Origin of the sequence: Pseudorhodobacter sp. E13, from assembly GCF_003991405.1 — a bacterium.
GTDB lineage: Bacteria > Pseudomonadota > Alphaproteobacteria > Rhodobacterales > Rhodobacteraceae > Pseudorhodobacter.
Genome location: NZ_RPEN01000149.1, coordinates 1 through 55,441 on the forward strand (window position 1 = coordinate 1; position 55,441 = coordinate 55,441).

General features: G+C 62.5%; 57 protein-coding genes and 1 tRNA gene (1 of these 58 cut by a window edge). 24 read left to right on the forward strand and 34 right to left on the reverse strand.

Going from position 1 to position 55,441, the window contains the following annotated elements; translation table 11 throughout:
* Positions 1–498: 498 nt before the first annotated feature.
* Complete coding sequence (locus tag EGN72_RS05325; RefSeq protein ID WP_127045620.1) at positions 499–2,151, reverse strand: amidohydrolase; 1,653 nt, start codon at positions 2,149–2,151, stop codon at positions 499–501.
* Positions 2,152–2,432: 281 nt separating this feature from the next.
* Here EGN72_RS05325 and EGN72_RS05330 point away from each other — a divergent pair, with 281 nt between their 5' ends.
* Positions 2,433–2,774: a polymer-forming cytoskeletal protein gene (locus EGN72_RS05330; RefSeq protein WP_127045621.1), complete on the forward strand. Its 342-nt coding sequence runs from the start codon at positions 2,433–2,435 to the stop codon at positions 2,772–2,774.
* A 6-nt stretch (positions 2,775–2,780) separates the two neighbouring features.
* Here EGN72_RS05330 and EGN72_RS05335 read toward each other — a convergent pair whose 3' ends face one another.
* Positions 2,781–3,206: a PaaI family thioesterase gene (locus EGN72_RS05335; protein ID WP_127045622.1), complete on the reverse strand. Its 426-nt coding sequence runs from the start codon at positions 3,204–3,206 to the stop codon at positions 2,781–2,783.
* Between the two features lie 97 nt (positions 3,207–3,303).
* Here EGN72_RS05335 and EGN72_RS05340 point away from each other — a divergent pair, with 97 nt between their 5' ends.
* Complete coding sequence (locus EGN72_RS05340; protein ID WP_127045623.1) at positions 3,304–4,098, forward strand: enoyl-CoA hydratase; 795 nt, start codon at positions 3,304–3,306, stop codon at positions 4,096–4,098.
* Between the two features lie 81 nt (positions 4,099–4,179).
* On the opposite strand, the gene EGN72_RS05345 is transcribed toward EGN72_RS05340, so the two are convergent.
* Genes EGN72_RS05345 through ctaA form a run of 3 tightly spaced genes read right to left on the reverse strand, consistent with a single transcriptional unit; the run spans position 4,180 to position 8,043 of the window.
* On the reverse strand, positions 4,180–5,355 hold the full coding sequence (locus EGN72_RS05345) for an MFS transporter (protein ID WP_127045624.1): 1,176 nt from the start codon (positions 5,353–5,355) through the stop codon (positions 4,180–4,182).
* 40 nt (positions 5,356–5,395) lie between these two features.
* Positions 5,396–6,880 (reverse strand): carboxypeptidase M32, encoded by a 1,485-nt coding sequence (locus EGN72_RS05350; RefSeq protein ID WP_127045625.1) that lies wholly within the window; start codon positions 6,878–6,880, stop codon positions 5,396–5,398.
* Complete coding sequence (ctaA, locus tag EGN72_RS05355) at positions 6,877–8,043, reverse strand: heme A synthase (protein ID WP_127045626.1); 1,167 nt, start codon at positions 8,041–8,043, stop codon at positions 6,877–6,879. The genes EGN72_RS05350 and ctaA overlap by 4 nt, the downstream gene beginning before the upstream one ends.
* A gap of 232 nt (positions 8,044–8,275) precedes the next feature.
* On the opposite strand from ctaA, the gene EGN72_RS05360 reads away from it, so the two are divergent.
* The gene (locus EGN72_RS05360) at positions 8,276–9,085 is read left to right on the forward strand and encodes a MipA/OmpV family protein (RefSeq protein WP_127045627.1); all 810 of its coding nucleotides are present in this window, start codon (positions 8,276–8,278) and stop codon (positions 9,083–9,085) included.
* A 134-nt stretch (positions 9,086–9,219) separates the two neighbouring features.
* Here EGN72_RS05360 and EGN72_RS05365 read toward each other — a convergent pair whose 3' ends face one another.
* Positions 9,220–9,978 (reverse strand): RNA methyltransferase, encoded by a 759-nt coding sequence (locus EGN72_RS05365; RefSeq protein WP_127045628.1) that lies wholly within the window; start codon positions 9,976–9,978, stop codon positions 9,220–9,222.
* Positions 9,979–10,153: 175 nt separating this feature from the next.
* On the opposite strand from EGN72_RS05365, the gene EGN72_RS05370 reads away from it, so the two are divergent.
* Positions 10,154–10,774, forward strand: coding sequence for a thiamine phosphate synthase (locus tag EGN72_RS05370; protein ID WP_127045629.1), 621 nt, complete (start codon positions 10,154–10,156; stop codon positions 10,772–10,774).
* Here the strand turns inward: EGN72_RS05370 and EGN72_RS05375 are convergent.
* From EGN72_RS05375 to EGN72_RS05385, 3 genes are all read right to left on the reverse strand, one after another.
* On the reverse strand, positions 10,771–11,604 hold the full coding sequence (locus EGN72_RS05375; RefSeq protein WP_127045630.1) for a 1-acyl-sn-glycerol-3-phosphate acyltransferase: 834 nt from the start codon (positions 11,602–11,604) through the stop codon (positions 10,771–10,773). The genes EGN72_RS05370 and EGN72_RS05375 overlap by 4 nt on opposite strands.
* Positions 11,601–12,386: a GNAT family N-acetyltransferase gene (locus tag EGN72_RS05380; RefSeq protein WP_127045631.1), complete on the reverse strand. Its 786-nt coding sequence runs from the start codon at positions 12,384–12,386 to the stop codon at positions 11,601–11,603. The genes EGN72_RS05375 and EGN72_RS05380 overlap by 4 nt, the downstream gene beginning before the upstream one ends.
* Before the next feature lie 132 nt (positions 12,387–12,518).
* Positions 12,519–12,704: a DUF3553 domain-containing protein gene (locus EGN72_RS05385; RefSeq protein WP_127045632.1), complete on the reverse strand. Its 186-nt coding sequence runs from the start codon at positions 12,702–12,704 to the stop codon at positions 12,519–12,521.
* Positions 12,705–12,731: 27 nt separating this feature from the next.
* On the opposite strand from EGN72_RS05385, the gene EGN72_RS05390 reads away from it, so the two are divergent.
* From EGN72_RS05390 to EGN72_RS05400, 3 genes are all read left to right on the forward strand, one after another.
* The gene (locus EGN72_RS05390) at positions 12,732–13,322 is read left to right on the forward strand and encodes a histidine phosphotransferase family protein (protein WP_127045633.1); all 591 of its coding nucleotides are present in this window, start codon (positions 12,732–12,734) and stop codon (positions 13,320–13,322) included.
* A 66-nt stretch (positions 13,323–13,388) separates the two neighbouring features.
* Positions 13,389–14,339 carry an ADP-ribosylglycohydrolase family protein gene (locus EGN72_RS05395; protein WP_127045634.1) on the forward strand — a complete coding sequence of 317 codons (951 nt, stop codon included), beginning with the start codon at positions 13,389–13,391 and terminating at the stop codon, positions 14,337–14,339.
* A complete protein-coding gene (locus EGN72_RS05400; protein WP_127045635.1) occupies positions 14,336–14,851 on the forward strand; it encodes a GNAT family N-acetyltransferase in 516 nt (171 codons plus the stop codon). Before EGN72_RS05395 ends, EGN72_RS05400 begins: the two co-directional genes overlap by 4 nt.
* A 60-nt stretch (positions 14,852–14,911) precedes the next feature.
* On the opposite strand, the gene EGN72_RS05405 is transcribed toward EGN72_RS05400, so the two are convergent.
* Entirely contained in the window at positions 14,912–16,174 is a 1,263-nt protein-coding gene (locus EGN72_RS05405) for a glutamate-5-semialdehyde dehydrogenase (RefSeq protein WP_127045636.1), read from the reverse strand.
* Between the two features lie 132 nt (positions 16,175–16,306).
* On the opposite strand from EGN72_RS05405, the gene EGN72_RS05410 reads away from it, so the two are divergent.
* The 4 genes from EGN72_RS05410 to EGN72_RS05425 are packed head-to-tail and all read left to right on the forward strand — an operon-like array spanning position 16,307 to position 20,603.
* Positions 16,307–17,434 (forward strand): ABC transporter permease, encoded by a 1,128-nt coding sequence (locus tag EGN72_RS05410; RefSeq protein ID WP_199743705.1) that lies wholly within the window; start codon positions 16,307–16,309, stop codon positions 17,432–17,434.
* Positions 17,431–18,231: an ABC transporter ATP-binding protein gene (locus EGN72_RS05415; protein ID WP_127045638.1), complete on the forward strand. Its 801-nt coding sequence runs from the start codon at positions 17,431–17,433 to the stop codon at positions 18,229–18,231. Before EGN72_RS05410 ends, EGN72_RS05415 begins: the two co-directional genes overlap by 4 nt.
* 4 nt (positions 18,232–18,235) lie before the next feature.
* Positions 18,236–19,957 carry an MlaD family protein gene (locus EGN72_RS05420; RefSeq protein WP_127045639.1) on the forward strand — a complete coding sequence of 574 codons (1,722 nt, stop codon included), beginning with the start codon at positions 18,236–18,238 and terminating at the stop codon, positions 19,955–19,957.
* 13 nt (positions 19,958–19,970) lie between these two features.
* Complete coding sequence (locus EGN72_RS05425) at positions 19,971–20,603, forward strand: ABC-type transport auxiliary lipoprotein family protein (protein WP_127045640.1); 633 nt, start codon at positions 19,971–19,973, stop codon at positions 20,601–20,603.
* Between the two features lie 78 nt (positions 20,604–20,681).
* Here EGN72_RS05425 and proB read toward each other — a convergent pair whose 3' ends face one another.
* From proB to rplU, 5 genes are all read right to left on the reverse strand, one after another.
* Positions 20,682–21,815, reverse strand: a complete 1,134-nt coding sequence (gene proB, locus EGN72_RS05430; RefSeq protein ID WP_127045641.1) for a glutamate 5-kinase — start codon at positions 21,813–21,815, stop codon at positions 20,682–20,684.
* A complete protein-coding gene (gene obgE, locus EGN72_RS05435) occupies positions 21,803–22,828 on the reverse strand; it encodes a GTPase ObgE (RefSeq protein ID WP_127045642.1) in 1,026 nt (341 codons plus the stop codon). The genes proB and obgE overlap by 13 nt, the downstream gene beginning before the upstream one ends.
* 172 nt (positions 22,829–23,000) lie before the next feature.
* Positions 23,001–23,540: a GNAT family N-acetyltransferase gene (locus EGN72_RS05440; protein WP_127045643.1), complete on the reverse strand. Its 540-nt coding sequence runs from the start codon at positions 23,538–23,540 to the stop codon at positions 23,001–23,003.
* Positions 23,541–23,671: 131 nt separating this feature from the next.
* The gene (rpmA, locus tag EGN72_RS05445) at positions 23,672–23,941 is read right to left on the reverse strand and encodes a 50S ribosomal protein L27 (protein ID WP_127045644.1); all 270 of its coding nucleotides are present in this window, start codon (positions 23,939–23,941) and stop codon (positions 23,672–23,674) included.
* A 6-nt stretch (positions 23,942–23,947) separates the two neighbouring features.
* Positions 23,948–24,415, reverse strand: coding sequence for a 50S ribosomal protein L21 (rplU, locus tag EGN72_RS05450; RefSeq protein WP_127045645.1), 468 nt, complete (start codon positions 24,413–24,415; stop codon positions 23,948–23,950).
* Between the two features lie 264 nt (positions 24,416–24,679).
* Here rplU and EGN72_RS05455 point away from each other — a divergent pair, with 264 nt between their 5' ends.
* From EGN72_RS05455 to arsJ, 3 genes are read left to right on the forward strand one after another with little or no spacing between them, the layout of a single operon-like run.
* Positions 24,680–25,522 (forward strand): helix-turn-helix domain-containing protein, encoded by an 843-nt coding sequence (locus tag EGN72_RS05455; protein ID WP_127045646.1) that lies wholly within the window; start codon positions 24,680–24,682, stop codon positions 25,520–25,522.
* Positions 25,523–25,524: 2 nt separating this feature from the next.
* Positions 25,525–26,523 (forward strand): ArsJ-associated glyceraldehyde-3-phosphate dehydrogenase, encoded by a 999-nt coding sequence (locus EGN72_RS05460; protein WP_127045647.1) that lies wholly within the window; start codon positions 25,525–25,527, stop codon positions 26,521–26,523.
* Positions 26,520–27,785: an organoarsenical effux MFS transporter ArsJ gene (gene arsJ / locus EGN72_RS05465; protein WP_148114245.1), complete on the forward strand. Its 1,266-nt coding sequence runs from the start codon at positions 26,520–26,522 to the stop codon at positions 27,783–27,785. Before EGN72_RS05460 ends, arsJ begins: the two co-directional genes overlap by 4 nt.
* Here the strand turns inward: arsJ and EGN72_RS05470 are convergent.
* Entirely contained in the window at positions 27,782–28,498 is a 717-nt protein-coding gene (locus EGN72_RS05470) for a class II aldolase/adducin family protein (protein ID WP_127045648.1), read from the reverse strand. The genes arsJ and EGN72_RS05470 overlap by 4 nt on opposite strands.
* 155 nt (positions 28,499–28,653) lie before the next feature.
* Between EGN72_RS05470 and EGN72_RS05475 the strand changes: the two genes are divergently transcribed.
* Complete coding sequence (locus tag EGN72_RS05475; protein ID WP_127045649.1) at positions 28,654–29,328, forward strand: sirohydrochlorin chelatase; 675 nt, start codon at positions 28,654–28,656, stop codon at positions 29,326–29,328.
* Positions 29,329–29,345: 17 nt separating this feature from the next.
* On the opposite strand, the gene EGN72_RS05480 is transcribed toward EGN72_RS05475, so the two are convergent.
* Positions 29,346–30,035: an NnrU family protein gene (locus EGN72_RS05480; protein WP_127045650.1), complete on the reverse strand. Its 690-nt coding sequence runs from the start codon at positions 30,033–30,035 to the stop codon at positions 29,346–29,348.
* Between the two features lie 85 nt (positions 30,036–30,120).
* Positions 30,121–31,614: a YdiU family protein gene (locus EGN72_RS05485; RefSeq protein ID WP_127045651.1), complete on the reverse strand. Its 1,494-nt coding sequence runs from the start codon at positions 31,612–31,614 to the stop codon at positions 30,121–30,123.
* 244 nt (positions 31,615–31,858) lie between these two features.
* Between EGN72_RS05485 and EGN72_RS05490 the strand changes: the two genes are divergently transcribed.
* The gene (locus tag EGN72_RS05490) at positions 31,859–32,266 is read left to right on the forward strand and encodes a GNAT family N-acetyltransferase (protein ID WP_233587044.1); all 408 of its coding nucleotides are present in this window, start codon (positions 31,859–31,861) and stop codon (positions 32,264–32,266) included.
* A gap of 46 nt (positions 32,267–32,312) precedes the next feature.
* Positions 32,313–32,389, forward strand: a tRNA-Arg gene (locus tag EGN72_RS05495).
* Between the two features lie 37 nt (positions 32,390–32,426).
* Here EGN72_RS05495 and EGN72_RS05500 read toward each other — a convergent pair.
* On the reverse strand, positions 32,427–33,434 hold the full coding sequence (locus tag EGN72_RS05500) for a GDP-mannose 4,6-dehydratase (RefSeq protein ID WP_127045653.1): 1,008 nt from the start codon (positions 33,432–33,434) through the stop codon (positions 32,427–32,429).
* A gap of 224 nt (positions 33,435–33,658) precedes the next feature.
* Here EGN72_RS05500 and EGN72_RS05505 point away from each other — a divergent pair, with 224 nt between their 5' ends.
* Positions 33,659–34,618: an SIS domain-containing protein gene (locus EGN72_RS05505; protein ID WP_127045654.1), complete on the forward strand. Its 960-nt coding sequence runs from the start codon at positions 33,659–33,661 to the stop codon at positions 34,616–34,618.
* Positions 34,619–34,631: 13 nt separating this feature from the next.
* Positions 34,632–35,411 carry a 3-deoxy-manno-octulosonate cytidylyltransferase gene (locus EGN72_RS05510; protein ID WP_127045655.1) on the forward strand — a complete coding sequence of 260 codons (780 nt, stop codon included), beginning with the start codon at positions 34,632–34,634 and terminating at the stop codon, positions 35,409–35,411.
* Here EGN72_RS05510 and EGN72_RS05515 read toward each other — a convergent pair.
* The 4 genes from EGN72_RS05515 to EGN72_RS05530 are packed head-to-tail and all read right to left on the reverse strand — an operon-like array spanning position 35,408 to position 37,953.
* Positions 35,408–36,325: a DMT family transporter gene (locus EGN72_RS05515; protein WP_233587039.1), complete on the reverse strand. Its 918-nt coding sequence runs from the start codon at positions 36,323–36,325 to the stop codon at positions 35,408–35,410. The two genes, EGN72_RS05510 and EGN72_RS05515, sit on opposite strands and share 4 nt — an antisense overlap.
* Before the next feature lie 40 nt (positions 36,326–36,365).
* A complete protein-coding gene (locus tag EGN72_RS05520) occupies positions 36,366–36,941 on the reverse strand; it encodes a hypothetical protein (protein WP_127045656.1) in 576 nt (191 codons plus the stop codon).
* Between the two features lie 30 nt (positions 36,942–36,971).
* Positions 36,972–37,574 (reverse strand): LysE/ArgO family amino acid transporter, encoded by a 603-nt coding sequence (locus EGN72_RS05525; RefSeq protein ID WP_127045657.1) that lies wholly within the window; start codon positions 37,572–37,574, stop codon positions 36,972–36,974.
* Entirely contained in the window at positions 37,567–37,953 is a 387-nt protein-coding gene (locus EGN72_RS05530) for an ACT domain-containing protein (protein ID WP_127045658.1), read from the reverse strand. Before EGN72_RS05530 ends, EGN72_RS05525 begins: the two co-directional genes overlap by 8 nt.
* Positions 37,954–38,039: 86 nt before the next feature.
* On the opposite strand from EGN72_RS05530, the gene EGN72_RS05535 reads away from it, so the two are divergent.
* The gene (locus EGN72_RS05535) at positions 38,040–38,921 is read left to right on the forward strand and encodes a LysR family transcriptional regulator ArgP (RefSeq protein ID WP_127045659.1); all 882 of its coding nucleotides are present in this window, start codon (positions 38,040–38,042) and stop codon (positions 38,919–38,921) included.
* Between the two features lie 82 nt (positions 38,922–39,003).
* Positions 39,004–40,143 (forward strand): MFS transporter, encoded by a 1,140-nt coding sequence (locus EGN72_RS05540; protein ID WP_233587040.1) that lies wholly within the window; start codon positions 39,004–39,006, stop codon positions 40,141–40,143.
* A 61-nt stretch (positions 40,144–40,204) separates the two neighbouring features.
* Here EGN72_RS05540 and EGN72_RS05545 read toward each other — a convergent pair whose 3' ends face one another.
* From EGN72_RS05545 to EGN72_RS05560, 4 genes are all read right to left on the reverse strand, one after another.
* Positions 40,205–40,945 carry a YebC/PmpR family DNA-binding transcriptional regulator gene (locus tag EGN72_RS05545; RefSeq protein WP_127045660.1) on the reverse strand — a complete coding sequence of 247 codons (741 nt, stop codon included), beginning with the start codon at positions 40,943–40,945 and terminating at the stop codon, positions 40,205–40,207.
* Positions 40,946–41,044: 99 nt separating this feature from the next.
* On the reverse strand, positions 41,045–41,392 hold the full coding sequence (locus EGN72_RS05550; protein ID WP_127045661.1) for a hypothetical protein: 348 nt from the start codon (positions 41,390–41,392) through the stop codon (positions 41,045–41,047).
* Positions 41,393–41,403: 11 nt separating this feature from the next.
* Positions 41,404–43,182 carry an SLC13 family permease gene (locus EGN72_RS05555; protein ID WP_199743706.1) on the reverse strand — a complete coding sequence of 593 codons (1,779 nt, stop codon included), beginning with the start codon at positions 43,180–43,182 and terminating at the stop codon, positions 41,404–41,406.
* 242 nt (positions 43,183–43,424) lie between these two features.
* Positions 43,425–44,237 carry a TIGR00282 family metallophosphoesterase gene (locus EGN72_RS05560; RefSeq protein ID WP_127045662.1) on the reverse strand — a complete coding sequence of 271 codons (813 nt, stop codon included), beginning with the start codon at positions 44,235–44,237 and terminating at the stop codon, positions 43,425–43,427.
* An 85-nt stretch (positions 44,238–44,322) separates the two neighbouring features.
* Between EGN72_RS05560 and EGN72_RS05565 the strand changes: the two genes are divergently transcribed.
* From EGN72_RS05565 to EGN72_RS05575, 3 genes are all read left to right on the forward strand, one after another.
* Positions 44,323–46,725: a ligase-associated DNA damage response DEXH box helicase gene (locus EGN72_RS05565; RefSeq protein ID WP_127045732.1), complete on the forward strand. Its 2,403-nt coding sequence runs from the start codon at positions 44,323–44,325 to the stop codon at positions 46,723–46,725.
* A 248-nt stretch (positions 46,726–46,973) separates the two neighbouring features.
* Complete coding sequence (pdeM, locus tag EGN72_RS05570; RefSeq protein ID WP_127045733.1) at positions 46,974–47,633, forward strand: ligase-associated DNA damage response endonuclease PdeM; 660 nt, start codon at positions 46,974–46,976, stop codon at positions 47,631–47,633.
* Positions 47,630–48,043, forward strand: coding sequence for a PaaI family thioesterase (locus EGN72_RS05575; protein WP_127045663.1), 414 nt, complete (start codon positions 47,630–47,632; stop codon positions 48,041–48,043). The genes pdeM and EGN72_RS05575 overlap by 4 nt, the downstream gene beginning before the upstream one ends.
* A gap of 36 nt (positions 48,044–48,079) precedes the next feature.
* Here the strand turns inward: EGN72_RS05575 and folD are convergent, their stop codons facing one another.
* The 7 genes from folD to tilS form a co-directional block, all read right to left on the reverse strand.
* On the reverse strand, positions 48,080–48,970 hold the full coding sequence (gene folD / locus EGN72_RS05580) for a bifunctional methylenetetrahydrofolate dehydrogenase/methenyltetrahydrofolate cyclohydrolase FolD (protein WP_127045664.1): 891 nt from the start codon (positions 48,968–48,970) through the stop codon (positions 48,080–48,082).
* Complete coding sequence (locus EGN72_RS05585; RefSeq protein WP_127045665.1) at positions 48,967–49,281, reverse strand: chorismate mutase; 315 nt, start codon at positions 49,279–49,281, stop codon at positions 48,967–48,969. The genes folD and EGN72_RS05585 overlap by 4 nt, the downstream gene beginning before the upstream one ends.
* Positions 49,282–49,364: 83 nt before the next feature.
* On the reverse strand, positions 49,365–51,041 hold the full coding sequence (locus EGN72_RS05590; RefSeq protein ID WP_127045666.1) for a formate--tetrahydrofolate ligase: 1,677 nt from the start codon (positions 51,039–51,041) through the stop codon (positions 49,365–49,367).
* A 333-nt stretch (positions 51,042–51,374) separates the two neighbouring features.
* On the reverse strand, positions 51,375–51,980 hold the full coding sequence (locus tag EGN72_RS05595) for an MOSC domain-containing protein (RefSeq protein WP_127045667.1): 606 nt from the start codon (positions 51,978–51,980) through the stop codon (positions 51,375–51,377).
* A gap of 6 nt (positions 51,981–51,986) precedes the next feature.
* Positions 51,987–52,760, reverse strand: a complete 774-nt coding sequence (locus EGN72_RS05600) for a methyltransferase domain-containing protein (protein WP_127045668.1) — start codon at positions 52,758–52,760, stop codon at positions 51,987–51,989.
* A gap of 216 nt (positions 52,761–52,976) precedes the next feature.
* The gene (ftsH, locus tag EGN72_RS05605; protein WP_127045669.1) at positions 52,977–54,884 is read right to left on the reverse strand and encodes an ATP-dependent zinc metalloprotease FtsH; all 1,908 of its coding nucleotides are present in this window, start codon (positions 54,882–54,884) and stop codon (positions 52,977–52,979) included.
* A 74-nt stretch (positions 54,885–54,958) separates the two neighbouring features.
* Positions 54,959–55,441: the end of a tRNA lysidine(34) synthetase TilS gene (tilS, locus tag EGN72_RS05610; RefSeq protein WP_255417427.1), read on the reverse strand. 747 nt of this gene lie beyond the right edge of the window; the window shows 483 of its 1,230 coding nt (coding positions 748–1,230); its start codon lies beyond the right edge, outside the window; it ends in the stop codon at positions 54,959–54,961.

Below are 55,441 nucleotides of genomic sequence, written 5' to 3' on the forward strand. Positions count from 1 at the left end.
ATCCACCAACTTACGTCAGCTTCTCTACTAGGCCGATATGCGTCGGATAAAACGTCGAAACGTCCAAACCGCCCACATATCTCTTCAGATATCATCAATGTCAAAGAGCAGGGACACAAATAACTTGGAGCGCTGATAACTATCAGCGAACCAAACGCCTTATATCCAGAATTCTATTTCGCGGCTTTCGCCACTCCCTTCCGCGTCCCGTTCCGTCGTTTCCGACCGTCTGTTCGTCTTCGGTGAGGCAGCTTTTAGGTTCATGCGCCGGGAGCCGCAAGAGGAAAAATCACCTCTTTTGTCATTTTTCTGTTTCGCCCAATGTTTATTGGGGAAAATTCTGCTGCCTGCTGAAAGCTTGGGCAGAAGTGACCCAAGGGAAAGCCTGACCAAAGCGTCAGATTTGGCGATTCACTCCCGAATCTACATCGGGATTCGGCTGAATCGGCCCTGCTCGCCACGGGAATCACGGGTGACTCGGCCCCTGAAGTGCGCGGCTCAGGCCGAATAGGTGATTTGCCCCCCGCAAATCGTCAGTGCGATTCCCATATCCCCGATCTGTTCGGGGGTTGCGGCCTCGATATCACCAGACAGCATCACCAAATCTGCAGCCATACCAACCTTCAGGCAGCCCGTGACCTGCTCGCGGTGCGCAGCATAGGCACCACCATAGGTATAGGCGTGCAGGCTGTCATGCAGCGACACGCGCTCATCCACGCCCCCGGCATAGGCCGGGCGGGTTTGTGACGCCGCAAGCCCGCGCATCACCGACACATCTGTCACCGGCCAATCGCTGGCAAACGCCAGCTTGGCCCCCTGCGCGACCAGACTGCGGCACAGATAGGCATCGCGCCAACGCGCCGCGCCGATCACATCCATCGTGGGCTGCATCGCAAAATCCATCGCGCCGGGGGCATGGGGTGGTTGCAGACTGGCAATAATGCCCAAGGCCCCGAGGCGCGGCACATCCGCCGGATCAATCAGTTCTATATGTTCGATACGGTGGCGCATGTCGCGCAGGCCATTGGCACGGGCTGCGGCTTCATAGCCGTCGATCGTATTGCGCACGGCACCATCGCCAATCGCATGCACGGCAATCTGCAATCCGCGCCGGTCAATCTCGGTCGCCACTTCCGCGAAGCGGGACGCCGGGAACAGCGGCTCCGACCGATGCCCCACCTGCCCCGGATAGTCTTGCAGCATATAAGCCGTGCGGCTGTCGATCACGCCATCCATGAACATTTTCACAAAACCGCTTTGCAGCCAGTCGTCATGATAGTCGCGCGTCATCGCCTCGGCCCGGTCCAGCGCGCCCAGGTCCATATGGGGCTTGAAATGGAAGGGCACCTTGACGCGGGCCGTCAGCTTGCCTTCGCGGCGCAACCCGGCCAGCAGCTCCAACGTGAAGCGGTTGCCATCCATATTGACGATAGAGGTGATGCCATGCGCCGCACAATGGCGCAGCCCGGCAGCGACCTTGGCGCGGTCAATCGCCAGTTCAGCTTCCGAGGGCCATGGGCAAGGCTCCTCCCCCGTGGCGATGCCAAGGTTCAGCCGCGCCTCGCCGCCCAAGGCGATCACGGGGGCAAAGGCTTCGAATTCGCGCAACTCGCCCGTGGCGAGGCCGTCGGGGCCCATCACCACCTCATGCCCATGTGGGCAATCCATCCCGCTCAGGATGCCTGCGGCTTTCAGCGCGGCGGTATTGGCCCAGACGGTGTGATGATCGGCGGCGGTGATCGCGATGGGGCGATCCGGCAGAATGGCGTCAAGATCGGTGCGGGTCAGCGGATGATCAAGCATCGCATAGCTTGCCCCTTGCGCCATCAACAGCGGTGCCTGCGGGTTTTTCGCAGCGAAATCTGCAAAAGCCTGCCGCAGCGCTGGCAGCCCATAAAGGCCACCGACCTGAAGATGCGCCAGTTCCGCCCCGCCCAGAACCAGATGCAAATGACTTTCGACAAAGCCGGGCAGCAGCGTGCAGCCTGCCGCATCCACGATTTGGGTTTGCGGGCCGGCCATGGCCTCTACCCCTGCGCGCGACCCGACAGCCAGCACAAGGCCCCCACCCAAAGCAACAGCCTCAGCCACGGGGTTTGCGGGGTCCATCGTCAGAACCCGCGCGTTGGTGATGATGATCTCTGCCTGCATCCTGCCCCTTATGGCGCGCAGCCGCCGCGCCGTTTTCCGCTTCCTCGACTTCGTTGAAATATAGAGGCGCGCGCGCCCGTTCGGTCAAGCCATTAGGTGCCCCCCTGCCGGTATCGGGCTGAACCGGGCCTTCAAGGCGCGTGGAGCAGGAATTTGGGCAACGTTTTGGCGGAAATCCGAGCATTGCGCGCATGGCAGGGTTGACCCCTGCCCGCCCTTCGTTCTCTATCACTGGAAATGACAGTCTCCGGCGCGCGCCCGGCTTAATAGGGAATGACCACATGTCCAATCCATCCAGCCCCGGCAGCAGTGCTGGAAAATCGGTTCTCGCCTCTGACCTCAAGATCACTGGCGATATCGTGTCCAAAGGCAGTGTCGAAGTGATGGGCGAGGTGGATGGCTCTGTCACCGCAGACACGCTTGTCGTCAGCCATGAAGGCGCGATCAAGGGAACCATCGGTGCGAAAACGATTGATCTGCGCGGCAAGCTGAATGGCAAGATCGACAGTGCTGCGCTGACCCTGCGGTCGGCGGCGCAGGTGACGGCCGATGTCACCTATACAACCCTGTCCATCGAAAGCGGTGCGCAGGTCGAAGGCAATTTCAAGATGAAGAAGGCCTGAGCGGCGTCACCGCTGCGCAGGTGGGATCGAATAGGTCAGGCTGGCGCGGGCCACCACGTCCGCTGCCCCGTCAGAGCGGATCAGCACATCGCCCACGGCCAGAACCCGGCCCAGCTTGTGCAGGCGCGCTTGCGCCAGCAAAGCACGACCCGCTTCGGGTTTGCGCATGAAATCAATGCTGCAATTGGTGGTCACAGCCAAGGCCACAGGCCCGATCCGCGCCAGAATGGCCAGATACATTGCCACATCCGCCAGCGCGAACATGGAAGGCCCCGAGACGGTGCCACCGGGGCGCAAATGCCGGGCGTCCACGTTCAGCCGCACCTCCAGCATATCGTCATCCACATGGGTGACGGTGAAATCCTCGGCCACCTGCATGAATTCACGCGCCAAAAAGGCGGTCAGCGCCGCCTGATCCATCACAATCGCCATAAACCCTTTTACGCTCCTGTTCGGGAAAAGCCTTTTCCTTTGTCGCCCTTTGGCTAAACTTGCCCCGACTGCATAGCAAAACGAAAGACATGACAAGATGACAGACCCCATTCTGTTGCGCGAAGACCTCGGTGGTGGCATCGCGCGACTGACGCTGAACAGCCCCGGCAGCCTGAATGCACTGTCGGATGCCATGCTTGCGGCCCTGTCCGAAACGCTCAAAGCCTTTGCGCAGGACAAAGACACCAAGGTCATCATCCTGCGCGGGGCGGGAAAGGTGTTTTGCGCAGGCCATGACCTGAAGGAAATGCAAGCCGGGCGGCAGGCACCGGACAAAGGGGCGGCCTATTTCGCGGATCTGTTCGACCGTTGTGCCCAAGTGATGCAGGCCATCACCACCCTGCCGCAACCGGTGATCGCGCAGGCCCATGGCATCGCCACCGCCGCAGGCTGCCAGTTGGTCGCGACCTGTGACATGGCTGTCGCGGCCGAAGGCACGCGTTTTGGTGTGAACGGGGTGAATATCGGCCTGTTCTGTTCCACCCCCATGGTGGCACTGACCCGCAATGTGCATGCCAAACAGGCGTTTGAAATGCTGGTGACGGGCGAGTTTGTCGATGCCACCCGCGCGCGAGAGATCGGGCTGGTGAACCGCGTGGTCGCACCAGAGGCGCTGGAGGATGAAGCCCTTGCGCTTGCCCGCACCGTGGCGGGCAAGCTGGGTGCTGCCGTCCGCATCGGAAAACGCGCCTTTTACGATCAGGCGCAACTGTCGCTGGCCGATGCCTATGCCCATACGGCGGCGGTGATGGTGGAAAACATGCTGCTGCGCGATACCGATGAAGGAATCAGCGCGTTTTTGGAAAAGCGCCGCCCTGATTGGCACAAGTAGCGGCGTCTGGCAAAGCGCGATGGATATTTGATCCGGAAAGAAAGCAGGGGGCAGCACATGCGCCCCGCAGCATCGCTGGCTTTACGGGCTTTGTGCAACCAACCAACGCGACAGCAGCATCGCCGCGCAGGCCATGGCAAAGCTGGCCGCGATCATGCCCATCGGCCCGGCCCCTTCGAACAGGGCCGCAGCGACCAAAGGCGCGATGGCAGAGGCTCCGAGCGAGGAAATAGAGAGCATCCCGCTGATGGCACCGAAATGGGCGCGGCCAAGGCTTTCGGCCACCAGTGCCGGACGCAGGATCGTCATGATACCCATCGCGCCCCCCTGCAACGCCGCAAAGCCAAAGATCAACACAGGTGCGGCGCCCACGGCGGCCAATGCGCCAGAGGCCGCAAGCATCATCGCGATGGTGATGGCCAGAACCCGGCCCGTGCCCACGCGCGCCTCTACCTGCATCAGCACAAAGCGCCCCAAGGTTTGCGCGGGCCCGACGAGGGACGCGGCCAGAACCGCCCAACCATGGCTCACCCCCATGGCCACCAACAAAGGCACCAGAAAGCTGATCAATATCCAATGGTTCAGCCCGACAAGGCCGAACAGGCCCGCCAGCCCCCAGAACACCGGGCGGCGCAGGGCCTCCGCAACAAACCCTTTGCTGCCTGCCACCTCCACCTCCAGCGCGGTTTCGGCGCGGATGCTCTGGCAGGCAAACCAATGCAAGGGCGCGGTGATACAAAGCATCACAGCGGCGGCGACCATCACCGCCACGCGCCAGCCAAACGCCTCGGCCAAGGCGGCCCCTGCGGGGAAGGCAAGGGTAGAGGCCAGCCCCGCAACCAGCGTGACCCGGATGATCCGCGCGCGGGCCTCGACCCCATAGCGGCGCACCAGATAGGCAAAGGCCGCCTCATAGAGGCAGGCCGATTGCGCGGCCCCGATCACCGCCCAAAGCACCAGATAGGGAAGCGGCGCGCGCACTTGGGCAAGGCCCATCAGGGCCGCCCCGCCCAAAACCGCGCCACCAACCAGCAGCGCCTGCCCGCGGCCATCATCCACCAGCCGCCCCATCAGCGGCGCCAGCAGGGCCGAAACGCCAATCGCGACCATCGGGCCCAGCGCGAACAGGCGCTTATCCCAGCCCAGATCCGCCTCCATCGACAGGATCAGCGCGGCAAAGCTGTAGAACAGGCAGGCATACCCCAGCGTCTGCCCGGTGGCGAGCATCCAGACCCCAAGGCCCGCCGGGCGTTTCACTCGCCGCCCCGCATGGCCGGGCCTATCTCAGCCCAGCCTGTCACAGCCGGTAGATCGCGCGGAATTTCGTTTCCAGATAATCCAGCAACGGCCCTTCATGCGGCTCAAACCCACAGGCGCGGGAGATCACCTCTTGCGGCGTGTAAAGCCCGCCGTGGCGCTGCACATTGTTGCGCAGCCAGCCCGTTGCCGCTGCGGTATCGCCTTCGGCCAGTTGCGCATCCAGATCCGGGACTGCCTTGCGCAGCGCCTCATGCAGACAGCCCGCATAAAGATTGCCCAGCGAATAGGTCGGAAAATAGCCGAACAACCCGATAGACCAATGCACATCCTGCAAGACCCCGTTCGACGGCTTGTCCACCGGAAAGCCGAAATCGGCGCGGAACCTGTCATTCCACGCGGCTTCCAGATCGGCCACGGCCAGATCGCCGGAAATCAGCGCACGCTCCAGATCAAAGCGCAGCATGACATGCAGGTTATATTGCACCTCATCGGCCTCGGTGCGGATATAGCCCGCGCGCACCTTGTTGACGGTGCCGTAAAACGCCTCGGCATCGCGCTGGGTGAAATCAGGGAATTGCCTGCGCATCTGGCCTAGCAGCCAGCCGGTAAAGGCGCGGCTGCGGCCAAGCTGGTTTTCATAAATCCGGCTTTGGCTTTCATGCACGCCCATGGACACACCCTGCCCCAAGGGCGTCAGCCCATAGTCCGGGTCGATCCCTTGTTCATAGCAGGCGTGGCCGACCTCATGGATGGTGGAATAAAAGCAGTTGAACGGATCGCTTTCCTCGACCCGCGTGGTGATGCGCACATCCGCCCCCGACCCTGCCGAGAAAGGATGCACCGACAGGTCCAGCCGCCCCTTGTCCCAGTCATAGCCGAAGGCGGTCGCAAGGCTGCGGGCAATGCGCATCTGGCCTTCGGTGCTGAACCGGCCTTCCAGCGGCTCGGGCTGATGCGGCGCCTCCAGCACCGCGCCGCGCAATTCCACCAGACGCGGGCGCATCCGGTCAAACATCGCGCCAAGGCTGGCAGCGGTGGCCCCCGGTTCATAATCGTCAACCAGCGCGTCATAGGCATCATTGCCTTGCGCAAGGCATTGCCCCTCTTGGCGCCGCAGGTCGATCACCTCTTTCAGATTGGGCAGAAAGGCCGCCACATCATTGCTGGCGCGGGCATCGGCCCAAACCCCTTGCGCGGTCGAGGTGGCACGGGCGACCGCCTCGGCCAGATCAGCGGGAATACGCGAGGCGCGGGTGAAGCTGCGGCGGATATGGCGCAATTGGGCCTTGGCCACGTCATCCTTCGCCTCGGCCTCGTCCAGCCACGCCTCAATGCGCGGATCGGTGCGGCGGGCGTGCAAAACGCCTTCCAGCGCTGCCCGCTCCTCGGCGCGTTGCACCGCAGCGCCGCGCGGCATCGTGGTTTCCTGATCCCATTCCAACCGCCCCGAGATTTGCCCCAAAGCCTCTGTCCGGCGCTGGAAGGCCATCAAGGCCTCAAACGCGTCTGCCCGAATATTCATGCCGTCCCTTTCCGGATGGACCCTTGCCGCGGGTATTGTGACAAATGCCGCGCCCGCAGGATCAGCACCCACAAGATCACAGCACCGATCTGATGCGCAATCGCCGTATGCAGTTGCGCCGCCGTCAACACCGCCGCAATGCCCAGAACCACCTGACCAAACAGCATGGTCATCACCCAGTCAAAAGCCTGCCGCGTGCTACGATGCGCCGATTTGCGCCCCTTCAGCCACACCATGATGCCAAAGGCGAACAGGGCATAGCCTGCCATCCGGTGAATGAATTGCACCAGACCGGGGTTTTCAAAGAAGGCATGCCAGACAGGCAAGCTGCCCCCGGCCCCATCCGGCACATAAAACGCATCCGCCGGAAAGAACTGTCCGTTCATATCGGGCCATGTTGGAAAGCCGCGCCCCGCGTCAATGCCTGCGACCAAAGCGCCAAGCAGGATTTGCAGAAAAGCGAAATGCAGCAGGCCCGTCGACAACCCGAACAGCTTACCCTCCCGCGCGCGGCGGGCTTGCAGCAGGTCGGCCTCGGTCCGGCCCAGCAGGAAAACATACCACGCGATAAAGCCAAGGATGATAAAGGCCAACCCCAGATGCGTTGCCAAGCGGTAAGAGGCCACATCGACCCGCTCTCCTCCAAGCCCGGATGACACCATCCACCAACCAATCGCACCTTGCAAACCACCCAAAGCGCCGATCCAGAACAAGCGCCCCGTCCAACCCACGGGAATTTTCCGCGCCGCCAGAAAGCCAAGAAACCCAACCGCCCAGACAATCCCGATCACGCGGCCAAGCTGGCGATGCCCCCATTCCCACCAATAGATGAACTGGAACTCTGAAAGGCTCATGCCTTTGTTTTGCAATTGATACTCGGGGATCGCGCGGTATTTCTCAAACTCCACGGCCCAGGCTGCCTCGCTCATCGGCGGCAAAGCGCCGGTGACGGGTCGCCATTCCGTGATCGACAGGCCGCTATCGGTCAAACGGGTCAATCCGCCGACCACGATCATCGCCATCACCAACCCGAACAACAGCATCAGCCACAGCCGAATGCCCCCCCGCGCGCCGCCGTCTTTGCGCGCAATCATCCCGCCCTTAGGCGAGACAGGCTTTGCAACCTCACCAACATCCTCAAAAATACTACGTTTTCCGGCCATTGCAGCGCCTCCGATATCATCGCGGCAAAGACTAGGCCGCGCCTTTGCCAGCTTCAAGGCCCCCCGGCATCTATGCCGCAGGGGAAACACCAGCCCCGGACGCGGCTGGTCAACAGCCACATGCGCCATTTTTACAACGCCACAAATCGTGATTGGCCCATCTCTGTCGCTCGCAGTGCAGACAGGGTAAAAGATGGCAACTGATTTTCTGCCAGATAAGAATGGACTGATCATGAAAAAAGCTCTGCTCGTCGCCGCCCTGTTTGCAACCGCCCCGTTTGCCGCTGTTGCAGGTAGCTTGGATACCGCCGCGGACACTCAGGTGCCGGCCCCGATGCCGCTGGCGAAAAGCCCGGCGCTGGTGTTCAAACTGCGCGCAGGTGTCGGCGCTGCACCGGAATATTTCGGAGCCAAAGACCTGAAAGCCGGACCGGATTTCAGCTTCAGCCTTGAATATCTGCGCCTGCCGGGTGGCCGCTCCATCGGCTCGGCCGATCCGAATGCGCAGAACTACGGCTTCGCCCCGCGCGGCTCTTTCCGCTATATTGCCAAGCGTTCGGCCAAGGACAGCCCCGAACTGGCAGGTCTGGCAGATGTGAAAGCCTCTGTCGAAATCGGGCTTGGCCTTGGCTATACCCAGCGCAACTTCGAAGCTTTCGCGGATGTGCGCTACGGGGCCATTGGCCACCACGCCTGGGTTGGTGAAATCGGCGCCAATGCCGTGATGCACCCGACCGAGCAATTGACCCTGCGCGTCGGTCCGCGCGTCTTCTTTGGTGACAGTGATTACGCCAACACATATTTCGGCGTGGCTGCTGCCACCGCAACGCTGCCCGCCTATACCGCCAAAGGTGGCGCGCTCAGCGCGGGGCTGGAATTGGGCGCAACCTACAAGATCGACGACAACTGGGGGCTTGATGGCGCCCTGCGTTGGGACAAATACCTCGGCGATGCAAAATCCTCGCCCATCGTGCTGCAAGGCAAGGACAACAATGTCAGCCTGCGCCTTGGCGTGACGCGTCGCTTCTCTATCGGCGGCTGATCCAGTCTACATAATGTTAAAAGGGGCCCGCAACGGCCCCTTTTTTCATGCCTTCCGGCGTTATCTGATCAAAAATATCCTCCACGCACTGCTGCCCCCCTGCGCTGCGCGGAACAAGGGCCGCGCCCGTGGGCTCATTCGTTCCACCGCCGCGCAATCTGGCGCAACATGCCGTGAAAGGTTGCCACTTCGGCCTTGGTCAGCCCCAGCCGCGCCCACATGTTGCGCAGGCTTTGCTTCATTCCCGGCACCTTTGCGGGCGGAAAAAAGAAGCCCGCATCCGTCAGCTTTTCCTCAAAATGGTCGCCCAGCTTTTCCACTTCCACCCGGCTGGCGAAATCCGTGCGGTTAAACTCCATCACCACAGGGGCCGGGGCCTCGGTCTGCCGCCGCCATTCATACCCCATCAGCAACACGCATTGCGCAAGGTTCAGGCTTGGGAAATCCGGGTTGACGGGCACAGTCACAATCGCATTGGCCAACACGACATCGTCGTTTTCCAAACCTGCCCGCTCTGGCCCGAACATCACGCCCACTTTCTTGCCCGCCGCCACCAAGGCGCGCGCTTCGGCCATCGCCCCTTCGGGCGTGAAAACCGGCTTGGTCAACTCCCGCCCGCGCGCCGTGGTCGCAAAGACATAGTCGCAATCGCCAATCGCGGCCTGCACATCGGCATAGGGCCCCGCCGTTTCCAGCAGCCGCCCCGCGCCCGAGGCCATGGCCACCGCTTTCGGGCTGGGCCAGCCATCGCGCGGATCGACCACGCGCAACCGCTCCAACCCGAAGTTCAGCATCGCGCGCGCAGCCGCCCCGATATTTTCACCCATCTGCGGGCGCACCAGCACGAAAACGGGCGGCACCTGATCAGCAACGGGGATTGGGGCGTCAGTCATGGTCTTTATCCTGCTTGTGGGGATTTTCGCGCCTGATACGCTCCCCCCCATCGCTTGACAAGTAAAGCTGCGCAATTGGCGCAGGCCATTCCGCGTTTCACAAAATCGCGGCCTGCCAAGTAGCCAAGCCCGAGAATCTGCGCTAAAGCGCCTCAACGCAATTGGAGTGCCCCCCATGTCTGACGCAGAGCGCCCGCAGATCTACCTCATCACACCGCCCGCCTTTGAAATCGACCCTTTCGCCGAGACGCTCAAATCCGTGCTCGACACGCATGAGATTGCCTGCCTGCGCCTAAGCCTTGCCGCCCGCGATGAGGACCAGCTTTCGCGGGCCGCCGATGCGCTGCGCGAAGTGGCCCATGCCCGCGATGTGGCGATTGTGGTGGAAGATCATGTGCTTTTGGCCGACCGTCTTGGCCTTGACGGTGTGCATCTGACCGACACGCGCAAGAATATCCGCAAATTGCGCACCGAAATGGGCGCAGATGCGATCATCGGCGCTTTCTGCGGCACCACCCGCCATGATGGCATGAATGCCGCCGAGGCCGGGGCCGATTACGTCTCGTTCGGTCCGGTCGGGGCCAGCACGCTTGGCGATGGCAACAGCGCCGATTTTGAGGTTTTTGAGTGGTGGACCGAGATGATCGAGGTTCCCGTGGTCGCCGAAGGCGCGCTGACGGTAGAATTGATCGCGAAATTCGGGCCTGTCACCGATTTCTTTGGCATCGGCACCGAGATCTGGGGGCAAGACAACCCGTCCGCCGCGCTGAAAACCCTGCTCGCACCGCTGGGCTAAGGCTGCACGGCGGGTGGTGTGGCGTCAAACCCGTTGCGGATCACCGTTTCGCAATGGGCCGCCAGTTCTTTGCGGCCCTTGAAATCATCCACCGCCACCGGGCTGTGAAAGATCACATCAACGCGGCCTTGCAGGGGTTGCGCCAGCACCCGCAGCAAATGCGGCGCGAAATCCATCGCCCCCCACCAGCCATAAAGCCGCGGGTCCGCGCCCTCTGGCGCCACATAGCGCAGCGAGACGGGCTGAATATGCATCACATGTTCCATGCCATGCGTGAAAAAAGCCGCGAAAAGCGTTGATTTGAAGGGCAGAACCCGCAAGCTGTCGGTGCTGGTGCCTTCGGGAAAGAACAGCAACCGATGGCCCGCGCGCAGCCGTTCCTCGAACAGGGCTTGCTGGGCCTTTGCCTCTGCCGGGTCGCGCGCGATAAACACGGTTCCGGTCGCCCGCGCCAACCAGCCGATGCCCGGCCATTGCGCCACCTCGGCCTTGGACACGAAATACACCCGGTCACAGGCGTTCAGCACAAAAATATCCAGCCATGACGCATGGTTGGCCACCACCGCCCCACGCGCCTGCATCGGCGTGCCGCGCAGGGTCAGCCGCAACCCCATGATGCGCAGCACAGCGCGGCACACGGTTTGGGTGATGAAAGGGGTAACGGGCCGCGCCTTGCCGCATAGCGGGGCCTCTATCGCGCGGGCCAAAAGCAGCAGCATCAACCCGCCATAGGTCACAAGGAAAAAAGGGATGATGCGCAGGATCACCCGCAGCCAGCCCAAGCCACCAATCGCCGCATGCCGTGGCTTATCCTCGCGCCAATCGCTCATTCCGGTTTGCTTTCCTTGCGCTGGTAATAGCGACGATGCCGCGCCGACATTTGCGCCGTATCCATCACAAGGCATACATCGGTTGTGTTGAACGCATGATCGACAAAGGCGCCATCACCGACAAAACCACCCAGCCGCAAGTAGGCCTTGATCAAGGCCGGGGTGCCCAGCATCGCGGCTTTGCGGTCAATCTGATCCTCGGGCAGCAAATCCATCCGCTGCGCATGGGGGCCAATGGCGCGCACCCGCAGACCCTCGGGCGCAAGGTGATGGTGGTGCAGATAGGACAAAGGCTGTGCCAATGCGCCCGTGTCGGTGCCATGAAAGCTTGCCGCGCCAAACAGAATTTCGATGCCCCGGCCCAACACATAATCGGCCAACGCATTCCACAAAAGGAACATTGCTGTGCCCCCGCGATAGTCTGGATGCACGCAAGACCGCCCTAATTCCAACATCTGCCGCCCCGTGGCCCGCAACGCCGACAGATCGAATTCCCCTTCGGAATAAAATCGTTGCCCGGCGGTCAATCGCGCCCCCGGCAGCAACCGATAAACCCCCACCACATCATCCAGCGCGGCGGCATCGCGGCGTTTGTCGATCAGCAGCAAATGGTCAAACAGCGGATCAAAGGCATCACGCTCCAACCGCGCGTCGTGATCGACCAAGGGGCCTTCTGCGCCCAATTCCTCGACAAACACGCCATAGCGAAGCCGCTGCGCCGCCGCCAGATCGCGGGCATCCTGCGCCAGCCTCAGCGTGAAATGGCTTTCGTCGGCTTGCATCTGCTTCCCAAACCCTTGTTTCAGGCTCTAATTAGGCCTGCATCCGAAAGGATGCAACCGCGGCTCGCACAGGCAAAACTTGCGCTGCGGCCACAGGCTTCAATCTTTAATTGAATATTAACCTTGTTCACCCTAGTCTTTGTTTCCCAAGCCGAAAATCGGCTCCAACCCTATGACGCGGCCATCAATCGTAACCTTGCCCTGATGTTCAAAGTTCACCGTGATCCGGTCACCGATACGCGATTGCACTTGCCCAAGGCCCCAATCGGGCTGCTGCGGGTGCCGCACAATCATCCCCGGCTCTAGAATCGAATTCATCTTATTGCCCCCAAGCAGGATATCTAAATGACAGACCACGCCGATCTCGCTGCCCTTCTCGGGTCTCGCATCTGCCATGACCTTATCAGCCCGATTGGCGCTATCGGCAATGGGGTGGAACTGCTGATGATGGAAAACAACACGCCCTCGCCCGAACTGGCGCTGATTGCGGAAAGCGTGGCGGCGGCGAATGCGCGCATCCGGTTTTTCCGTGTGGCCTTTGGGCTGTCAGGCGGGGATCAGCGGATCGGGCGGCCAGAGCTGACAAAGACATTGGCCGACACCACCCAAGGCGGGCGGATCAGCATCGACTGGCAGCGCCCCGGCGATGCCCTGCGGCGCGAGGCAAAGCTCGCGTTTCTGGCGATTCTGTGCTGTGAAAGCGCGCTCGCCTTCGGCGGCCGCATCACCATAACGCAGGAAGAGGCGAAATGGCACATCGTGGCGCAGGCCGAACGGCTGCGCATTGATGCCGACCTGTGGGACAGCCTGTCCAAACCGGGGCCAGAGCTTTCGCCCGCGCAGGTCCATTTTGCCTTGCTCCCGGCAGAGCTGAGCGTGCAAGACCAGCGGCTGCGCGTGCAAATCTCCGACACGGAAATCAAGCTCAGCTTCTGAGGCCGCATTGACCGCCTGTCGTTGCCGTGTATCGTTGGCTGACAGAAGCCGCGATAAAGGTTCACCATGCCCCAGAAGAATGCCGCCGCCTGCCTGATGGGCGCGCTTGTGGGCGATGCCGCCGCCCTTGGCCTGCATTGGATCTATGATCCCGCCCGCATCGCCGCTGTGGCACAGGCCCAAGGTCATGCGGCCTTCACCCCGCTGGACCCACGGCATTTTGATGGTGTTCCGTCCTATTTCGCACATGGCCTGCGGCCAAAAGGGGGCATGACCCAATATGGCGAGGTGCTGCATCTGGCCATCAGAACCCTGATCGCGGGTGATGGCAGGTTGGATACGCCACGCTATCAACAGGCTTATGCAGCGCATTTCGGGCCGGGCGGGGCCTATTGCGGCTATATCGACCGGGTCACCCGTGGCACCTTGCACAACCTTGCCGCAGGCCAGACAGACCCTTCCGGCATCGACGATGACCAATTGCCCGCCGTGGCGAGCCTGCCCGCGATTGTTGTGGCAGGCTTGGGTGCCGAGGATCTGTCCACCACCGTTGCCCGCGCGATCCGCGTCACCAATGTGAATGATGCCGCGCTGGATTATGGCATGGTGGTCGCCGCTTTGCTGTCGATGGTGCTGGGCGGCCATCCTGTGCGCGACGCGCTTCACGCGGTCGCGGCTGGCACTGGCGGCGAGATCGGCGCTGCGCTGACGGCGGCCCTGACTGCACCGCAGGCATCCGTCGACTACGCCGAAATCACGGGCCGCGCCTGCCATCTGCCGATGGGGGTGCCGCTGGCCTTCCACATCCTCGCCCGCGCAAACGCTTATGCCGATGCGATAGAGACAAACATCCGCGCAGGCGGCGACAGTGCCGGACGGGCCATCATCATCGGCGCGGTGATGGGCGCGGCGCATGGGCTTGGCGGCGAATCTGGCATCCCGGCCGATTACCTGCTTCACCTGCATGACGGTGCCACCCTGTGGCGCAACTGCCAGATGTTGGCGGCTCAGGCATGACCGCTTACGCCGACCTTCGCGCCGCCAGCTTCCCCGCAGATCTCCCCGCCCTGCGCCAGCTTTTCTTGGGCTATATTGAGGCGCTCTGCACCGAAATGCCGGAAAACCGCGATGCCATCACCCAGAAATACAGCCCCGAAGCGGTAGAGGCATGGCTGCTCAAGTTCGAACAGCTACACCGCCCGCCGCTTGGCGCCTTGCTCATCGCGTGGAAAGGCGAAACGCCCTTGGCCTGCGGCATGCTCCGCAGCTTTGCCCCCGGCATTGCCGAGGTGCAGCGGCTCTATGTCACCCCCGCCGCGCGCGGCTTGGGGTTGGCCCGCCAGATCAGCCTTGCCTTGATGGATCACGCGCGCAGCAACGGCTTTCACACCATCAGGCTGGATACAGCCCGCCCGCTCACCGCCGCCATCGCACTTTATCGGTCGCTGGGGTTCAAGGAACGCAGCCCCTATCACACCGAGTCGCCGCAGATGGATCACTTCATCCTTTACTTCGAACGCCCGCTGTGACGGCTGATTTCATCTTGGCCCAAATACCTCCCCGCCGGAGGCGTCCGCGCTTTGCCGCAGTCAACTCCGGCAGGTGCCATCGCCTGTCACCAGATATTTGAAACTGGTCAGTTGCTCGGCCCCCACAGGCCCGCGCGCATGCATCTTGCCCGTCGCAATCCCGATCTCGCCGCCCATGCCAAACTCCCCGCCATCGGCAAACTGGGTCGAGGCGTTGCGCATCAGGATCGCACTGTCGAGCCGTTGAAAGAACCGCGCGGCGGTGGCGTCATTCTCAGTCAAAATCGCCTCGGTATGCTGCGAGCCATAGGTGCGGATATGCGCAATCGCCCCGTCCACCCCGTCCACGATCTTGGCGGCGATGATCATATCCAGAAACTCACGCCCGAAATCATCCGGCTGGGCCGCCACCACGCCCGGAACCTGCGCAATCTCGCCCGCGCCGCGCACCTCGACCCCGGCGGCCAGCAAATCCTCGATCAGCACCGCGCCATGCTTTGCCCAAAAGGCGCGGTCAATCAGCAAACATTCCGCCGAGCCGCAAATCCCGGTGCGCCGCGTCTTGGCGTTCAACACCACCGCGCGCGCCTTGGTCACATCGGCATCGCCATCGGCATAGACGTGGCAAATCCCTTCCAGATGCGCAAAGACCGGCACCCGCGCCTCGCGCTGCACAAGGCCCACCAAGCCCTTGCCGCCGCGCGGCACGATCACGTCAATATACTCCACCGCCCGCAGCATTTCGGCCACCATCGCACGGTCGCGCGTGGGAATAAGCTGGATCGCCGCCGCAGGCAAACCCGCTTGCACGCAGCCTTTGACCATGCAGGCATGAATCGCGCTGGAGGAATGAAAACTCTCGGACCCGCCGCGCAAGATCACCGCATTGCCTGCTTTCAGGCACAAGGCACCTGCATCCGCGGTCACGTTGGGGCGGGATTCGTAAATCACACCGACAACGCCCAAAGGCGTGCGCACCCGCTGAATATGCAGGCCCGTGGGCCGATCCCATTCGGCAATCACATCGCCCACCGGATCGCGCTGTTCGGCAATGGTGCGCAACGCATCAACGATGCCACGGATACGGTTTTCATCCAGCAGCAAACGGTCCAGCATTGCCGGGGTCAGCCCCTTGTCGCGGCCATAGTCCATATCCTTGGCATTGGCTGCAATGATATCCGCCCGCGCGGCCCAGACCGCCTCGGCGGCACCGATCAGCGCGGCATGTTTCCGCTCGGCACTGGCATAGGCCAGTTCCGCCGCTGCATCGCGCGCCGCCCGGCCAATGCCTGCCATCATTTCGGTCATGTTCACCGCGTCCATGCCAGCACCTCTTGTAAAACTGCCACCGGATTAGACTTTTTGCCCCCGCTTTGCAATCGGTGGGAAAAGGCAATGGCCCCGCTTTGCCCAGCATGATAACCAGAAAGCTGAAAGATCAGGTATGCCAAAACCGTGACAACAGAACCGCTGCCCGCCACTGTCGAGACGTCCGCCACCAAGGACGAAACCCGCATCGCCCTGCGCGGGGCGTTTTCGCTGGCGGCGCTGTCTGATCTGGTCGCCAAGCTGCAAGACTGCCAAGGCGCAGTGACGCTGGACCTGTCAGGGGTAACGCGCCTTGATACCAGCGCGGCTTGGGCGATCGTTACCGCTGAAGCCGCTGCAAAGGCCAAGAACCAGCCCTTCACCCTGACCGGGCTGAGTGATGATTCCAAAACACTTCTGGCCACCGTGGCCAAGGCCATGCCCGAGCCTGATACAGTGCCCCCCACAAGGAAAACGCTGGTCGATTGGGTAGAGGTGACTGGCCGCAAGGTCGCGGCGACCTTTGATTTCGGCTTGCAGCTTCTGGGCTATCTTGGCCTGTTTCTGCACCGTTTGGCGCGATCTGTCGTGCGGCCCAGCAATTTCCGTTTCACCGCCCTTGTGCATCACTGCCAAGAGGTTGGCGTCAAGGCGGTGCCCATTGTTGCGCTGATGTCATTTCTGATCGGGGTGGTGCTGGCCTTCCAAGGCTCCACCCAGTTGCGGCAATTCGGGGCCGAGGTGTTTGTGGTCGATCTTATCGCCGTGTCCATCCTGCGCGAGTTGGGGATTTTGCTGACCGCGATCATCGTCGCGGGGCGCACGGCTTCGGCCTTCACGGCGGCCATCGGCTCCATGAAAATGCGCGAGGAAATCGACGCCATGCGCACCTTGGGCATTGACGTGGCCGATGCGCTGTTCGTGCCGCGTATTCTGGCCCTGCTGCTGATGCTGCCCATCCTTGGCCTGATCGCGAATCTGTCGGGCCTGATCGGCGGCGGGCTGATGTCATGGATTGATCTGGGCATCTCGCCCGGCATGTTCCAGACCCGCCTGATCGAAAATACCGGCATCTGGCATTTGCTGGTCGGCATCATCAAGGCCCCGTTCTTTGCGCTGATCATCGGCATCGTCGGCTGTCACGCCGGGATGCAGGTGGGCAGCAATGCCGAAAGCCTTGGGCAGCAAACCTCGGCCTCGGTGGTCACGGCGATTTTCGCGGTGATCGTCACCGATGCGATCTTTTCCATCTTTTTCGCACAGGTGGGCGTATGACAAACGCAGACCAAAGCCGCGAAACCGTCATCCGCATCAGGGGCCTGCGCAACCAGTTTGGCCGCCATGTCGTGCATGAAAACCTTGATCTAGATGTTTACCGGGGCGAGGTGTTGGGCGTTGTCGGCGGCTCTGGCACCGGGAAATCCGTTCTGCTCCGCTCCATCTCCGGGCTGCAAATCCCGACGGCGGGCGAAATTGACGTGCTGGGCACCAATGTTCTGACCGCCTCCGATGATCAACGCACCGCGCTCGAGCAGCGCTGGGGTGTGATGTTTCAGGATGGCGCGCTGTTTTCCTCGCTCAATGTGCGCGAGAATATCGAAGTGCCGATGCGCCATGTCGAAGGGCTAAGCCCAAAGCTGCGCAGTCAGATGGCCGACCTGAAAATCTCGCTGGCCGGGTTGCCCTATCTGGCGGGCGATAAATTCCCCTCGGAACTGTCGGGCGGCATGCGTAAACGCGCCGGCCTTGCCCGCGCGCTGGCGCTGGACCCCGAAATCTTGTTTCTGGATGAACCCACCGCCGGGTTGGACCCGATTGGTGCCGCCGATTTCGATATCCTGATCCGGCAGCTTTCCAAAAGCATGGGCCTGACGGTCTTTCTCGTGACGCATGATCTTGATACGCTGCACGCAACCTGTGACCGTATCGCCGTTCTGGCCGAGAAACGCGTGCTGGTCACCGGCACGATGAAAGAGATGCTGGCGGTCGAACACCCGTGGGTGCATGAATATTTCCACGGCCCCCGCGCCCGCGCCGCGATGGATGCCATACCTGCGAAGAAAGACGGTTAGAACCATGGAAACACGGGCAAATTATGTTCTTATCGGCGCTTTCACGATTCTGGGCTTCATCGGCCTGATTGCCTTTTCGCTGTGGTTCGCGCGGGTGGAACTGGACCGCCAGTTTGCCTATTACGATGTGAAATTCACCTCTGTTTCCGGCCTTGCCCGCGCCTCGGATGTGCGCTTTGCCGGGCTGCCCGTGGGTCAGGTGGTGGAGGTGAAACTGTCGCCCGACAATGACGGCACCATCCTTGTGCGGCTGGAAGTGGCGCAAAACACGCCAGTGCGGGCTGGCTCTGTCGCGACCATCGAAAGTCAGGGTGTGACGGGTGTTTCCTATGTCGGCATCAGCGCGGGCGAGGTGCGCGAACCTTTGCTCCGCGATGTCTCTGACCTTGCCATCCCGCAGATTGAGGCAGGCCGCTCCATGCTGCAAAGCCTGTCCGAGGATGCGCCCGAACTGGTCAACGAAGTGCTGAATGTGGTGAAAGATCTGCGCAGGCTGATCAGCGATGAAAACGTCAGCCGGGTAGATAATATTCTGGCCAACCTCGACCGCGCCTCCGAAGGGTTTGCGCAGTCGCTGGATGATTTTACCGTGGTCGCGGGGGCCATTTCAGGCTTCGCGATTGAGATTTCCAACTTCAACGTCATGCTGGAAGGCGTAACCTCCAAGGCCGAAAGGCTGTTTGCCACGGCGGATGATATGCTGATTTCGATCAAGGAACTGGCCGAGGAATCGCAAACCACTGTCGCCACCGGCACCAAAACGCTGGAGCAAACGACAGAAACGCTGGCAAAGGCCGAAACCTTCATCGAAAAAGACCTGACTGCGACGACCCAGCAACTGGTCGACGGCATCGCCGAAACCAGGGCCGAAATTGCGCAGCTTGGGGAAGAGGCCCGCGCGATGGTGGCAGAATTCAAGAAAACCGGTGAAATCGCCTCCACCCGCCTGATGGAGGCCGAAGCCACGATCAAGGCAACCGATGCCGTGATCGTGCAGTTGAATGAAACGCTGATCTCGATGGACAAGGCTTCGATCAGTTTTGACGATCTGGTCACGCAGGACGGTGCTGAAATGGTGGCCGAAGCCCGCGCCGCCCTCGCCCCGATTTCCCGCGCCGCACAAGAAGACCTGCCCGCCATGGTCGCCGATATCCGCGCCGCCACCGCCACCGCCAACCAGGTGATGACCGAGGTCGGCACTGCGCTGACCTCGGCCAGTGGCAAGGCCGATGGCTTGATGGATGATGCCAGCACCAGCCTCGCCGCCGTCACCGAAAGCTTCACCCGCGCCAATACCACGCTGGACGCAATCAACTCCGCGCTGGCGGTGGGCGAACGCACCTTGGTTGCGGCCGAGAAAACCTTTGACGGGGCGGACCGCGTGATAAATGAAGATGTCAGCGCCATCGTCACCGATCTGCGCCGCACGATTGACGGGCTGGATGTGGCCATCGCCGGCGTGTCCGATGCCATTCCGGGGGTGACAGCCGATCTGCAAGCCGCCTCCAACGCCGCGCGTGAAACCTTTGAACGTGTCTCGGCGGTTGTTGCCGCCTCTGACCCGCCGATCCGCGATTTCACCACAGCCGCCCTGCCGCAATTTACAAGGCTCGCGCGCGAAACCCGCGACCTGATCAGCAACCTTGAACAGTTGACCAAACAAATCCAGCGTGATCCCGCGCGGTTCTTCCTTGGGGGCGATACCCCCGTTTACAAACGCAATTGAAAGAGGTCCTGCCATGACCCCGCGCCCCTTCCTGCTTGCCCTCACCACGCTGGCGCTGCTGCCCGGATGCTCTGCCCTCTCCGCGCTCAGCGGCGCGGCAACCCCACTGGACAATTACGATCTGTCCGCCCCAGCGGCCCCGCCCGTGGCCCGCAGCACAACTTCCCGGCAATTGGTGGTGGAACTGCCCACAGCCCCCGGCGCGCTAAGCACTGACCGCATCCTGATCCGCCCGCATCCGCTACAAGCCGCCTACCTGCCCGATGCACAATGGGCCGAAGAAACCCCGATCATGGTGCAAACCCTGCTGGTCCGCACGCTGGAGGACAGCAACGGCTTTCGCTACGTCGGCCGCCGCCCCTTGGGCGCCTCCGGCGATTACGCCTTGGTCAGCGAGCTGACGGATTTTCAAGCCGAAGTCGGCCCCGAGGGCAAAACCGCGCAAATCCGGCTACGCCTGACCGCCCGCATGGTGCGCGAGGATGATGCCGCAATCCTGTCCTCCCGCAGCTTCAACAGCAGCGCGACGGTCGCCTCAACCGACACCCTGCCGCTTGTCGAAGGCTTCAATCAAGCCAACCAAGCCCTAATGGCGGATGTGGCAAGCTGGGCGCTCAGCACCCTGAATATCGGCGTCAAACGCTAATTCATCTTGGCAAAAATACCTCGGGGGGAAAGTTGGATTGCCCTGCAATCCGACTGGGGGGCAGCGCCCCCTCCCCGCTCACACCACCATATCATCGCGGTGGATCAACGCGGCACGCCCGACATAGCCCAAAATCGCCTCGATCTCGCCCGACCGATGCCCCGCAATCGCGCGGGCCTCGAGCGCCGTATACCGCACAAGGCCTTTGCCCAGCACGGCACCATCCGGCCCCAATATCGCCACCGGATCGCCGCGCCCAAAGGCTCCGGAAACCGCCGAAACCCCGGCAGGCAACAGCGATTTCCCCGCCCGCAACGCCGCCACTGCGCCCGCATCCAACCGCAGCTCGCCGCGTGGTTTCATCGCATTGATCCAGCGTTTGCGCGCCTGCTGCGGATCGGCGCTGGACACAAACCACGTCCGCGCCGCCCCCAGCGATAAGGCCTGCAAGGGCCGCAGAGCGGACCCTTCCATGATCGCCATCGCACAGCCCCCCGCCACCGCCGTCTTGGCCGCCAGCAGCTTGGTTTTCATCCCACCTTTCGACAGGCCTGAAATCGGGTCGCCCGCCATCGCCTCAATCGCAGGGGTAATCTGCTCCACCACGTCAAAGCGCACCGCCGTTGGGTCCTCCTTGGGATTGGCGGAATAAAACCCATCCACATCCGACAGCAAGATCAACTGATCCGCCCCCACCGTCACCGCGATCTGCGCGGCCAGACGGTCGTTATCGCCAAAGCGGATTTCATCGGTGGCCACTGTATCGTTCTCATTCACAATCGGCACCACGCCCAAACCCAGCAAGGTCTCCATCGTCGCGCGAGAGTTCAGATAGCGCCGCCGGTCATCGGTATCCTCCAGCGTCACCAGCACCTGCCCCGTGGTAATCCCATGCGGGGCCAGAACCTCCTCATAGGCGCGGGCCAGCCGGATTTGCCCAACGGCGGCAGCGGCCTGCGATTGTTCCAAGGGCAATTCGGCAAAGGGCAGCCCCAACACCGTGCGCCCCAAAGCAATCGACCCCGAAGACACGATGACGACATCCGTGCCACGCGCCTTGGCTTCGGCCACATCCAGCGCCAAGGCCTCCAGCCAGTCATGGCGCAAACCACGCAGCCGGTCGACCAGCAAGGCCGACCCGATCTTGATCACCAACCGCTTGGCGCTGCGCACATCAGGCGCAGCAAGGCCTGTCCCCGTTACGGTTGCCATGGCGCTTCGTCCTCCACAACAACCCGGCCCTCCAATATCTGCGCGTAAAGGCGGCGCAATACATCCGGCATCCCTTGGTTCGACACACCCGAAATCGCAAAGACCTCACCGTCCACCACGCTTGCCAATTCGGCAAAACGTTCTTCCAGCGTTTCAGGGTCCAGCGCGTCGATCTTGGTCAGCGCGGTGATGCGCGGCTTGTCCCCCAGCTCTTCGGCATAGGCTTCAAGCTCGGTCACGATAGTCTGGTAATCCTCGGCCACCGTTTCGGACGTGCCATCGACCAGATGCAACAGCACCGCACAGCGTTCCACATGCGCCAGAAACTGCGTACCAAGGCCCGCCCCTTCGGAGGCACCTTCAATCAACCCCGGAATATCGGCCATCACAAATTCATGCCCGTCGATGCCCACAACCCCAAGGTTGGGCACCAGCGTGGTAAAGGGATAATCGGCAATCTTGGGCCGCGCGTTGGACACAGAGGCCAGAAACGTCGACTTTCCGGCATTGGGCAGGCCCACCAGCCCCGCATCGGCGATCAGTTTCAGGCGCAGCCAGATCGTGCGCTCCACCCCTTCCTGCCCGGAATTGGCGCGTGACGGCGCCCGGTTGGTGGATGATTTGAACTGCAAATTGCCCCAGCCACCATTGCCGCCCTTGGCCAGCAAAACCCGCTGCCCCACGGTGGTCAGATCGGCGATCACGGTTTCTTCGTCCTCGTCCAGAATCTCGGTGCCCACCGGCACTTTCAGCACGATATCATCACCGGTTTTCCCGGTGCGCTGGCTGCCCATGCCCGGCTGGCCCGATTTGGCAAAGAAATGCTGCTGATAGCGAAAGTCGATCAGGGTGTTCAGCCCCTCAACCGCTTCGGCCCAGACAGAGCCACCCTTGCCGCCATCGCCCCCGTCCGGCCCGCCGAATTCGATAAACTTCTCGCGCCGGAACGACACGCAACCCGACCCACCGCCACCAGAGCGGATATAGACTTTACACAGATCAAGGAATTTCATGGGTCCGGCTTTCAGCAAAAGGGTCAATGCGCTGCGTTACCCGATAAAGCGCCCCACCTCAAGCGCAGGCTGCGCCTGTGCCTTCGCGCGGCGACAAAATCGGCAAAACCCGCCGCGCGATGGGCCGCATCCAGATCGCGCAGCGGGAACAGACCTTAATCCGGGGCCGGGGTCAGCTCATCTTCTTCAGATAGGTCCATGTCTGCACCCGTGCGTTACGGGCAACGCTGAAGCTTTCGGCATCGCCCAGATAGCCAAAGCCGCAATTGGTCAGCACACGGGCCGAACCGGGATTGTCTTGAAACACCTGCGCAAAAATCGCTTTGTTCTTCAACGGATTGGCTGCAATCAAGGCCTGCACCGCCTCGGACGCATAGCCGGTGTTCCAAAAGGCCGGGGCCACCCAATAGCCGATCTCGGATTGGTCGCGATCCATCTGTTTCAGCGAAATCACACCCAGAACCTCGGGCATGGCATGGGCCGTGCCGTCCATCACCCAGATCCGCTCTGCCGCGCTCATGTTCATCGCGCGGGCGACGAAGGCCTCTGTCGCACCGGGCGGCAAGGGATGCGGGATGGAACTGGTGGATTCCGCGACCCGGATATCGCCGGCATAAAGGCCGATCAGCCCCGCATCCGACAACCGGACGGGGCGCAGCACCATCCGTTCCGTTGCAATCACGGGCTGTTCTTCGATCGTCTGAAACATCATCGCGTTCTCCTCCGAAAACACATGGGGAGACGTCCCCAAAAAACCAATACTCCGCTTCCCTCCCCGGAAACGGAAAGAGGACCGGCCTTTCAGCCGATCCCCTTGTTACATCTTGTCTGTAACGGTTCGACTTACTCGGCAGCCTCCGCAACCGGGAGAACCGAAATAAACGTGCGGCCCTTGAGGCCTTTCTTGAAGGTTACCTGGCCTTCGACAGTCGCAAAGATCGTGTGATCCGAACCCATGCCGACGCCGGTTCCCGGAAACATCTTCGTGCCACGCTGGCGAATGATGATATTGCCCGGAATGGCCGACTGGCCACCAAACAGCTTTACGCCCAGACGGCGACCGGCTGAGTCGCGGCCGTTACGGGATGAACCACCAGCTTTTTTATGTGCCATGGGGGATTACTCCTCGGTCGCGGCAGCTTTCGCCGCCTTTGGTTTCGCAGCGGCTTTCGCCTTTGCAGGGGCCTTTGCAGCCGGGGCGGCATCGGCGTTATGGGCAGCGCGGCGCGCATCGGCGGTGCCGGTCGCGGCCTTCACGTCGGACTTTTCAGCGCCCGAGGCCAGAACATCGGTCACACGCAGCAGCGTCAGGTGCTGGCGGTGGCCTTTGGTGCGCTGGCTGGAATGCTTCCGGCGACGCTTTACATAGTGGATGACCTTCGGGCCTTTGATCTGCTCGATCACTTCGGCCTGAACGGCAGCACCTGCAACCAGCGGCGCGCCAACGGTCAGCTTGTCGCCGCCAACCATCAGAATTTCGTTGAACTGGATTTTGTCGCCAGCAACGCAATCAAGCTTTTCAACGCGCAGGATATCCCCGGCTTGAACCTTGTATTGCTTGCCGCCTGTCTTGAGGACCGCGAACATCAGACTTTCCTTTTCATGTCTCCGCGTCCTGTGGCCCCAGTATTTACTGGCGTTTCGCTTAACCTCGGACAGCGCGCCCCCATATGGGACGATATCAAAAATAAACCCGGCCAAGTGTCGCCACCTGCCCGAGATGCGCGCTTATCGGGGAAAGGGGGCGCAGAGTCAAGCATAAGTAGGCCCGAAATTCCGCAGCCCTTTGGCAAGGCACCCAGCGCAAAGGGGGCTTGACAGGGTATCTTATATTTCATTATTTCATGAAATATGGAATCATTACTCACAGATCGCCTTGCCACCCTGAGCCACCCGCAGCGGCTGGCCGTGTTTCGCCTGTTGATGCGGCGCTTTCCCGATGCGCTGCCAGCCGGTGAGATTGCTATGGTTCTTGCTTTCAAGCCCAGCACCGCCTCGGTCTATCTGGCCGCCCTGACGCAAGCAGGGTTGATCACGCAGCAACGCGAAGGGGTGCGGCTGCTTTACGCCGTCAACCTGACGGCGGCGCAAGAAGTGGTGTCGGGTCTGTTTCTGGATTGCTGCCGGGGGCGCGCTGATCTGTGCCCCCCATCCGTTTCCAACCCGCTTGCCGGAGGCCCCCCGATGACCACCCGGAAATTCAACGTCCTGTTCCTGTGCACCGGCAATTCCGCCCGGTCAATCTTTGCCGAAGCGCTGCTGCGCGATCTGGCAGGCGACCGTTTCACCGCCTTTTCCGCAGGCACCGCGCCCCGCGCGCAGCCCAACCCCATCGCACTGGAAATGCTGCGCGCCAAAGGGCATGACATCGCGGAACTGCGGTCCAAAAACCTGACCGCGTTTCAAGGGCCCGATGCCCCGGTGATGGATTTCGTCTTTACCGTTTGCGACCATGCCGCGAATGAGGAATGCCCCACTTGGCCCGGCCAGCCGATTTCTGGCCATTGGGGCCTGCCCGACCCGGTGAAAGCCACGGGCACCGAGGCCGAAAGACGCCTCGCCTTTCAAGAATGTTACGGCGGCCTGCGCAACCGATTGGCCGCCTTCACCGCTCTGCCCTTTGCCGAACTCGACCGCGCCGCCTTGCAAAAGCGCGTGGATGCGATCGGCACAGCATATATAAAGGATAATTGACCATGACCACCTATGCGCTCAACGGCCTTGGCCGTATCGGAAAACTGGCCCTGCGCCCCTTGCTGGAGCGTGGCGCGCACATCGCCTTTATCAATGATGCCGTGGGCGATGCCGCCATGCATGCCCATTTGCTGGAATTTGATTCGGTGCATGGCCGCTGGCCTGCCAGTTTTGCGGCGGATGACAGCGCGATCACGATTGATGGCACCCGCATCCCCGTCACCAACAGCCGCCGGATCGAGGATTTGCCGCTGGACGGCGTCGATGTGGTGATTGATTGCACCGGCGCTTTCAAAACGGCGGCAAAACTCGCCCCCTATTTCGCGGCGGGGGTAAAGAAAGTGGTCGTCTCTGCCCCGGTCAAGGATGGGCCAACGGCGAATATCGTTTATGGCGTGAATGATAAGGTTTACGACCCGGCGGCGCATCAGATCATCACAGCGGCCAGTTGCACCACCAATTGCCTTGCGCCCGTGGTCAAGGTTTTGCTGGAGGGCATCGGGATCAAGCACGGCTCTATCACCACGATCCATGATGTGACCAACACGCAAACCATCGTCGACCGCCCGGCCAAAGACCTGCGGCGCGCACGCTCGGCCCTGACCAACCTGATCCCCACGACGACAGGCTCTGCCACTGCGATCACGCTGATTTACCCGGAACTGAAAGGCAAGTTGAACGGCCATGCGGTGCGGGTGCCGCTGCTCAATGCCTCTATCACCGATTGCGTGTTCGAAATGGCCCGCGACACCACGGCAGAGGAGGTGAACGCCTTGTTCAAAGCCGCCGCCGAGGGGCCGCTGAAGGGTATTCTGGGCTATGAAACCCGGCCGCTTGTGTCCTCCGATTACACCAATGATCCGCGTAGCGGCATTATTGATGCCCCTTCGACCATGGTGGTGAATGGCACGCAGGTGAAGGTTTACGCCTGGTATGATAACGAATTCGGCTATGCCAATCGTCTGGTCGATGTGGCGCTGATGGTGGGGGCCGCGCTGTGACACCCGCCCGCCCCGCTGGCCTTGCCGCTTATGCCACGGTCACTGCGGCCTATTGGGCCTTCATGCTGACCGATGGCGCGCTGCGGATGCTGGTCTTGCTGCACTTCCACCGGCTTGGCTTTTCACCGGTGCAGCTTGCCTATCTGTTCGTGCTGTATGAGGTGGCGGGGATTGTGACCAACCTGTCGGCAGGCTGGATTGCGGCGCGGTTTGGCCTGACATCAACGCTTTATGCGGGGCTGTCGTTGCAGGTTCTGGCCTTGCTGGCCCTTGCGCAGCTTGATCCGGGCTGGGGCCTCACGGCCTCGGTCATCTTTGTGATGCTGGTGCAGGGGCTTTCGGGCGTGGCCAAGGACCTTGCGAAGATGAGCGCCAAGAGCGCGGTGAAATTGCTGGCCCCCAGCACCGAGGGTGGCTTGTTTCGCTGGGTGGCTTTGCTTACCGGATCGAAAAACGCGGTCAAAGGCTTGGGCTTTTTGCTGGGGGCGGGGCTGCTGGCGCTGCTGGGCTTTGTGCCTTCGGTGCTGGGCATGGCTGCGATCCTGTTCGCCATTCTGGTCGGCGTGGTCGCCAAAATGCCCAAGGGCCTGCCCATCGGTCGCAAGGGCGCGAAATTCACCGAGGTCTTTTCCAAAAACCGCAACATCAACTGGTTAAGCATGGCGCGGCTGTTCCTGTTCGGCGCGCGGGATGTCTGGTTCGTGGTGGGCATCCCGATTTATTTCTATGCCGTGCTGTCAGATGGCAGCGCGGCGGGCAATCGTGCGGCGTTTTTCATGATCGGCAGCTTCATGGCGGTCTGGACCATCCTTTACGGTGCCGTGCAGGCCCGCGCCCCGCGCATCCTGAACGCCGCCACACGGACCGAGGCAGAGTTGCTGGGCCAAGCGCGGGCTTGGGTGGCGCTTCTGGCGCTGGTGCCTGCCACCCTTGCCGCGCTGGTCTGGCTGGCGCCGGCCCCATCACCCGCGCTCACGGTGGCGGTTGTGGTCGGGTTGTTGGGTTTTGGCGGCGTGTTTGCGGTGAATTCGGCGCTGCATTCTTACCTGATCCTGCGCTTTTCCGATGCCGAACGGGTCACGATGGATGTGGGCTTTTACTATATGGCCAATGCGGCCGGACGGCTGGTTGGCACGCTGCTATCAGGGCTGACCTATCAACTCGGTGGCTTGCCGCTTTGCCTTGGCACGGCGGCGCTGATGATCGGGCTTGCCGCGGCCAGCACGGCGCAACTGCGCGCCACGGAGGCAGGCAGCGCCTAGTCCAGATAGGCAGGCTCCTGCTCGGCCAGAATGGAATGCACCGCCGCCAGATGCTTGTCGGCAAAGCCGGGGTATTCCTCCCACTGGCGGGCGGTTTTCTCGGCCACGGCATCGCTGGCGATGTTCAGCGGGCGGCCCGTGGCAAGTGCCGTCAGATAGGTTTCCGCCGCGCGTTCATAGTAATAGATCGTATCAAAGCACCACGCGACCGAAGGGCCGATCACCAAAATCCCGTGCTGCCCCATCATCAGAACAGAGCGATTGCCAAGGCAGGTGGCAAGCCGCTCTGCCTCATCCCCCAGCCCCATGCCATCAAACCCGTCATCCACCGCGACCCGGTTGAAAAACCGCATGGAATTCTGGTCAACGGGGGGCAGCACCGGGTCTTTCAGACAGGCCAGCGCGGTCGCGTATTTCGAATGAAGATGCATGATGCAGCGGGCCTGCGGCAGCTTGCGATGAATCGCGCCGTGAATGGCCCATGCTGTCGGGTCCACATCCGCCCGGCCCGCGGGGGCCGCATTGGCGTTCAGCAGCAGCAAATCCGAGGCGCGCATCTGCGACCAATGCCGCCCGTAGGGGTTCATCAGAAATTCGGCCCCATCGGCGGAAACCGCAAGGCTATAGTGATTGGCGATGCCTTCATGCATCCCCAGCCGCGCGGTATAGCGCAGGGCAGCAGCAAGATCGCGGCGGGCATCGGTTTGGGGCATGGTAGCGCCTTGGGCTGGAACACGGGATGCCCGCAGCCTGATACAGGACCGCGCGAAAAGCAAAGGCGTTTTGCAGCGCGCAAGGGTGCGGCCCGTCTGGTCATCGGCCCGCTGCCGCCTATATGGTGGCGCAAGGCAAGCAAGGGCAGGCAAAGATGGCACAGCGCGAAGCAATTTTGGTGGCCCATGGCTCCCCCGCCGATCCCGACCCGCAAGAGGCGGTCATGCAGGCGCTGGCGGTGCGCGTCTCTTTCTGGGCACCGGGCTGGCATGTGCGCGGGGCCACCTTGGCGAAAGACGGCGCGCTGGAGGCGGCCTTGGCCCGCATGAAAGCCCCGCTCATCTATCCGTTTTTCATGGCCGAGGGTTGGTTCACCCGCATCAACCTGCCGCGCCGCTTGAATGCTGCGGGGCGCGAAGGGTTAACGCAATTGCTGCCCTTTGGCACCGATCCGGCCTTGCCCGACCTGATTGAGGCCGTCTTGCGGGCCGCAGGCGGCCCCGGCCCGGTCTTGCTGGCGGCGCATGGCAGCAAAGTGTCGAAAACCTCGGGCGATACGACCTATCAGATGGCCGCCACGCTGGAGGCGCGCGGGCTTGGCCCCATCCATCCCGCCTTTGTCGAAGAAGCCCCCTTTCTGCAAGAGGTGGCCGAGAAGATGGCAAGCGGCACCTGCCTGCCCTTCTTTGCGCTCAGCGCCGGGCATGTGGTGCAGGATGTGCCCGAGGCGCTGGAGGCTGCTGCATTCAAAGGCCCGCGGCTTCCCCCCATAGGTGAGGCGGCGGGCGTGGCCGCCCTGATCGCTGCGGCCTTGCAGCGCGGGGCTTAGGGCTTAGGGCCTAGAGCTTAGGGTGTGGGCAAAACCCCGATCACCGGGGCATGCAGCCAAAACAGCAGCGCCCAAACGGCGATACCTGGCGCCAAACGTGCAAGGCTTGGCGCGGCAACAGGCCGCCACCGCCCCGCAAACAAGGCCGCGAACGGCCAGCCAGAGGTGTTGCACGCCAAGCCTTGCCACGCTGCGGCCCCCATCAGCCGCTGATTGCGCCGGTCAATCAAGCGCTGCCCCAGCAGGGCGAAAACCGCGAAACTGCCAAACAGCAGCACATGCGCCAGATCACCATTCACCAGCATATGCACCCCCGACCACAGCCCCAGCGCCCAGAGCAGCGGATGCCGCACTACCCCGGCAATGCCGGGATGCGCCGGGTCAAACCCGTTCGCCCGCCCGCCAAAGGACAACGGGTTCGGTGCCCCGATCCCGAACACCGCCAGCATCACCGCGAAAGGCATCACCAGATTGACCGCCCAGCGCTGCCAGACCGCCTGATCCCACAGCGGCACAAAAGGCGCGCGCCCCGCCGCCACGATCAGCCACACCAGCAGCGCCAATGACACAAGACTATAGGCCAGCGTGAATCCGCGCGCGCCGATCCGGGCCGTCAGCGCCGCCTTCACACCCGGCTGCGTCGGGATGCGATGCGACAGCAAAAACAGCGCAAACGCCGTGATAAGCTCCGCCCAACCGCCTGTCATTGCGCTGCCCTTTCCTTCAATCCGCGCCGACCATAGCCGCCCTGCACGGGCACCGCCTTGCCCAAAATCAAGCGCTTACCTGCCACTATGTCCCGCAAAAGGTGCGGAAATTGGCAAAGCTGTCCGGTGCGGGCTGGGCGAATGGCTCTTGCCCCGCAACCGCAGCAAACGGGGCCGACAGCACAGACAACAACAGATCGAACGGGGCCATATCGCCTGCCTTGGCTGCGGCCAATGCGCCTTCGACCAGATGATTGCGCGGGATATACAGCGGGTTGACCGCGTTCATCGCTGCGGCCCGCGCCTTGGGGGTCAACGGATCGCGGGCAAGCCGGGCCTGCCACTCCTCTTGCCAGTCGCGCAGGGCCTCGGGGTCGGTGACTTGGGCGCGCAGGGCCGCAGCATCGCCCAAAACCACATCGCCCAAGGCGCGGAAACTGTTGGTATAATCCGCGCCCTGCCCTTCCAGGGCTTTCAAGAAAGCATAGGCCAGCGCGAAGTCTCCATCCTCTGCCGTGGTCAGGCCAAGCTTCGGGCGCATCTGGGCCAACCAATCGGCCTCATAGATATCCGAGAACCCGTCAATCGCCTCGGTCGCGATACGGATCGCGGTGTCATCATCCGGGTCCAGAAAAGGCAGCAGCGTTTCAGCAAAACGCGCAAGGTTCCAGCGCGCAATGCCGGGTTGGTTGCCATAGGCATAGCGCCCCTGCCGATCAATCGAGGAAAACACCGTCGCCGGATCATAGGCATCCATGAAGGCGCAGGGGCCGTAATCAATCGTCTCGCCCGACAGCGCCATGTTATCGGTGTTCATCACCCCATGGATGAACCCCACCGCCATCCATTGCGCCACCAGCCGGGATTGCAGCGCAACCGTGCGGCGCAGCAGGGCCAAGGCGGCCTCTGGCACCGGCAGATCGCGCAGGTCGGGGTGGTGGCGCGCGATGGTATACTGCATCAATTGCAGCAGCTTGTCGTTTTCGCCCCGCGCGGCAAAGAACTGAAACGTGCCGACCCGCAGATGCGACGCCGCCACCCGCGCCAAGACCGCGCCCTGCTCTGGCCCACTGTCGCGCAAAATCTGTTCCCCCGTTGTGCAAGCGGCCAGCGCGCGGGTCGTGGGGATGTGCAAGGCCTGCATCGCCTCGCCCATCAGATATTCGCGCAGCACCGGGCCAAGGGCTGCTTTGCCATCCCCGCCCCGCGAAAACGGCGTGCGGCCAGAGCCTTTGAGGTGAATATCCCGCCGCGCGCCGCTTTGGTCCAGCACCTCGCCCAGCAACAGGGCCCGCCCGTCACCAAGCTGCGGGGAAAACCCGCCGAACTGATGCCCGGCATAGGCCATGGCCAAAGGCTGCGCCCCCGCTGGCGCCACAGCCCCGGTCAGCACTTTCGCCCCATCGGATGTGGCCAGCGCCGCTGGGTCCAGCCCCAATTCCCGCGCCAGCGCCTCATTGATGCGGATCACCTGCGGATCGGGATGCCGCGCGCCCTGCCATTCCACATAAAACCCTTGCAGATCGCGGGCATAGCTGTTGTCAAAGGCAAAGCCAAAGGGGGGTTCGGGGCTGGTCATACCGGTGTTTTCCTTTTCTGGCCGTGCAAGGCGTTTAAACGGTGGCAAGGGGCGGGTGCTTGCCTTGGCGGCGCAGCCAACAGATAGCACCAAGCCCACGGCCCGGCAAATCCGGGCAGCATCCGGTGCAACAAACAGTTGCGCCGCGTCGCGGCTTCACGCTATGCGAAGGCAGGTTTTGCAGGATATCCCCATGATTTCGATTGCCGCAGAAAGCCCCTTGGGCGCCGATCTGTCGCTGCTGATGGCGCGCCATACCGCAGATATGCATGCCGACACCCCGCCCGAAAGCATCCATATGATGGATGCAAGCCAACTTGCGGTGCCAGAGGTCAGCTTTTTCGTGATGCGCCATATCGGCGTGCCGGTTGGCATGGGCGCCTTCAAGCGGATCAACGCGGATCATGCCGAAATCAAGTCGATGCATATCCTGACCGAAGCACGCGGGCGCGGCCTGTCCAAGCGCATGCTCACCCACTTGATGGATGAGGCGCGCGCCATGGGCTTTAGGCGGCTGAGCCTTGAAACCGGCGTGCAGCCCACTTTCATCGCTGCCCGCGCGCTTTACGCCAAAGCCGGTTTCACCGAATGCCCGCCTTTTGAAGGTTACACACTGGACCCGAACAGCGTTTTCATGACGCTTGCCCTGTAAACCCCCCTTGCACGATTGCCCCGTCTGCCGCAAAAGAGGGCCATGCGGGCCCATAGCTCAACTGGATAGAGCAGCCGACTTCTAATCGGCAGGTTGAGGGTTCGATTCCTTCTGGGCCCGCCAAGCATCGGCACAAAAAAATGGCAACGGGTGGTCCGGGTTATTTGCCGGAATAGTCGCGATACCAATCGACAAATTTCTGAATACCGGTTTGCACATCGGTTTGCGGGCGATACCCGGTCAGGCGTTGCAGCAAGCTGGCATCGGCCCAGGTGCGCGGCACGTCGCCGGGCTGCATCGGCATCAGGTTGCGGGTGGTTTTCTGGCCCAGCGCGGCCTCAATCGCGTCGATGAAATCGGTGAGCTTGACCGAGGTGGAATTGCCGATATTGACCACGCGCCAAGGGGCCACGGGCGACAGGCTGTCCCCTTCCGGCACCACGCCATTTTCGGGGCGCTGTGGCACCGCATCCATCAGCAACCGAATACCGCGCACCAGATCCTCGACATAGGTGAAATCGCGATACATCTCGCCGTGGTTATACACATCAATCGGGCGCCCTTCGAGCGTGGCATCGACGAATTTGTAAAGCGCCATGTCGGGGCGGCCCCAAGGCCCATACACCGTGAAAAAGCGGAACATGGTGATCGGCAGGTTGTGAATATGGGCATAGGCATGCGCCATGTTTTCATTGGCCTTTTTCGTCGCCGCATAGAATGACATCTGGGTTTCGACCTTGTCGGCCTCGCTATAGGGCACCTTGTCATTGGCCCCGTAAACCGACGAGGTCGAGGCCATCAGCAAATGCTGCACGCCCAAGCGCCGCGCCGCTTCCATCACGTTGAAAGACCCGATCACATTGGCATCCAGATAGGCGCGCGGGTTTTCGATGCTGTAACGCACGCCGGCCTGTGCGGCGAGGTGGACGATGATATCGGGGGCAAAATCATCCGCGACCTGATCGAAACGGGCCTGATCCTCTAGCAGGGCTTCGGTGGCGCTGAAATTCGGGGTTTGCAGCAGGATCTGGTGGCGGCGCTGTTTCAGGCGCACATCGTAATAGTCGGTCATGCCGTCATAGCCATGCACCACCGCACCTTCGCGCAGCAATAACCGGGCCAGATGAAAGCCGATGAACCCTGCCGTTCCTGTAATCAATACCCGCATCTACTGTCCTGTTCGTTCACTGCTCAATGTTGCGCCGGGGCGTCTGCCTGCGCTTTGTTTGGTTGTTGCGGCACGGGGCCTGCCCCTTGCTGGCGGCCAAACTCCACCCTTTCGGGCGGCAAAGTCAAGGCGCGGTGCTGGGCAGGCGCATCCTGCTTCAAGGCTTTCGGAACCTGTGGTTCCACGCTATGACAAGGCAAGCTTTGCCCTTGTGAGAGGTTTTTATGTCAGACCCCGCCACCACACCGCTTGTCGCCGCCGCCCGTGTCTTGCGGATAGAGGGCGAGGCGTTGTTGGCCATGGCCGAAAACCTGCCCGCCGATTTCACGGCAGCGGTAGAGGCGTTGATGGCCTGCAAAGGCCGGGTGATCCTGTCGGGCATCGGCAAATCCGGCCATATCGCGCGCAAGATCGCGGCCACGCTGTCATCGACCGGAACACCTGCCTATTTCGTGCATCCGGCAGAGGCCTCGCATGGCGATCTGGGCACCATTACCCCCGATGATGCGGTGATCGCCTTGTCGAACTCTGGCGAAACCTCGGAACTAGGGGATCTGATCGCGCATACCAAGCGTTTTTCCATCCCCCTGCTGGCGATTTCGGCCCGCGCCACCAGCACTTTGGCCCGCGCCGCCGATATCTGCCTGACGCTGCCCGCCGCCCCTGAGGCTTGCCCCTTGGGCCTTGCGCCCACCACATCGACCACCATGGCGCTGGCCTTGGGCGATGCGCTGGCCGTGGCGCTGATGGAACGCCGCGGGTTTGAACCCGAACATTTCCGCACCTTCCATCCCGGTGGCCGCTTGGGCGCGCGTTTGGCCCGCGTCGGGCAATTGATGCGCGGGGCGGATGATCTGCCCTTGGTCGCCACCGATACGCCAATGGCCGAGACATTGCTTGTGATGACGCAAAAGGGTTTTGGCACCGCAGGCGTGGTGGATGCGGGCCGTCTGGCCGGGGTCATCACCGATGGCGATTTGCGCCGCAATATGGACGGGCTGATGGGCAAGACCGCGCTGGATGTGGCCACCCGCACCCCGCTGACCGCCCCCCCCGACATGCTGGCCGCCGAAGCCGTGGCCCTGATGAACCAACGCAAGATCACCATGCTTTTCGTCACCGATGCCGAGCATCGCCCCTTGGGCATTTTGCATATCCATGATTGCCTGCGCGCAGGCCTGTGAAGCGAAACACACCATGAAAACCATCATCATCATCCCTGCCCGCTATGCCTCTACCCGCTACCCGGGCAAGCCCTTGGTGGGGCTGCGCGGCCCCGATGGCACCAAGCCCCTGATCCGGCGCAGCTGGGAAGCGGCGATGACCGCGCGCGGCATTGCCGAGGTCTATGTCGCCACCGATGATGACCGTATCCGCAGCGCCGCCGAAGGCTTTGGCGCGCAGGTCATCATGACCTCGCCCGAGGCTGAAAACGGCACGATGCGCTGTGCCGAAGCGGTGGCCAATGCCCGGCTGTCTGCCGATCTGGTAATCAACCTGCAAGGCGATGCACCGCTGACGCCGCCGTGGTTTGTCGAGGCCTTGGCCGACGCGATGCAGACCAGCCCGGCGCAATGCGCGACGCCTGTCATCCGCTGCGATGCCGAAACCGTCAGCCATTTCCGCGAAGATCGCCGCAATGGCCGCGTGGGTGGCACAACGGCAGTGTTTGATGCCCAAATGCGCGCGCTCTACTTTTCCAAAGAGGTGATCCCCTACACGCCCGAAGGCGACCATAACCCGATTCCGGTGTTTCACCATGTCGGCATCTATGCCTATCGCCCCGCCGCCCTTGCCGCCTATCAAGGCTGGCAGATGGGCCCGCTGGAGCGGATGGAGGGGCTGGAGCAGCTTCGCTTTCTGGAAAACGGGATGGAGATGGCCTGCGTAGAGGTGGACGGCAAGGGCCGCGTGTTCTGGGAGTTGAATAACCCCGTGGATGTGGCGCGGATCGAAAGCGTGCTGGCCAAAGGCTAAAGCTTGCCCGCGCCTACCCCCGGTGTCACCGCGCGGCGTTTCAATTGCGCCTCGCGCCATGTGATATAGCTGACAGCGCCAATAATCACCGCCCCGCCCAGCAACACGAAGGGGTCCACCCGTTCGCCAAAGGCAATCGCGCCCAGCATCGTGGCCCAGACCAGTTGCAGGAACGTCACCGGTTGCGTCACCGAAATCGGGGCCACGGCAAAGGCCCGCGTCATGCAATAATGGCCCGAGGTGGCCGCCAGCGCCACAACGGCCAGCCACGCCACCTGCGCCGCCGTCACCGGCACCCAGACCCATAGCGCGAAAGGCAACAGCCCCAGCGTCACCGTGACCGACAAGATGCCCACAATCGCACCTGCGGGCATCTTGCCGCTCAGGCTTTTGGCAAAGAGATACGATCCGGCAAAAGAGACTGCCGCCCCAAGTTGCGCCCAATGCCCCGGCTCTATCGCGCGCAGGCCCGGACGCAGCACGATCAGCGTGCCCAGCAGCGCCACAGCAATCGCGATCACCCGCCGTGCCGCCAGCTTTTCGCCAAACAGCAACGCCGCGCCCAATGTCACGCAAACCGGGTTCAGGTAGCCAATCGCCGTCACCTCGGCCACGGGAATCCGCGCCATCGCGTAAAACCACAGTGTCACCGCCAAGGTATGCACTGCCCCGCGATAGGCGATCACCCGGCCCAGCCCCGCCGGTATCCCCACCCGAAACAGGGTCAGCAAGGAAGGGGCCAGAAACACCACCCCCCAAGCAAAGCGCAGAAAGGCCGATTGCGCCGCAGGCAGGTCGGTGCCCAAATAGCGCACCACCCCTGTCACCACCACAAAGGACAGGCCAGAGGCCAGCATCCATGCAATCCCGATCACGGGGTTGGACGCAGGGGCAGAGGCGGCAGGTGTCTTCATCCCGCTACAAAGCCTGATGCCGCGCGCAGCCGCAAGGGGGTTATTGCGCCTCGGTGCAGGGCAAGACGCTGGGGGCCTCGCGTTTCAAAAGCCGGTCTGCCAGTGCCAGGCCCTTTTCGGCTGTGTCGCGCAATTCGGGGCTGATGCGGGTATTGGCCGCGTCACAGGCGCGCTCGGCCAAGGTTTTGCGATGCACCTCGCCCTGCCAAAGGCTGACAACGCCCAAAATCAACGCCAGACTCAACATCACCGCCAAGGGCCAAAGCATCGCAGGCTCTTCCTTGCGGGCGGCTTTGCGGGCCGGGCTTGCCGTTTCGCGCACCGCCTCGGGCACCGCCAGCGCCACCAACAGCAGCACAAGCGCCGCGACCACCAGCGGCCACGCATACAGCGGCTGCAACACAGGCGTTGCCATACCGTCAAACAGCGCCCGCAGAATCCCGAATGACAGATACCCACCGCAGGTCAGCGCAATCGCATGGGCATGGCGGCTGATCCCGCGCGTATGCTCGATCAAATAGCTTGATCGCAAGACAAGCGCCAAAAGCCGGATCACCAGCTCCAGAAAGGCTTGAAGGATCGCTTGGGCCACTTCGGCCAAGACTTCAAAAATCAAACGCTTACCCTTGTCTTACACTGCCCGACCCTATCCAAAGGCCAGCGCCGCTGCAATCGCCCACATGGTCGCCCCGACGATCACCTCCAGCACGACCCAAGACCGTGGCCGCGCCATCACCGGGGCCAGCAGCCGCGCGCCAAAGCCAAGCGCGGTGAAAAAGCTGGCCGAGGCCGCAATCGCGCCCGCGCCAAAGGCCACAGCATAAGGCGCGTATTGCGCCGAGATTGCCCCCACCAGCACCACCGTATCCAGATAGACATGCGGGTTTGCCCATGTCAGCACAAGGCAGGTCAGGATCACCCGCCGCAGCGCCACCGGGGCGGCAGCGGTTGGCACCAGCGCCGCACCGCCCTGCCACGCCGCGCGGAAGCGCAGCGCGCCATAGACCAGCAAAAACGCCACCCCCGCCCAAAGCATCGCATCCCCCAGCCACGGCACCCGCTGCGAAACCGTGCCAAAGCCCGCCACGCCTGCGCTCATCAACACCGCGTCCGAGGCGGCGCAGACCAGCACCACCCAGCCGACATGCTCGCGCCGGATGCCTTGGCGCAGCACAAAGGCGTTTTGCGCACCAATCGCCGCGATCAGGCTAAAGCTGACCAGATAGCCCGCGACCAAAGCCTCAAGCATCTGACAGACCTTTCAGAATCGCCATCGCCTCATGCCGCCGCAGCCATCGCACGAAAATATGGTCGTGATGATAGCCTGCGATGACATTGGCGCTGATCCCTGCTGCGGCCAATGCCTGCGCGATGGCCGCCGTCAGGCCCACCGCTTGCAAATCGGAATGCACCGCAAGGCTGATCCGCGCCCAGCCGGGCTGATGCGCCACGCCTGCGGCCTGCAAGGCGGCCACCGGAGCAACCACGGTCAGCCCTTCCGCCTCGGCCACAGTGGCAAAGGCCCCCGGCACGCTTTGCCCTTGGCTCAGGCCAAAGCCATATTCCTCGGGTGCCAAGCCCGGCACCATGCTGCGCAGCAATTGCGCCAAATCTGAAATCGCGGCCATCGGTGCCTCCCCTATCCGGGCTTGACCTAGCGCGGAAAGCCTGCCCCTATCAAATTAATCTTTCTGCGTTTTCATTAGGGTTGCTAATGTTTGACTATGCCCAGCTTGCCGCCCTTGCCGCGATCCATCGGCGCGGCTCTTTTGATCTGGCGGCGGCGGCGCTGTCGGTCACGCCTTCGGCCATCTCGCAACGGCTCAAGGCGCTGGAGGAACGCTTTGGCACCCTGCTGATCCGGCGCGGGCAGCCGTGCAGTGCAACCGAACCGGGGCTGCGGCTGATCCGTCATTTTGAAGAGGTGATGCTGCTGGAATCTACCCTTGCCGATGATCTGCCCGAAGGGCCGGGCCAAACCACGATCCGCATCGCGGTGAATGCCGACAGCCTTGCCACATGGGTTTTGCCGGCATTGGCATCGACCGAAGGGATGCTGTTCGATCTGGTGATCGACGACCAAGATCACAGCCAGGACCGTCTGCGCAACGGCGAGGTTTCGGCCGCCATCACCAGCCACGCAGGCCCGTTGCAAGGCTGTGATACCCTGCCCTTGGGGGCGCTGCGCTACCGGGCTACGGCCTCGCCTGCCTATCTGGCCCGCTGGATGCCGCAAGGGGCCACGCGCGCAGCCCTTGCCCAAGCGCCCGCGCTGACCTTTTCCGACAAGGACCGCTTGCAACGCGATTGGGTGGCCCGCCATCTGGGTGAAAAGCCCCCGGCCCGCTTTGCCTTTCCCACCCATCGCATCGCGTCCAGTCAAGGCTTTGTCGAGGCGGCCCTGTTGGGCCTTGGCTGGGGCATGAACCCCGAACCGCTGATCGCGGGCCATATCGCCGCCGGTCGCTTGGCCGAACTTGCGCCCGAAACCCCGCTGGATGTGCCGCTTTATTGGCAATTCACCCGGTTGACAGCGGCGGCGATTGCACCCCTGACCGAAGCCATCACCCGCAGCGCGCGCGATCACCTTTTGTAACCTTGGTTGCAGGCGGCGGCTTGCCCATTGCCCAAGCCTGCATTTCCTGTTCCCTTGCCGCAACCTGCTGACAGGAGCCTTGATGAGACGCCTCAGAACCCCTCGCCGTGCGGTTGCCGCAATGTTCATCCTGAATGGTGCGCTGCTGGGCATCTGGGCCTCGCGCATCCCGGCGATTTCGGAATTTCATGCGCTGTCGCCCAATCTGCTGGGGCTGCTTTTGCTTTGCCTTGCGGCGGGGGCGATAATCTCTTTCCCGCTGGCGGGGCGGATGGTGGACCGTTTCGGCGCGGCCCCGGTGACGCGGATCATCGCGCTGGCCTATTGCGCGGCCCTTGTTGCGCTTGGGCTTGCGCCCAGTTTGGCGCTGCTGGCCGTGGCGCTGTTCTTGTTCGGCATGGCGCATGGGTCAATGGATGTGGCGATGAACGTCTGGGCCGCTGAGGTGGAAAAAGCGGCGGGCCGCCCGATCATGGCCTCCTTTCATGCGATGTTCAGCCTTGGCGCGGGCGTGGCCGCCGCCTGCGGCTATATCGCGATCAGGACGGGCCTGTCGGTGCCTGCCCATTTCGCGCTGGCAAGCCTGCCCTTGGGGGCCATCACCCTTGCCATTGCCTCTGGCGCTTGGGCCTCGGCGCGCAGCGCGGCTTCGGGGGGCAGCCTTTTTGCCTTTCCGCGTGGCGCGCTGGTCTTTGTGGGGCTGATCGCTTTTGCCGCCGCAATGGGCGAAGGGGCGGTGGCCGATTGGGGCGCGGTTTACCTTTACCGCAGTCTTGGCATCACCGAGGCGCTGGCCACGCTTGGCTATTCCACCTTTTCCGTGGCGATTTTTGTGATGCGGATGCTCGGCGACCGGGTGATCCGCCGCTTTGGCGCCGATAAAACCGCCCGCGCCTCGGGGGTTGCGGCCTTTCTGGGTGTGCTTTGCGTAGCGTCGGCCATGGGCATCACACAGGCATTGCTGGGCTTTGCGCTGATGGGGCTGGGCTATGCCGTGCTGTTCCCACTGGCCTTTTCCCGCGCGGCGGCCGACCCGAACATGACACCGGGCCGCGCCATCGCCTCGGTCGCGACGCTGGGCTATGGCGGCTTGCTGCTGGGCCCGCCCGTCATCGGCTTTCTGGCCGAGATGACCTCACTGCGGCTGGCGCTGCTGGTGCTGGCGGCGCTGGCCTTGCTGATCACCGCCTTCGCCACACATCTGCGCAAACCAGACGCCTGAACAGCGCATGAAAAAGCCCCCGATCACGCGGACCGGGGGCCTTTGGCCGAACGCCTAGCGCTTAAAGCTGCGCGGCGACATCCTCGGGAATGTCGAAGTTATGCGTGACGTCCTGCACGTCATCATCTTCTTCCAGCATATCAATCAGCTTCATCAGCTTTTGCGCAGTGTCCAGATCAACCTCGGTCAGAACCTGCGGCTTCCAGATCAGCTTGGATTCGCTCGACTCGCCCAGCGCCTTTTCCAGCGCGTCCGACACATCGTTCAACTGCTCCATCGCGCAATAGATCCAATGGCCTTCATCATCCGATTCCACATCATCCGCGCCCGCGTCCAGCGCGGCCATCATCACCGTATCGGCATCACCTGCCTCCACGGGATAGGAAATCTCGCCCACACGGTCAAAACCATGGCTGACCGAACCGGTCTGCCCAAGGTTGCCACCGCATTTGGTGAAATAGCTGCGCACATTGCTGGCGGTGCGGTTCAGGTTATCGGTCATCGCCTCAACGATGATGGCAATCCCCGCGGGCCCGTAACCTTCATAGCGGATTTCGGTATAATCCGCCGCATCGCCGCCTTGCGACTTCTTGATCGCGCGGTCGATCACATCCTTGGGCATCGACAGCGATTTCGCGGCCTTTACGGCAAGGCGCAGACGCGGGTTCTTGTCGGGATCCGGGTCGCCCATCTTGGCTGCCACGGTAATTTCCTTGGACAGCTTGGAAAACATTTTAGAGCGAATCTTGTCCTGCTTGCCCTTGCGGTGCTGGATGTTCGCCCATTTTGAATGGCCTGCCATGAACCCGGTCTCCGGTGTGTGAAATCTCTGTGTCTGCCCTATACACAAGCGCGGGGCGTATCCGCAACCCCGCGGCCCTTGCGCATAAGGCGAATGCCGCTATTCCTTGGGGGCAGGCGGCGGCGAGACGAAGCGATAGCTGCGGCCTGCCGTATCGGTCAGCGTCACCTCGGCCATGGGGGCCAGCGCGCCTTCGGCCCCCAAGGCGCCAAAGGCCCCTTCCACCACACGGCGCAGCAGGTTGGGGTTTTGCACCAGATCAACGCGGTAACTCAGCCCCGCGCCGCAACCCGGCATCTCGCCCGCGCCAATCGGGGCTTTGCAACTGCTGCCATCCGACATCACCACCGTCAACTGATCGGCGCTTAGCCGGGCGGCTTGCGGCACGGGCTGCGCCACCCCGCACCCCAACAACAGCAACACCGGCGCAAAGCGAAACAAGGTCATTTTCAGCATCCTCAGAAAGGGAAGAACAAGGGGATAGACATGCTCATCACCCCCATCATCAACAGGTTCAGCGGCAAACCGATGCGCAGGAAATCGGTGAAGCGATAGCCCCCCGGCCCATAGACCAGCGTATTGGTCTGATAGCCGATGGGCGTGGCGAAACTGGCCGAGGCGCCAAACATCACCGCGACAACCAAGGGCCGCGGGTCCACCCCCAAAGAGGTTCCCAAGCCAATCGCAATGGGCGTCAGGATCACCGCAACCGCGTTGTTCGACACCATTTCCGTCAGCACCGAGGCCAGACTGTAAACCGCAAAGATCAGCACGAAAGGCGGCAAGCCCAACATATAAGGCGCAATCGCATTCACCACGAGCCGCACCGCGCCGGAATGGTCCAGCCCCATACCCACCGCCAGCATCGCGAAAATCAACGCCAGCAAACGGCCTTCGATGAAGGCAAAGGCCTCATCCGCGTCGATGCAGCGGGTGACAAGCACAATCGCCACCCCGATCAAGGACAAGATCACAATCGGGGCCACGTTCAGCGCCGACAGGCCCACCACGCCCGCCAGCACCGCAATCACAAGCGGCGCATGTTTACGGCGGAAGGCGCGTTCGGAGGGCTGCGAAATATCCACCAGATCGACATCCACGGCGAGGCGCTGAATATCGGCCCCCGCCCCCTCCAGCAGCAGCGTATCCCCGACCTGCACCACCAGATCATCCAACTGCCGCCCGATGTTCTGGTTCCGGCGATGCACCGCCAGCACATAAACGCCATAGCGCCGCCGCAACCGCATCGACCCAAGCGAGCGGCCAACCATCTGGCAACCGGGGGTGATCAGCACCTCCACCGTTTCGGTCTGGACCGAGGACAGCTTGTCGACCTGCCGCAAATCCTTGCTATCCTTCAGGGCCAAGACCTCGGACATCGGTGTGCGCAGAACCACGCGGTCGCCTGCCTTCAACTCCACCCCCGCCAGCGCGCGGCGCAAACTGGCATCGCCGCGCAACACGTCGATCACCCGCATGCTGTCGCGTTTGAACAGGTCGACATCCATCACCTTCTGGCCGATCAGCGCCGATTCCTCGGGCACAGCAACCTCGGTGAAAAACTTCATCTTTGACCGGTCGCCCAACAGCATCCCCATGCTTTCGCGGTCCGGCAGCGCCTTGCGCGCAAACAGAAACAGGTAAAGCACGCCCACCGCTGACATCAGCAGCCCCAAGCCGGAAATGTCGAAAATGCCAAAGGGTTCCATGCCCATATCGCGGGCCACGCCATCAACCAGCAAGTTGGTCGAGGTGCCGATCAGGGTGATCGTGCCCCCGAAAATCGCCAGATAAGACAGTGGAATCATCACCTTGGAGGCCGAGAGTTTCAACTGCTTGGCCAGTTGCATGAACACCGGAATCATCACGACCACAATCGGCGTGTTGTTCATGAAAGCCGACATCAGCACGATGGTCACCGTCAACGCGGCCAAGGTGATGACAGGGCGGGCCTCGACATTGCGCACGGCAAGGCGCGTCACCCAATCCAGCGCGCCCGTGCGCACCAAGGCCCCCACGATCACGAACATCGCCGCAATCGTCCAAGGCGCATGGTTCGACAATACCCGCAGCGCATCATCCTGCGGCAAAATCCCCAAGACCAGCATCAAGGCCGCCCCGGCCAGCGCGGTCACCTCTACGGGGAAGACCTCGCGGATGAACAGCACCAGCATACCCAGCAAAATCGCTATGGCCACATAGGCTTGCAGGGTTTGGCTCAATTCCAGTCCGAACACGAATGTAGTCCTTTATCTCGTCATCTGGCAAAGGGGTTGCGCCGTTATTCTGCGGCTGCGAAAGCCCCTTGCGCCCTATCTAGCACCACAGCGGGGTGAACCCATAGGTCAAAACGCGCGCAGCACCGCAAATAGGAAGAGCGTTGCAGCGGACCTCCCGGCGCACGGATGTTTTTCCGCACCCCTGAAATTGCCCGGAAAAACATCGGTGCAAGCCATGTGCTGGGCACGTTTTCTTTCCGCTAGGGCCGCGCCTCTTGTAGCCGCCCGCCGATGCGGATCATCGCCACCTTGGTCGCCCGGCCCGTCTTGTCATCGGTTTCGACATAGACGCCCGACAGCGTCGCAGGCCCCGCCGCAGGCTCAAACCGTGCCTTGGGCATGCCGGTGATAAAGCGGCGCATGGGTTCCAGCTTTTCCATCCCGATCACACTGTCATAATCGCCGCACATGCCGGCATCGGTCAGATAGGCGCAGCCTTTTTCCAAAATCTGCGCATCTGCCGTGGGCACATGGGTATGGGTGCCCACACAAAGGCTGGCGCGGCCATCGCACCAGTGCCCCATCGCCATCTTCTCAGATGTCGCCTCGCAATGCATATCCACGATGGTGGCGCTGACCATGCCGCCCAAGGGATAGGATTTCAGCACCGCCTCCACCGCCGAGAACGGGTCATCAAAGGGGCGCTTCATGAACACCTGACCCAAGGCCTGCACCACCAGCACCTTGCGCCCGCCGCGCGCCTCAAACACCCGCGCGCCTTTGCCCGGTGCCCCTTTGGCATAGTTCAGCGGGCGGATCAGGCGCGGCTCGGCTTCAATGAATTGCAGCATGTCTTTCTGGTCAAACGCATGGTCGCCCAGCGTCACGCAATCGGCCCCGGCATCCAGAATGCCCTTGGCATGCGCCCCGGTCAGCCCCATGCCGCCGCTGGCATTCTCGCCATTGACCACGACGAAATCCAGCTTCCACTCATCGCGCAGACCCGGCAACCGCTCGGTAATCGCGGCCCGGCCAGCACGGCCCATCACATCGCCCAGAAAGAGTATTTTCATGCCATATCGCATAGGCGGCGGCGGGGCCAAGGGCAAGAGCAAACAAGCCCTTTGCTTGCCCCAATCAGCGCCCTATCTTGGCGGGATGATGCTTCCCGCCCCCCTTCTCCACTGGTTCGACAGCCGCGGCTGGTCGCTGCACCCGCACCAAGAGGCGATGCTCAGCGCGGCGGGTCAACCCGCCACCCTGCTCATCGCGCCGACAGGCGGCGGCAAAACCCTTGCCGGATTTCTACCAACCTTGGCCGAATTGGGGGCAAAACCGGGGCCGGGCTTGCACACGCTCTACATTTCGCCGCTCAAGGCGCTGGCCGCCGATATCCGCCGCAACCTCTCCACCCCGATCGAAGGGGCGGGGCTGGCGATCCGGGTCGAGGACCGCACAGGCGATACCACCTACACCCAGCGCCGCCGCCAACGCGCCGACCCGCCGCATATTCTGCTGACAACACCGGAAAGCCTTGCGCTGCTGCTGAGCTATGAGGACGCGCCGCGCATCTTTGCGGGCCTGCAACGGGTGATCGTGGATGAAATTCATGCGCTGGCCGAAAGCAAGCGCGGCGATCAGTTGATGCTGCAACTCGCCCGCCTGCAAACCCTTGCCCCCGGTCTGCGCCGCGTCGGCCTGTCCGCCACAGTTGAGGACCCGCCCGCGCTGGCCCAGTTCCTTGCGCCCACGGGCTGCGACATCCTGACCGCCGATCCGGGGCCAGAGCCTGACATCCAGATGCTGCACACCGCCGAGCCCCCCCCTTGGGCCGGGGGTGGCGCGCATTACGCCTTGCCCGCCATCCTCAAACAGGTAGAGGCGCATCGCACCACCTTGATCTTTCACAACACAAGGGCGCAAGCGGAACTGTTCTTTCATGCGCTCTGGTTGCAGAATTCGAACAACCTGCCCATCGGCATCCACCACGGCAGCCTGTCGCGCGAACAGCGCGAACGGGTAGAGGCGGCGATGGTCGCAGGCAGCCTGCGCGCCATTGTCTGCACCGGCAGCCTTGATCTGGGCATCGACTGGGGTGATGTGGATTTGGTAATACAGGTCGGCGCGCCCAAGAATGTCAAACGCCTCGTGCAACGGATCGGGCGCGCGAACCACCGCTATAACGCCCCTTCCAAGGCGCTGCTGGTGCCTGCCAACCGCTTCGAAGTGGTCGAATGTGTCGCAGCGTTGGAGGCGGTTCAGGCCCACGCGCTGGATGGAGAGGCGCGCGGCCCCGGCCCTTTGGACGTGCTCTGTCAGCACCTTCTGGCCACGGCGGCCGCAGGCCCCTTCGACGCCGACCAGCTTTTCACCGAGGTCCGCACAGCCGGCCCCTATGCCACCCTAAGCCGCGCCGATTTCGATGCCTGCCTCGATTTCACCGCCACCGGGGGCTATGCCCTGCGCGCCTATGACAAATGGCAACGACTGATGCTGCGCGGCGGCAAATGGGGCTTGCGCGACCCGCGCAGCGCCGCCGTGATCCGCCAGAACCTTGGCACCATCATCGACACCGAAACCCTGAAAGTGCGGATGAAAAACCGCATGGGCGGCACCCCCTTGGGCGAGGTCGAGGAAAGCTTTGCCGCCACGCTGACCACCGGTGACACCTTCCTGATCGGCGGCCAGATCGTCCGCTATGAAGGCATCCGGGACCTGACGGTCGAGGTGTCGCGCAGCCCCGGCAAAACCCCGAAAGTCGCCGTGTTCAACGGCACCAAATTCGCCACCTCGACCCTGCTTGCCGACCGCGTTCTGCGCCTTTTTCAACAAACCGACTGGCCCAACCTGCCTGCCCATACCGCCCATTGGCTGGCCCTTCAGCGCCAACACAGCCAATTGCCCGAACCGGGCCGCCTTCTGGTGGAAACCTTCCCGCATGAAGGGCGCGAATATCTGGTGCTTTACGGCTTTGCTGGCCGCAACGCCCAACAAACCCTCGGCCTCCTCGTCACCAAACGGATGGAGGACGAAGGCCTCGCCCCCTTGGGCTTCGTCGCCACCGATTACGCCACAATGATCTGGGGGCTGGACCCCGTTCTGACGCCGCACAGCCTGCTGCGGCCTGATAACCTGCGCGATGGGCTGGAAACCTGGCTTGGTGGCAATGCGGTGATGAAACGCACCTTCCGCAACGCCGCCACCATCGCCGGGCTGATCGAACGCCAAAATCAGGGCCGCCGCAAATCGGGGCGGCAAGCCACCTTCTCCTCCGATATCCTCTATGACACGCTGCGCCGCTTTGATCCCGATCACCTCTTGCTGCACATCACCCGGACCGAGGCGATGCGTGGCATGGTCGATTTTGGCCGCATCGAAGAGATGCTGACCCGCATCAACGACAGCATCGACCTGCGCGCCCTGCCCCGCGTCTCGCCACTGGCCTTCCCGCTGATGCTGGAACGCGGGCGGGTGCCGGTGGACGGCAAAGCCGTTGAACGCCTGCTAGAGGAGGAGGCCGCAAAACTCATGGCGGAAATCGGCTTGGCCGACCCTGCCTGAAACTGGCCAGCCGCAAGCGCAGCGCACAGTCGCTGCCACCCAAAACCGCGCACCGCGCGCGCCCCTTCGCGGCACCATCCTTCATCTTGGCCCAAATACCTGAAACCGCCAAAGCTGCCCGCAACGCCGCCCCCAGCGCGCCCCCCCCGGCAATTGCCGCGAATGTGCGCCCCCTCGATGGGGGCAATCATTCGCCCCACCATATGCCGCCCCTTGCAACCCTGCCCCGGCTGCGGCACCGTCCGGCCATGACCAGCTTTGCCTTTTCACTCGCCGATCAACCCCTGAGAGCGCTGCCCTCGGGCGCGTTGTATTGGCCTGAACAAAACCTGCTCTGCGTCGCTGACCTGCATTTGGGCAAATCCGCCCGGCTCGCGCGGCGCGGCGGCAGCTTGCTGCCCCCCTATGAGGTGGCCGAAACCCTGACCCGGCTTGATGCCGATATCGCCGCAACCGCGCCGAAAACGGTGGTCTGCCTTGGTGACAGTTTCGACGATATGCACAGCGCCGCGGCGTTGGACGCCTCACACCGTCAATGGCTCCTGCGCTTGATGGCCGGGCGGGACTGGATCTGGATCGCGGGCAATCATGACCCGGCCCCGCTGGATCTGGGCGGCAGCGACCGGGCAGAGCTGCGGCTGGGTCCGCTCTGCTTTCGTCATATCGCGGAGCCGGGGGCGGCAGGCGAAATCTCGGGCCATTACCACCCCAAGGCCCGGCTTGCATCCCGCGCACGCCCTTGCTTTGTGCTGGGCCGCAACCGGCTGATCCTGCCCGCCTATGGCACCTATACCGGGGGGCTGTGGTGCAATGACCCCACAATCGCAACGCTGATAGACGCCCCCGCACTCGCCATCCTCACCGGTGCCAAAGCCATCGCCTTCCCCCTGACCGGAGCCACCGCATGACCCAATCCCGCGTCCATGACAGCTTTGCCAAACAAGCGCTGATGGCCACTTTCGGCGCAAAAATCACCGCGCTCTCCCCCGGCAAGCTGGAAATCACCGCCCCGATCCTGCCGCTGGCGCATCAGCAGCACGGCGTTGGCCATGCCGGGCTGACCTTTGCGCTGGCCGATACCGCAGGGGGCTATGCCGCGCTGTCGCTGATGCCTGCGGGGCGCGAGGTGATGACGGTGGAAGCCAAGATCAACCTGCTTGCCCCCGCAAAAGGCGAAGCCTTGATTGCGCGGGGTGAAGTGGTGCGCGCAGGCCGCCGCCTGAGCGTGGTGCGCGCCGATGTCTTTGCGCTGGAGGCGGGGGTGGAAACCTGCATCGCGGTGCTGCAAGGCACGATGATCGCGGTTGACCCGGCATAGCCGCCCCCGGTCTTTACCCCAAACCGGGCTGGCGGCTCAGGCCGTCAGACCATCGGGTTCGGGCAGGCCATTGGCGCGGCAGCAAGCCGTCAGCGTATTGGCAAGCAGACAGGCAATCGTCATCGGCCCCACGCCACCCGGCACCGGCGTAATTGCACCCGCCACAGCGGCGCAGCTTGCGAATTCCGCATCGCCCACCAGCTTGGTCTTGCCGTCCCGCTCAATCCGGTTGATGCCCACGTCGATCACGGTGGCCCCCGGTTTGACGTAATCGCCGGTAATCATCTCGGGCCGCCCGACAGCCGCCACCAGAATATCCGCACCACGGCACACCGCCGCCAGATCCTTGGTGCGGCTATGCGCGATGGTCACGGTGCAGCTATCGCCCAGCAGCAATTGCGCCATCGGCTTGCCGACGATATTGGACCGCCCGACGACAACCGCGTTCAACCCCGACAGGCTGCCATGATGGTCGCGCAGCATCATCAGGCACCCCAGCGGCGTGCAGGGCACCATGCTTTTCTGCCCCGTCCCCAACAGCCCGACGTTCGAAATATGAAACCCGTCCACATCCTTGGCCGGATCAATGCTGTTGATCACCAGTTCAGAATCCAGATGCGCCGGCAGCGGCAACTGCACCAGAATACCGTGAATTTTCGGATCGGCGTTCAGCTTGGCAATCAGCGCCAGCAAATCCGCCTCGGCGGTATCGGCGGGCAGCTTATGTTCGATAGAGGTCATTCCAACCTCTACCGTCATCTTGCCCTTGGATTTCACATAGACTTCCGAGGCCGGGTCTTGCCCCACCAGCACCACCGCCAGCCCCGGCTTGATCCCATGTTCTTCCACCAGCCGCGCCACATGGCCTGCCACCTGCCCCCGCACGCGGGCCGCAAAAGCTTTTCCGTCGATGATCACAGCGCTCATTTCGTCTCCGTTCGGGCATCGGCCCCTAAATGGTTTTCCTCGCGGGCAATCGACCACTCGATCAACTGCCGCCACAGCGTTTCCGCCAGATCGGGGGCAAGCCCTTGCGCCGCCGCCGTGGCGCGCACATTGGCGACCACCTGTTCCACGCGGTCGTCAATCCGGGCGGGCAACCCCGCCTTGGCCTTCACTTGCGCCGCGCGGTCGATATAGCCCGCGCGTTCCACCAACAGACCAATCAGCGCCACATCCAGCCGGTCAATCTCGGCGCGGATGTCCTGCATCGTCATGCAATCGGCAGGGCGTTTCATCGCGATCCCCTCTTTCTGGTTCCGGCCCCGCTTTGGACCGAAGACCCAGTGGGGTCAAGACGACGAAACGCCCCGCCATGTGTTTAGAACAGCCCCTCGACATTGCCATCCGCGTTCAGGCGGATCACCTCGGCGCTTGGCACGCGCGGCAGGCCCGGCATGGTCATGATCTCACCGCAGATCACCACGATAAAGCCCGCACCCGCCGACAACCGCACCTCACGCACCGGCACCGAATGGCCGGTCGGTGCGCCGCGCAGGTTGGGATCGGTGCTGAAGGAATATTGCGTTTTCGCCATGCAGATGGGGAAATGCCCATAACCCGCATCTTCCCACGCCTTCAGTTGCGCGCGGATCGACTTGTCGGCCAGCACCTCATCGGCGTGATAAATCCGCTTGGCGATGGTTTCGACCTTCTGCATCAACGGCATGTCATCGGGATAGAGCGGGGCGAAATTGGACGCGCCGCTTTCGGCCAGTTGCACAACCTTTTTCGCCAGATCCTCAATCCCGGCAGAGCCTTGCGCCCAATGCTTGCACAGCACCGCCTCAGAGCCTTGGGATTTCACATAATCCTTCACCGCCTGCACTTCCGCTTCGGTGTCCGAGACGAAATGGTTGATCGCAACCACCACCGGCACGCCAAAGCTTTTCAGGTTGCCGATGTGGCGGCCAAGGTTCGGGCAACCCTTTTTCACCGCATCCACGTTTTCCGCGCCCAGATCGGCCTTGGCCACGCCGCCGTTCATCTTCATCGCGCGCACGGTGGCCACCAGCACCACCGCATCGGGGGCCAAGCCCGCCTTGCGGCATTTGATGTTCATGAACTTCTCGGCCCCCAGATCGGCGCCAAAGCCTGCCTCTGTCACCACATAGTCACCCAGTTTCAACGCGGTCTTGGTCGCGATGACCGAGTTGCAACCATGTGCGATATTGGCAAAGGGGCCGCCATGCACGAAGGCCGGGTTGTTTTCCAACGTCTGCACAAGGTTCGGCTGCATCGCGTCTTTCAGCAGCACGGTCATCGCGCCGTCGGCCTTGATATCACGGCAATAGATCGGGGATTTGTCGCGGCGGTAGGCCACCACGATATCGCCCAGACGCTTTTGCAAATCGGCCAGATCGTTGGACAGGCACAAAATCGCCATCACTTCCGAGGCGACCGTAATATCAAACCCGGTTTGGCGCGGGAAGCCGTTGGACACGCCACCAAGCGAGGTGACAACATCGCGCAGCGCGCGGTCGTTCATATCCATCACCCGGCGCCAGACCACGCGACGCTCGTCAATCGCCAGTTCATTGCCCCAATAGATATGGTTGTCGATCATCGCCGACAAAAGGTTATGCGCCGAGGTGATGGCATGGAAATCGCCGGTGAAATGCAGGTTCATTTCTTCCATCGGCACCACCTGTGCCATACCGCCCCCTGCGGCGCCGCCCTTCATGCCGAAGTTCGGGCCAAGGCTGGCCTCACGGATACAGACGACCGCTTTCTTGCCAATCCGGTTCAACCCATCGCCCAGACCCACGGTGGTGGTGGTCTTGCCTTCGCCTGCAGGGGTCGGGTTGATCGCCGTCACCAGCACCAGCTTGCCGTTCTTGCGGTCGGCAAGCGAGGCGATGAACTCTTGGCTCACCTTGGCCTTGTCATGGCCGTAAGGCAGCAAATGCTCGGACGGGATGCCCAGCTTTTCGCCAATCTCCATGATCGGCCGCTTCTTGGCTTCCCGTGCAATTTCGATATCGGTCTTGAACGCCATTTTCTGTTGCTCCCTGCATGACAGCGCCCTGATCGGGCTTTGAGATTGGTGTAGCCAGTCCATTTGCGGCAAGAAAGGGCGTTTCCGACGCATCCCGCACCAAATTCGCCAGCCTCGGTTTCCGATAGGAGAATTCATCGCAGGATCGGGAAAAACGGGGCCGTGGGGCCGGGAATATACCAAGGGTTTTAGCGGCCCGCCTGAATCGGGCGCGGCGTTAAGGGAACGGAAAGCCCTTTGGCCGCGTTATATCCCCAAGCAACCTGGGAGAGTCTGATGTCCAAACATCCTGTCGCCATCGTTTTCAATGCCGCCTTGGGCTTTGGCCTGCTGCTATCGGCGGGGGTCTTGTCCCTGCTGTAACCCGCGCCAGCCGCGCTGGTCGGGAATGTGCAAGGTCACGCTGTCGCCCAGCCGCAGCAGGCCTTCGCGCTCTACCCAAGCTGTCACCCCGCGCCGCCCCTTGCCCGCCGGTTTGAACGCCGCCCCTTTGCCCGGATGCATCGCCTCGATCGGTTTGGCGGGCAGAACGCAGGGGCGGTTTTCCATATCTACCACCAGCGTCGCCCCGCTTGGCGCTTGCAGCCGCGATGACGGCGGCAGATGCGTGAAATCGGGGATGCCCGCAATCACCATGGTCGCGCCCATCAGGGCCGGGTCAAGGGTTTCCACCCCCATGTCGGCGGCAATCGCGGCCAGTTCCGCCGCGCAGAGAATCGCAAATTGCCGGGTGTTGCGAATGGGCGTGCCGCGCGGATATTGCGTCAGCACCCGGCTACAGGATGGGCGGGTCAGCCCGCCATGCGCCTCGCCCTCTGGCCCTGAAAACAGCGCGTTGATCTGGTCCACCGGCGCGCTGGCCAGTTGGGCAGCACGGTCGCGCACCAAGCCCAGCCAGACAATCGTGCCCATAAAGTCGGTTTTCATCAAAGCGGGCATTGCTGGCTACACCTTCACCGTAAAAAATACACGCCGGAACGGCAGCAGCGCCGCCCCATCCGGCAGCAATGGATAGGCCGCGCCCAGTGCCGCGTCATAGGCGTTCAGAAAGGCTGCCGTTTCATCCGTATTCAACCGGTCAAGATAGGGGCGCATCACGGTCGCTTGGGTAAAGGCACGCACCGGATGGCCTTCGCCTTGCGGTTCCAGCCGCTGCACATATTCGCTTTCCCATGCCGTCACCGCGCCCAGGGGGGCCATCATCTCCCAGTATTTCACGGCGGTATGCACCGGCGATTGCGGCACATCGTCAAACCGATCCGCAAAAAGCGAGGCGGCGATATCGCGCAAGAACCGATGCGATGGCGCGCCGGATTGCCGGGGCATCTGCACCGCCAGCATCCCACCCGGCACCAGCATCGCGGCCAATCGCGGCAGCAGCGCCTCATGCCCTGCAACCCAATGCAAGGCGGCGTTGGAAAACAGCAGGGCCACAGGCGCTTTGGGCTGCCAGCGGGTCACATCGCCTTCGATCATATCGCGATAGGCCCCGGTCTTGCGCGCCTCGGCCAGCATCGCGGGTGAGCTGTCCAGCCCGATCAGCGCCCGCCCGGCAAAACGCGCCGCCAAGGCAGGCCCCACCGCCCCGGCACCACAGCACAGGTCGATCAGGTCGCCTTCGGGCAGGTCCGGCACCTGCGCCAAAAGGTCCAGCGCCGGGCGCAACCGCAGGTCGCGAAAGCGGCCATAGCGTTCGGGGTTCCAATCGGTTCCGGTCATCCTCAACCTCTCGTTAAACGTCAACACCGCATTGCGCCTTGGGTCCGGGCAAACCGCCCGCCACTGGCCGATATATCCCGCGCCGCGCGGGGCAAAGCAAACGCTTTCCCGGTGGGCTATGCAAATGCGCGGGGTTTCTCCGATGCGCGCCGCCCCCCAAACGCAAAACGCCGCGAGACAGGCTCGCGGCGTTTTCCTTGGGTCTGGAGAGGCAGGTCAGGCAGAGGGTTCCGGCTCCATCCCGCCTTTGTTGGCTTTGGGCTTGGTCTTAGGGATTGCCACAACCGACGCAGGCTCCCCGCCCGAGGGTTTATCCCCCTCATCATCGCCACCCAGCTTTTCACCGGCCACGACTTTCTTGATCTCATCGCCGGTCAGCGTTTCATATTCCAGAAGGCCCTGCGCCAGCCGCTCAAACTCCTCGGATTTCTCCAGCAGGATTTTGCGGGCCAATTCATAGCCTTCGTCGATCAGGGCTTTCACCTCTTCCTCGATCAGGTTCTTGGTATCGGCAGAAACCGAGAAACCACCGGTTTGCCCCTGATAGCCCTGATGCGCCTCGGAATAGTCGATATTGCCGATCTTGTCCGACATGCCCCAGCGCATCACCATCGCCCGCGCCAAACCGCTGGCCTGCATGATATCGCCCGAGGGGCCGTTGGACACGCCTTCTTCGCCCCATTTGATGATCTCGGCGGCTTTGCCGGCCATCGTCATGGCGATGCGCTGCTTGCACTGATCCTTGTGCATGTTCAGCTGGTCCATTTCCGGCAAGCTCATCACCATGCCCAAGGCGCCACCGCGCGGGATGATCGTGGCCTTGTATACCGGGTCACATTTCGGCAGCGCCATGCCCACAATCGCGTGGCCTGCCTCGTGATAGGCGGTATGTTCTTTCTGCTCGGCGGTCAGCACCATAGAGCGCCGCTCTGCCCCCATCATCACCTTGTCCTTGGCTTGTTCAAAGTCATGCATGGTCACGAAACGGCGGCCTACACGGGCGGCCATCAACGCGGCCTCATTCACAAGGTTGGCAAGGTCCGCACCCGAAAAGCCGGGCGTGCCGCGGGCGATAATGCGCAGATCGACATCAGGGCCAACCGGCACTTTGCGCGCATGCACGTTCAGAATCTTTTCGCGGCCCTTGATATCGGGGTTCGGCACATGGATCTGGCGGTCAAAACGGCCGGGGCGCAGCAGCGCCGGGTCCAGCACGTCCTTGCGGTTGGTGGCGGCGACGATGATCACACCCTCATTCGCCTCAAACCCGTCCATTTCCACCAGAAGCTGGTTCAGCGTCTGCTCCCGCTCGTCATTGCCGCCGCCCATACCGACGCCACGCGCACGGCCCACGGCGTCAATCTCGTCGATGAACACGATGCAGGGGGCGTTTTTCTTGGCCTGCTCGAACATGTCGCGCACGCGGCTTGCGCCTACACCCACGAACATTTCCACAAAGTCAGAGCCGGAAATGGTGAAGAACGGCACGCCCGCCTCACCCGCGATCGCACGGGCCAGCAGGGTTTTACCGGTGCCGGGCGGGCCAACCAGCAAAGCGCCTTTCGGGATTTTGCCGCCAAGACGGCTGAACTTCTGCGGGTTGCGCAGGAATTCCACAATCTCTTCAAGCTCTTCCTTGGCTTCATCAATGCCGGCCACATCGTCAAAGGTCACGCGGCCATTCTTTTCGGTCAACAGCTTGGCCTTGGATTTGCCAAAGCCCATCGCACCACCTTTGCCGCCGCCCTGCATCCGGTTCATGAAGAAAATCCAGATGCCGATCAGCACGAGGAAGGGCAACCACAGGCTTAGCAGGCTGAAAAAGCCCGATTGTTCCTGCGCCTTGGCCACAACGTCCACGTCTTTGGCGATCAGCTTGTCGGTGATTTCCTCGCCCTGCGGCTTGATGACGGAATAATCCTTGCCATCGGTGCCCCGGACCAAAATCATTTCCCCGTCCAGCGTCACGCTGGCAACCTCGCCTGCCTCAACCCGCTCCACAAAGTCGGAATAAGACACCGAGCGTTGCGACATATTCGTCTGCCCGCCGCTGAACAGGTTGAACAAAGCCAGGATCAAGACCAGCAGGATGACCCAGAATGCGATATTTCGTGCATTTCCCACGAAGTTTCTCCTTCACGCGCCGGGCCGGAACGGGCCGCAGCTTTGCGCATAAGATAGCCATAAGTTCCGGGTGTTCAATGCGATAGTATAAAATCAGTGAAAGGCGCGACAATGCGCGCGCTGAAATCCGCCCCATAGCCTGCGATTGGGGCGGCGATCAGGGTGCCATCATACCACACAGCGGGCGAAACCAGCAACGAATCCCGGCTATGCCCGGTGGCCTTCCAATCCTTGCACTGGCGCAACCCGTCCGCCCCCAAGGCCCGCAGCTCTTGGCCCGGTTCAAACGGGCCCTCCACCTGCCAGCGCCCATCCCACAGCGCGCCGGGCGGCGCGACCAGTCCTGCCACCGCGCGGGGTTCGCGCATCACGCGAAAAACCGCATCTGATAGCTTGATCCGGCATCCCGACAAAGTGGTATCCCTACCTTGCGCAATTGCCATCATGGCGCGAAACACGCCCGACCCGCGCGGCGCATAGCCCGCGCCCGAAATCCAGCGCAGCGCCGCGATCAGCACGCGCCGCTGCACCTCGCCACCTTCATGCCGCCACAGCTT

Coding starts and splice junctions, on each gene's coding strand:
- EGN72_RS05325 (WP_127045620.1), bottom strand. CDS start 2,151: ATGCAGGCAGAGATCATCATCACCAACGCGCGGGTTCTGACGATGGAC.
- EGN72_RS05330 (WP_127045621.1), top strand. CDS start 2,433: ATGTCCAATCCATCCAGCCCCGGCAGCAGTGCTGGAAAATCGGTTCTC.
- EGN72_RS05335 (WP_127045622.1), bottom strand. CDS start 3,206: ATGGCGATTGTGATGGATCAGGCGGCGCTGACCGCCTTTTTGGCGCGT.
- EGN72_RS05340 (WP_127045623.1), top strand. CDS start 3,304: ATGACAGACCCCATTCTGTTGCGCGAAGACCTCGGTGGTGGCATCGCG.
- EGN72_RS05350 (WP_127045625.1), bottom strand. CDS start 6,880: ATGAATATTCGGGCAGACGCGTTTGAGGCCTTGATGGCCTTCCAGCGC.
- ctaA (WP_127045626.1), bottom strand. CDS start 8,043: ATGGCCGGAAAACGTAGTATTTTTGAGGATGTTGGTGAGGTTGCAAAG.
- EGN72_RS05360 (WP_127045627.1), top strand. CDS start 8,276: ATGAAAAAAGCTCTGCTCGTCGCCGCCCTGTTTGCAACCGCCCCGTTT.
- EGN72_RS05365 (WP_127045628.1), bottom strand. CDS start 9,978: ATGACTGACGCCCCAATCCCCGTTGCTGATCAGGTGCCGCCCGTTTTC.
- EGN72_RS05370 (WP_127045629.1), top strand. CDS start 10,154: ATGTCTGACGCAGAGCGCCCGCAGATCTACCTCATCACACCGCCCGCC.
- EGN72_RS05375 (WP_127045630.1), bottom strand. CDS start 11,604: ATGAGCGATTGGCGCGAGGATAAGCCACGGCATGCGGCGATTGGTGGC.
- EGN72_RS05380 (WP_127045631.1), bottom strand. CDS start 12,386: ATGCAAGCCGACGAAAGCCATTTCACGCTGAGGCTGGCGCAGGATGCC.
- EGN72_RS05385 (WP_127045632.1), bottom strand. CDS start 12,704: ATGAATTCGATTCTAGAGCCGGGGATGATTGTGCGGCACCCGCAGCAG.
- EGN72_RS05390 (WP_127045633.1), top strand. CDS start 12,732: ATGACAGACCACGCCGATCTCGCTGCCCTTCTCGGGTCTCGCATCTGC.
- EGN72_RS05395 (WP_127045634.1), top strand. CDS start 13,389: ATGCCCCAGAAGAATGCCGCCGCCTGCCTGATGGGCGCGCTTGTGGGC.
- EGN72_RS05400 (WP_127045635.1), top strand. CDS start 14,336: ATGACCGCTTACGCCGACCTTCGCGCCGCCAGCTTCCCCGCAGATCTC.
- EGN72_RS05405 (WP_127045636.1), bottom strand. CDS start 16,174: ATGGACGCGGTGAACATGACCGAAATGATGGCAGGCATTGGCCGGGCG.
- EGN72_RS05415 (WP_127045638.1), top strand. CDS start 17,431: ATGACAAACGCAGACCAAAGCCGCGAAACCGTCATCCGCATCAGGGGC.
- EGN72_RS05420 (WP_127045639.1), top strand. CDS start 18,236: ATGGAAACACGGGCAAATTATGTTCTTATCGGCGCTTTCACGATTCTG.
- EGN72_RS05425 (WP_127045640.1), top strand. CDS start 19,971: ATGACCCCGCGCCCCTTCCTGCTTGCCCTCACCACGCTGGCGCTGCTG.
- proB (WP_127045641.1), bottom strand. CDS start 21,815: ATGGCAACCGTAACGGGGACAGGCCTTGCTGCGCCTGATGTGCGCAGC.
- obgE (WP_127045642.1), bottom strand. CDS start 22,828: ATGAAATTCCTTGATCTGTGTAAAGTCTATATCCGCTCTGGTGGCGGT.
- EGN72_RS05440 (WP_127045643.1), bottom strand. CDS start 23,540: ATGATGTTTCAGACGATCGAAGAACAGCCCGTGATTGCAACGGAACGG.
- rpmA (WP_127045644.1), bottom strand. CDS start 23,941: ATGGCACATAAAAAAGCTGGTGGTTCATCCCGTAACGGCCGCGACTCA.
- rplU (WP_127045645.1), bottom strand. CDS start 24,415: ATGTTCGCGGTCCTCAAGACAGGCGGCAAGCAATACAAGGTTCAAGCC.
- EGN72_RS05455 (WP_127045646.1), top strand. CDS start 24,680: ATGGAATCATTACTCACAGATCGCCTTGCCACCCTGAGCCACCCGCAG.
- EGN72_RS05460 (WP_127045647.1), top strand. CDS start 25,525: ATGACCACCTATGCGCTCAACGGCCTTGGCCGTATCGGAAAACTGGCC.
- EGN72_RS05470 (WP_127045648.1), bottom strand. CDS start 28,498: ATGCCCCAAACCGATGCCCGCCGCGATCTTGCTGCTGCCCTGCGCTAT.
- EGN72_RS05475 (WP_127045649.1), top strand. CDS start 28,654: ATGGCACAGCGCGAAGCAATTTTGGTGGCCCATGGCTCCCCCGCCGAT.
- EGN72_RS05480 (WP_127045650.1), bottom strand. CDS start 30,035: ATGACAGGCGGTTGGGCGGAGCTTATCACGGCGTTTGCGCTGTTTTTG.
- EGN72_RS05485 (WP_127045651.1), bottom strand. CDS start 31,614: ATGACCAGCCCCGAACCCCCCTTTGGCTTTGCCTTTGACAACAGCTAT.
- EGN72_RS05490 (WP_233587044.1), top strand. CDS start 31,859: ATGGCGCGCCATACCGCAGATATGCATGCCGACACCCCGCCCGAAAGC.
- EGN72_RS05500 (WP_127045653.1), bottom strand. CDS start 33,434: ATGCGGGTATTGATTACAGGAACGGCAGGGTTCATCGGCTTTCATCTG.
- EGN72_RS05505 (WP_127045654.1), top strand. CDS start 33,659: ATGTCAGACCCCGCCACCACACCGCTTGTCGCCGCCGCCCGTGTCTTG.
- EGN72_RS05510 (WP_127045655.1), top strand. CDS start 34,632: ATGAAAACCATCATCATCATCCCTGCCCGCTATGCCTCTACCCGCTAC.
- EGN72_RS05515 (WP_233587039.1), bottom strand. CDS start 36,325: ATGAAGACACCTGCCGCCTCTGCCCCTGCGTCCAACCCCGTGATCGGG.
- EGN72_RS05525 (WP_127045657.1), bottom strand. CDS start 37,574: ATGCTTGAGGCTTTGGTCGCGGGCTATCTGGTCAGCTTTAGCCTGATC.
- EGN72_RS05530 (WP_127045658.1), bottom strand. CDS start 37,953: ATGGCCGCGATTTCAGATTTGGCGCAATTGCTGCGCAGCATGGTGCCG.
- EGN72_RS05535 (WP_127045659.1), top strand. CDS start 38,040: ATGTTTGACTATGCCCAGCTTGCCGCCCTTGCCGCGATCCATCGGCGC.
- EGN72_RS05540 (WP_233587040.1), top strand. CDS start 39,004: ATGAGACGCCTCAGAACCCCTCGCCGTGCGGTTGCCGCAATGTTCATC.
- EGN72_RS05545 (WP_127045660.1), bottom strand. CDS start 40,945: ATGGCAGGCCATTCAAAATGGGCGAACATCCAGCACCGCAAGGGCAAG.
- EGN72_RS05550 (WP_127045661.1), bottom strand. CDS start 41,392: ATGACCTTGTTTCGCTTTGCGCCGGTGTTGCTGTTGTTGGGGTGCGGG.
- EGN72_RS05560 (WP_127045662.1), bottom strand. CDS start 44,237: ATGAAAATACTCTTTCTGGGCGATGTGATGGGCCGTGCTGGCCGGGCC.
- EGN72_RS05565 (WP_127045732.1), top strand. CDS start 44,323: ATGATGCTTCCCGCCCCCCTTCTCCACTGGTTCGACAGCCGCGGCTGG.
- pdeM (WP_127045733.1), top strand. CDS start 46,974: ATGACCAGCTTTGCCTTTTCACTCGCCGATCAACCCCTGAGAGCGCTG.
- EGN72_RS05575 (WP_127045663.1), top strand. CDS start 47,630: ATGACCCAATCCCGCGTCCATGACAGCTTTGCCAAACAAGCGCTGATG.
- folD (WP_127045664.1), bottom strand. CDS start 48,970: ATGAGCGCTGTGATCATCGACGGAAAAGCTTTTGCGGCCCGCGTGCGG.
- EGN72_RS05585 (WP_127045665.1), bottom strand. CDS start 49,281: ATGAAACGCCCTGCCGATTGCATGACGATGCAGGACATCCGCGCCGAG.
- EGN72_RS05590 (WP_127045666.1), bottom strand. CDS start 51,041: ATGGCGTTCAAGACCGATATCGAAATTGCACGGGAAGCCAAGAAGCGG.
- EGN72_RS05595 (WP_127045667.1), bottom strand. CDS start 51,980: ATGCCCGCTTTGATGAAAACCGACTTTATGGGCACGATTGTCTGGCTG.
- EGN72_RS05600 (WP_127045668.1), bottom strand. CDS start 52,760: ATGACCGGAACCGATTGGAACCCCGAACGCTATGGCCGCTTTCGCGAC.